Origin of the sequence: Mesorhizobium sp. L103C131B0 (genome assembly GCF_000502275.1) — a bacterium.
Lineage (GTDB): Bacteria > Pseudomonadota > Alphaproteobacteria > Rhizobiales > Rhizobiaceae > Mesorhizobium.
Window position 1 is genome coordinate 57,672 of sequence record NZ_AYXC01000007.1, and the last position, 57,671, is coordinate 115,342.

Sequence of the window (57,671 nt, forward strand, 5' to 3'; positions counted from 1 at the left end):
ACCGATGGGCCGACCGAAGCGACGGCCAGGCCGGCGGTCAGTTCGACGGCATATTTCATGAAGGTGGCGGCATGGTCGGACGAACCGCGCGCGACGGTAACGACGAAGCTCGGATCGCGCTCGCGAATGCCGCGTCCGGCCTCGGTCAGCACCGCCGCCGAGCCATCGAGCAGGCGAGCGACGGCTTGCGGAATTTCGTCGATCTCGCGCCGCATATGGGTGGTCTTGGGGATCATGGTCGGCCCTCTTCGCTCGGCCCTGTCAGGCGCAATTCGGCGACGAAATCATAGGCATCGCCGCGGTAGATGGAGCGGGTGAACTCGATCACCTTGCCGCTCGCGAGATAGGAAATGCGTTCGATGTGCAGGCCGGCAATGCCGGATGGCACTTCGAGCAGACGCGCATCGGCGTCGCCGAGATTGGCGGCCGATATGCGCTGCACCGCCCGCACCGGCCGGTTACCGGTCAGTTGCAGCGCCGCATAGAGTGACGAGCCTATCCCGGCCGGATCCGGCAGCACGCTGGCCGACAACGAGGCGCGCTCGATGGCCAGCGGCGTGTCGTTTGCGATGCGCAGGCGCGCCACGCGCGCCACCAGCTCGTTCGACGACAGGCCGAGCACCATCATCTCGTCGGGCGAGGGCGGGTAGAGGTCGCGATCGAGCCAGGCTGAACGCACCGCCATGCCGCGCCTTGCCATGTCCTCGGTAAATGAAGTGAGCCTGGAGAGCGACTGCTCGACGCGCTCCATGCGCGGCGCGACGAAGGTGCCGGAGCCGTGGCGCTGCACGAGGATGCCGCCCTTGACCAGATCCTGCACCGCCTTGCGCACGGTGACGCGCGAAATGTCGGCCTTGGTGGCGATGTCGCGCTCGGAAGGCAGCGCATCGCCCGGCCCGATCAGGCCGCGATTGACGGCGTCCTCGATGCTTTTCCTGAGCTGCAGATAGAGCGGGGCGCCGCTCTGCGACGACTGCTTCAGCGTGGCGAAGATCTGGTCGGCGGCGTCGCTCATCGCGTCGCCTCCGCTTTGGCGAAGATGCGGGCCGCCATCTGCACGGCGCCGCCCAGCGCATCGTCGAGCGGCGCTTTCACCAGCGCCTGGTAGCGCTGGGAAAGGCGCGGCCCATAGAGCGGCGCCAGCCCGCCGAGCAGGCAGAGCGGGGCGTCATCAGAGAGGTCGAGCGCGTGGAGCGACTCCTCGACATCGGCAACCGACTTGTCCACGATCCAGTTGGCGACGCTGTCGCCCTTCTCGGCATGCTCGAAAACCTTGGGCGCGAAGCCGCCGAAATCGCCGGGCTTGGCATTGGTGGTGAACTCGACCACGTCTTCGGGATTGTTGCGGAAAATGCCCATCATGCTGTCGGTCAGGACTGAGCGCGGCCGGACGCCGTCATGGGCGAGCAGCGTCTGCTCCAGCAGGTCGCGGCCGATCCGGGCGCCGCTGCCTTGATCACCGACCTGAAAGCCCCAGCCGCCGATGGCGCGCGACGTGCCGCCCTTGCGCGCCATATAGGCGGTGCCGGTGCCGAGGATGGCCATGGCGCCGTCACCAGAGCCGACTGCCCCTTCGAGCGCGATCTCGGCGTCCGTCTCGACGCGGCTGATGCTGAACGGCAGGATTGCTTCAAGCTGCTGGCGGTAGGTGCCGACATTGGCGCCGGCAAGGCCGAGAATGGCTGGTGTCTGCGGGATCAGGTCCGGATCTTGCCCGGCGGCGATGAAGGCCTGACGAGCAGCCTCGACGATGTGGGTGCGAGCGCCGGTGAGATCGGTGCGGATGTTGGCGGCGCCGCTTTTGGCACGGCCAATGACAACGCCATCGCCTGTCGCAAGGGCTGCCCTGCAGCTGGTGCCGCCGCCGTCGATACCGAGCACGAATTTCACGCGATGTCTCCTCCGGGCGGATAATACCAATAAAATACCAATAGCCAAGGGATTAATTTCCGTTTCAAAAAGATTAAGGCGTATCAGGTTGAAAAACCCGGGAATTTTGCCGGCTCAACGATTTCCAGTTCGCAATTTCGTTAATGCGTGTGGACAAGTGGTATTTTTTTGGTATTGTTCTTCCATCGGAGGGACAGGGATGACCGAACCGCGCACCGAAGCGCTTCACAGCAATGCCGAGGGACTGGACATCCAGGCCCCGGACGCCATCCTTTCTTCTTTGGTCAATGCGCAGATCGAGGCCGCCAAGGCTGTGCGCGACGCCATTCCCGCCATCGCCGCCGCAGCCGAAATCATCGCCGAGCGGCTGAACGGCGGCGGCAAGCTCGCCTATGCTGCGGCCGGCAGCTCCGGCCTGATGGCGCTGGCCGACGCGCTGGAGTTGCCCGGCACCTTCGGCATCAAGCGCGAACGCATCGCCATCCTCATCGCCGGTGGCGACGACGCTTTCAAGACCCTGGCCGGCGGACCGGAAGACGACACCGACGAAGCCTCGACGGCAATTGCCGGCGCCGGCATCGGCAAGGGCGACTGCCTGATCACGATTTCGGCCAGCGGCTCGACGCCCTATGCGGTGCAGGCGCTGAAGGATGCGCGCAGCCGGGGCGCGGCAACCATCGCCATTGCCAACAACAAGGACACGCCCCTGCTCAGGCTGGCCGACGTCGCCATCCTGCTCGAGACGCCACCGGAGGTGATTGCCGGCTCGACGCGCATGGGCGCCGGCACTGCCCAGAAGATCGCGCTCAACATGCTGTCGACGCTTACCGCCATTCATCTCGGCCATGTCCATGACGGCTACATGGTCAATCTCACCGCCGACAACATCAAGCTGCGCGACCGCGCGGCTCGCATCGTCGCCGCTATCAGCGGCCGCGACCGGCAAGACGCCGTGCGGCTGCTCGAAGCGAGCGGCGGCGTCGTCAAGACAGCCATTCTGCTCGCCGCCGGCGCTGCCAACGCCGTTGCGGCCGAGAAGATACTGGAAGGGACCGGCCAGAAGCTGCGGCCAGCCCTTTCCGCGATCGAGGGGAACAAGGGCGCGAAGGCCCCTGTTCTCAAAACCGAACCTGAAAAAGGTCAACAGGGAGACTAGCATGACAACGAAATTACTGACGGCACTGCTTCTCGGCACCAGCATTCTCGGCACCGCCGGGTTGGCTCACGCCGATGACGTAACGCTCAATATCGAAAGCTGGCGCGGCGACGACCTTGCCATCTGGAAGGACAAGCTGATCCCGGCTTTTGAGGCCAAGAACCCGGGCATCAAAGTGGTGTTCGCACCGTCGGCGCCGACCGAGTATGACGCCGCACTCGGCGCCAAGCTCGCCGCCGGCTCGGCTGGCGACCTGATCACCTGCCGCCCGTTCGACAAGTCGCTCGAACTGTTCAAGAAGGGCAACCTTGCCGACCTGTCGGCGCTGCCCGGCATGGAAAACTTTTCGCCCGTTGCCAAGGCCGCCTGGCAGACCGACGACGGCAAGGCGAGCTTCTGCGTGCCGATGGCCTCGGTCATTCACGGCTTCATCTACAACAAGGACGCCTTCGACAAGCTCGGCCTCAAGGTGCCGACGACGCGTGACGAGTTCTTCGCCGCGCTCGACAAGATCAAGGCCGACGGCACCTACATCCCGATGGCCATGGGCACCAAGGACCTCTGGGAAGCCGCGACCATGGGCTATCAGAACATCGGTCCGAACTACTGGAAGGGCGAAGAGGGCCGCGCAGCGTTGATCAAGGGCGACCAGAAGCTGACCGACAAGGACTGGGTTGCTCCCTATGAGGAACTGGCCAAGTGGAAGCCTTATCTCGGCGACGGCTTCGAGGCCCAGACCTATCCGGACAGCCAGAACCTGTTCACGCTTGGCCGCGCCGCCATCTACCCGGCGGGATCGTGGGAGATCGGCCTGTTCAACACCCAGGCGCAGTTCAAGATGGGCGCCTTCCCGCCGCCGGTCGAGAAGGCCGGCGACACCTGCTACATCTCCGACCATACCGATATCGGCATGGGCCTGAATGCGGCGTCGAAGAATGCCGACGCGGCCAAGACCTTCCTGTCCTGGGTCGCCTCGCCGGACTTCGCCACCATCTACGCCAACGCACTGCCGGGCTTCTTCAGCCTAAATTCCACCCCGGTGAAGATGGAAGACCCGCTGGCGCAGGAATTCGTCTCCTGGCGCGACAAGTGCAAGTCGACGATCCGCTCGACCTACCAGATCCTGTCGCGCGGCACGCCGAACCTCGAGAACGAAACCTGGGTTGAATCGGCCAACGTCATCAACGGCACCGACACGCCGGAAGCTGCCGCCAAGAAGCTGCAGGACGGCCTCGATAGCTGGTACAAGCCGGGCAAGTAAGCTCAGAGACAGACAGGGCCCCAAGTGGACGGCCCTGCGTTTTTCGAAAGCATCATCGACTGCGAACGACGGCGCCGCCCCTCATCCGCCTGCCGGCACCTTCTCCCCGTATAGTGACGGGGAGAAGGATCAGCCGAAACGCAGGCGCCCCCTCTCCCCGTCCTTCACGGGGAGAGGGTAAGGGTGAGGGGGCAGCGCTGCCGTCGAAGGCATTGCTAAACCTCGGCGGGGACCGCACTCATGGCCGCACAAACACGACCGAAACGACCGTTCCGCTGGCATATCGGCGTCTTCCTGGCGCCGGCGCTGCTGGTCTATACGGCGATCATGATCCTGCCGCTCGCCGGCACGCTGCAGCTGTCGCTGTTCCGCAATGTCGATCAGCATCAGGTGTTCGTCGGTTTCACTAATTTCCGTACGTTGTTCGGCGACCCCAACTGGTCGGTCGGCTTCTGGAACGCGCTGCGGAACAATACCTGGTTCTTCATCATCCACATGGTGGTGCAGAACCCGATCGGTGTCATGCTAGCGGCATTGCTGTCCAGCCCGAGGCTGAGGTTCGCCGCCTTCTACCGCACCGCGATCTTCGTGCCGACCATCCTGTCCTTCGTCATCGTCGGCTTCGCCTGGAAACTGATCCTGTCGCCGTTATGGGGAGTGGCGCCGCATCTGATGGACCTGGTCGGCTTGAAAAGCCTGTTCACGCCGTGGCTGGGCAAGGAACGATATGCGCTGACCGCGCTCAGCCTGATCTCGGTGTGGCAGTTCGTCGGCATCCCGATGATGCTGATCTATGCAGCCCTTTTGTCGATCCCCGAAGAGGTGATCGAGGCGGCCGAATGTGACGGCATCACCGGCATGTCGCAGTTCTGGAAGATCAAGCTGCCGCTGATCCTGCCGTCGATCGGCATCATCTCGATCCTGACCTTCGTCGGCAATTTCAACGCCTTCGACCTGATCTACACCGCGCAAGGGGCGCTCGCCGGCCCGAACTATTCGACCGATATTCTGGGCACTTTCCTCTACCGCGCCTTCTTCGGCTTTCAGCTGCAGACCGGCGATCCCAATATGGGCGCGGCGATCGCCACGATGATGTTCCTGATCATCCTCGGCGGCGTCTGCGTCTACCTGTTCCTCGTCCAGACGCGCCTGCGTCGCTACCAGTTCTGAGGGGCGAGATGTCGAGCTTGAACACCCCCCTCTGGCCTGCCGGCCATCTCCCCCGCAAGGGGGGAGATTGGCAGCTCTGGCCTTGCCGCTCGTCTTGCAACGTTGGCGATTGGCGAAAGCAGTCGCGGCATCTGATCTCCCCCCTTGCGGGGGAGATGTCCGGCAGGACAGAGGGGGGTGCCTTGGTGCCGACCTCAACAGTCATCGCTCGTCAGGAGACCTTCCAATGAGCACCGCCACCCGTTCGCTGCCCCGCACCATCGGCGCCCACACGATCCTGCTGACCTATACGGCGATCGCACTGTTTCCGGTGATCCTGGTGATCATGAATTCGTTCAAGTCCCGCGCCGGCATCTTCAGCGAACCGCTGACGCCGCCGACGCCAAAAACCTTCGACCTGATCGGCTATACCACCGTGATCGGGCAGGGCGACTTCATCCACTATTTTCAGAACAGCCTCGTCGTCACCGTCGCCTCGCTGTTCTTCGTGCTTCTGTTCGGCGCGATGGCGGCGTTCGCGCTATCGGAATACCGCTTTCGCGGCAACACGCTGATGGGGCTTTACCTCGCGCTCGGCATCATGATCCCGATCCGGCTCGGCACCGTCGCCATCCTGCAATTGATGGTGGCGAGCGGGCTGGTCAACACGCTGACGGCGCTGATCCTGGTCTACACCGCGCAGGGGCTGCCGCTGGCCGTCTTCATCCTGTCGGAATTCATGAAGCAGGTGTCCGACGATCTGAAGAATGCCGGCCGCATCGACGGCCTGTCGGAATACACCATCTTCTTCCGGCTGGTGCTGCCGCTGGTGCGGCCCTCGATGGCGACGGTCGCCGTCTTCACCATGATCCCGATCTGGAACGATCTGTGGTTCCCGCTGATCCTGGCGCCGTCGGAAGAGACCAAGACGGTGACGCTCGGCGCGCAGCTTTTCCTCGGCCAGTTCGTCACCAACTGGAACGCCATCCTGGCGGCACTCTCGCTGGCGATCATGCCTGTGCTGACCCTCTACGTCATCTTCTCGCGGCAGCTGATCCGCGGCATCACATCCGGAGCCGTCAAGTGAGCGGAGCCCTACAAATCTCTGCTGGAGCCTTCACCCCACCCGGCGCTGCGCGCCGACCTCCCCATCAAGGGGAGGTAAAAGGTCGTGGCTTCATTCACGACCGCCAGGGGGCGACTTTCGGAGAAGCTTCTTTGGCAGCGAGGGTGTTCGCGCCAGCGTCCTACCTCCCCTCGATGGGGAGGTCGGCGCGAAGCGCCGGGTGGGGTGACACCCTCTCAGCAGGAACAACTGGAACATCTGGAGTAGTTAGGTGACCTCTAAATCGCCCCTTCGTGTCGTCGTCGCCGGGCTCGGCAATATGGGCCGTAGCCATGCGCTGGCCTACCACACTAATCCGGGCTTCGAGATCGCGGCCCTGATCAACCGCTCCGACGTGCCGTTACCGGACGGGCTGTCGGGCTATGGCATCAGGCGCTCCTTCGACGACGCGTTGCGCGATGAAAAGCCGGATGTCGCCTGCATCGCCACCTATTCCGACAGCCATGCCGACTATGCGGTGAAGGCATTCGAGGCGGGCTGCCATGTCTTTGTCGAAAAGCCGCTGGCAACGACGGTCGCCGACGCCAAGCGCGTCGTCGCGGCGGCCAAGGCCAACGGCCGAAAATTGGTGATCGGCTACATCCTGCGCCACCACCCCTCCTGGGTCAGGCTGATCGCCGAGGCGCGCAAGCTCGGCGGCCCTTACGTGTTTCGCATGAACCTCAACCAGCAATCGTCAGGCCCGACCTGGCAGACGCATAAGCAACTGATGCAGACGACCTCGCCGATCGTCGATTGCGGCGTGCACTATCTTGACGTCATGCTGCAGATCACCGACGCCAGGCCGGTCGAGGTGCGCGGCATGGGGCTGCGGCTGACCGAGGAAATCGCGCCGACCATGTACAATTACGGCCATCTGCAGGTGCTGTTCGACGACGGCTCGGTCGGCTGGTACGAAGCGGCCTGGGGACCGATGATTTCGGAAACGGCGTTCTTCGTGAAGGACGTGATGTCGCCCAATGGCTGCGTGTCGATCGTCATGAAGGAAGGTGTGAGGTCGGACGACATCGACACCCACACCAAGACCTCGACCATCCGCCTGCACAGTGCGGCGACCGGCGCGGACGGCAAGTTCGCCAGGCCGGACGAGATGCTGTCCATGGAAGGCGAACCCGGCCACCAGGACCTCTGTGACCTCGAACAGGCCTTCGTGCTGAAGGCGATCCGGGAAGACATTGACCTGACCCGCCACATGGACGACGCGGTGAAATCGCTCGCCGTCTGCCTTGCCGCCGATGAGAGCGTGCGCAGCGGCGCCCCAGTTAAGCTCTGGTAGGGCAAACTCTAGAACAAGGACGAAGCCGTGGGCTCGCTGGTAATCGAGAATGTGAAGAAGGCCTTCGGGCCGGTCGAGGTGCTGAAAGGCATCAACCTCGAAGTGACCGACGGCGAATTCGTCGTCTTCGTCGGCCCATCTGGCTGCGGCAAGTCAACCTTGCTCAGGGTCATCGCCGGGCTGGAGGATTCGACCTCCGGCAGGGTGGTGATCGACGGCGCCGATGTCTCGGCCACGCCCCCGGCAAAACGCGGCATTGCCATGGTGTTCCAGACGTACGCGCTCTACCCGCATCTGACGGTGAAGAACAATATGGGCCTCGGCCTCAAGCAGGCCGGCACGCCCGCCCCGGAGATCGAACGCCGCATCGGCGTCGCCTCGTCGATGCTGTCGCTGGAACCGTATCTCGAGCGGCGGCCGGCGGAACTGTCGGGCGGCCAGCGCCAGCGCGTCGCCATCGGCCGCGCCGTGGTGCGTGAGCCAAAACTGTTTCTCTTCGACGAGCCCTTGTCGAACCTCGATGCAGCGCTGCGCGTCAACACGCGGCTCGAGATCGCGCAGCTGCATCGCCGGCTGAAGGCAACGATGATCTACGTCACCCATGATCAGGTCGAGGCGATGACGCTGGCCGACAAGATCGTCGTGCTCAACGCCGGCCAGATCGAGCAGATCGGCGGCCCGATGGAGCTTTACAATTCGCCGGCAAACGAGTTCGTCGCCGGCTTTATCGGCTCGCCGAAGATGAATTTCATCGACGGCGCCAGATTGGGCGAGACGGCCAAGACGATCGGCGTGCGGCCGGAGCATCTGACCGTGGATCCAAGGTCCGGCGCCTGGAAGGGAACGGTGGTGCATGCCGAACATCTCGGCGCCGACACCAACCTCTATCTCGACTGCGAAAAGGCCGGGCTGATCACGGTGCGCATTTTCGGTGTCTACGACGCGGAGCCGGGCGCGACGCTGTATGCGACGCCCGAGCCGGGGAAGACTTATCGATTCGGGGCGGACGGCAAGACGATCAAGTAATCCGCTGCGGGCAGTACCGCGATCATACCGTACCGAGCAGCACCGCGCCGTGGATCGCCGCCTGCCAGCCCAGGGCCGCCCAGCGTATGTCCAGAGGCTCTACAACAAGCGAATGCGGCAGGCTGTCCGCGATGCGCTGCTTGAGCGCCTGGCGGGGATAGGACTTCATGTCGACAATGCCGCCACCGATCAGGATCGTCTGCGGGGAAAACAAAGCGGCTGCCGTTGCGATGGTCACCGCCTGCTGCCAGACGATCTCATCGAGCCATTCGCGCAGCGACGGCGGCTGCCCGGGCGCCGAAAACAGCTCGGCAACCGGGATATCGTAGTCCGCGGCAAGGTCGACAAGCGTTGCCCCTGAGGCGTAGGTCTCGACGCGGTTTGGCGGTCCGCTTTCGTCAGGCCGGTAGATCGGCATATGGCCGATTTCCAGCGCCCAGCCGCCGCCCCTGAAAATGCCGTCCTTGCCGAGATAGGCCGCACCGATGCCGGTGCCGAGATAGACCGCCAGCACTTCCTTTTGCCGCTTCACTGCGCCGGCGACGCTTTCACCGAGCAATTGCAGCACGACGTCGCGTTCGAGCCGCACGGGAACGCGGAGCCGCGATGCCAGTTCCGTACCCAGCCGGATGCCGTTCAGCTCGCGAATGTTGGCCGTGTGCAGCACCGTGTCGAAGTCGCGGTCGATGAACCCAGGCACCGTCGCAACGACCCGTGCAGGTTTGAGCCCGGCATCGCGGCAGGCTGCGGTGACCGCATCGGCCAACCCCGCCACAGGCGCGCCCTTGCGCAGTTGCGCGGTCGGGTAGGTGCGGGCAAAATCCACCGGGATGCCGTGGTCGGCAAAGCCAACCTTGACCGACGTGCCGCCGATCTCGACCACGGCGATCGTGTCGTCCATCGTTTGATGCGTCATGCGAGCGGTTCCAGGAATTCCGAAAGACAGGCGCGGAATTCCAGCCGGTAGGCGGCGCGATCCTGCGATTTGGCTGTGATGGTGCAAAGCCGGGCCGACGGAATGAGTCCGGCCAGCGTCTGTGCGTCGGCCAGGCGATGCACGAGGTCATGGTCATGGCCGATGACAAGAGTCGGCACCGCGATAGCGCGGATGTCCGCCTCGCTCACGCCGGGACCATCGCCGGCGATCGCCGAAAGCAGCCTGCCGAACAGAACCGGGTCCGGGCGAGTGAAGAAGCCTTGCAGGCTGCCGAGATTGTCCGGCGCCAATCTGGCCAGTTCGCCGGCAACAGCGCTGTCATCGAACAGACGCCTGGCGTCTTCAGGCGAATGCCGCATCAAGAGATCGCCGACGACGGCATAGGGCCTCATATTTTCCGGAGCCGCCTGGGCTACCCAGGCGGGCCGGGCGAGCACCAAAGCGCGCACACGGGCCGGCCTATGCACTGCCAGGCGCAGCGCCAGCGCCGCGCCCATCGAGATGCCGCCGACGACGGCCGGGCCGAGGCCGAGTTCGTCGGCCAGCGCTTCGACGTCTTGGGCAAACGTCGCAACCGAAAGCCGCTCGACCGGCCCGTAGCTGGATCCGCCCTGGCCCCGGCATTCGAGCGTCACCCGCCGGGTCACCGGCAGATCGGGAAACACGTCGGCAACCTGCGCGTCGTCGCCGCCTAGGCCGTGCTGAAAGATGACGGGAAGCCCGGCGCCGACGTCCCGGTAGGCAAGATCGACGCCATCGCGGCTGAAGGTCTCTTTCACGCGCGCTCGCTCGCTTCCAGCACGGTGCGCAGAAAGGCGCCCACGCCGGGCGCCTCGGCCTCTGTCAGGCCATGCGTGATCAGGGGTCCGTCGAAGCCAGCGGCTTTCAGACGGCCGATGAAATGCGGGAAGTCGACAACGCCATGTCCGGCCGCGGCAAAGCTGCCATCGGCATAGCGGTCCTTGGCATGCGCCATGCCGATCTCGGCGGCCAGCAAGCCGACGGCCTCGTCGATCAGGCGATGACGCTCCGCGCTGTCGGCCACTTCGAACAGATTGGCCGGGTCGAGCACGATGCGCAGCCGCGTGCTGTTCATTTCGTCCAGCAGGCGGCGTGCGGCCCGGGCGTTGGAGACGACATTGGCCAGTTCCGGTTCGATGCCAAGCTCGATGTCGAAGCGCTCGGCAATCGCAATCGCCGCTTCCATGTCCATCCGCAGATCGCTCCATGCCGCCTCGCTCGCATTGTCGGGATGCCAGCGCCACTGATCCTGCGCATCCTTTGTGCCGGTGCACAGCGTGATCAGACGGGTGCCCATATCGGCGCATGACGCGGCCAGGACCTCAAGCCGGGCGAGTCCCTGGATGCGAACCGAGCGATCCGGGTGGATCATGTTGTAGGTTCCCGAAACCGCCGCGATCGAAACGCCGGCCTCGCCGCTCGCCTCAGCGACGGACCGGGCCGCGCCGAGCTCAATGCTGTCCGGCATCGACGGCAGTCCAAGGCACGCCATGTTGAACTGCGCCGCCGTGTAGCCGCCGTCCGCGACCGCGCGCAGCACCGGCAAGGCGCCGGTGGTGGCGAAGGTCTTGGCGAAAATCCCAAGCTGCATCACACGACCCCGTCGACATCGGCCAGACGGACGGCGCGGCCGCCGGCAGCGGCCGAGCGGGCGATGGCCGCCATGCCCCTGACCGAGGCGATGCCGTCCTCGATGCCGGCGCCGATCATCGGCGCGCCATTCAGTACGACATCGGCAAAGCCTTCGAGCTGCCGGCGATAGAAGTGGCCATCCGCGCCAAGCGTCCGGTGCCAACTGCCATCGGCCTCGCGGAAAATGTCGACCTCGCTGCTCTTGTAGTACCAGGGGTTATAGGTCTTCGCGAGAACGCTGCCGTTCTCGCCGTAGATCTGGAACCCTTCGTGCCAGTCCATGCGCACGGCGACCGTCAGGTCGAGATGGCCGATCGTGCCGTCGGCGAAGATGGTGGTGATGAACCAGCAATAGGCGCCATAGCGCTCGGTGAGCCGGGCCTCCACCGCCTCGATCGGCCTGTGCAGATGGCGCGCCGTATCAAGGAGATGGCTGCCATGCGCCAGCATGTAGTATTGGCGCAGATCCGCCTTGGGATTGACGGCAGGCTTGCGCGCCTTGGCGCTGGTGATGATCAGCGGTTGCACCGCATCGGTCATCGGGTAGCGGTGGGTGCTGTCGCAGTACCAGCCTTTGAACGCCAGCCGCTCGCCCATTTCGTCGTCGACGAAAGCCTTTGCCGCCTGGATGCCGGGATCGAAGCGCTTCATATGGCCGACCTGAAGCACCTTGCCGCTCTTGTCGAGCGTGGCCCGCAAGCCTTCGACCTCCTCGACCGAAACGCCTAGCGGCTTTTCGCAAAGCACATGCTTGCCGGCATCGAGCGCCAGTTCCGCGGCCTTGACGTGAAAAATGTCCGATGTCGCGATGATGACGGCATCGAGATCGGGATCGGCCAGCATCTGGCCGTAGTCGGCATAGGATTTTTCGGGCGCGTAGGTCGCGGCCATCCTGTCGCGCAGATCGTCGGCGACATCGCAGATGGCATGGAGATCGGCATTGCGTGCCTTGGTGCAGGATTCGAAATGCGCTGCCTGCGCAATCGGACCGCAGCCGAGCACGCCGACGCGCAGCCGCTTTTCGTCTTTGCGAGGCATGGAATCTCTCCTGATTAGCGCGCGGCGAGGCCGCGAAGTTGAAATTGCGGATCGCCCGACAAAGCTGCCTGATGCAGCAGACAGGCAGCGCCCAATGCCGGACCGTCGGCGCCGACGCGCGACAGTTCCACTGTGGGAACGGGATAACCTTCGGCCAGGAAGTCCGAGAGGAAAGCTTCCACCCGTCTGGCGACAAAGGGATAAACCGCATTGACCGAGCCGGAGAGGATGATGCGCTCCGGCTGCAAGGTGCAGGCAAGCGTCGCCAGGCCGCGACCGAACCAGAGCGCCCAGTCGCGCGCCGTGGCAACGGCTGGCGGATCGCCGTCGGCCAATGCCGCCACAAACTCATGCAGGCCGGCGCGCAGTCCGCTTATGTGCAAATAGCGAGCCAGCAACGCATCCTTGCCGACATAGGATTCCAGCCGCCCCGGGCGCTTCGCGTCGAAGACAAAACCTTCGTCGCCAATGCGAAGATGACCGATTTCGCCGGCGCCGCCGAGCCGGCCGCGATGCAGCCTGCCGGCATTGATGATGCCGCCGCCAACGCCGTTCTCGATCAGGATGACCAGAGCATCCTCGTCGTCCTTTCCTGGCCGCGACCGGTATGTCTCGGCCACCGCCACGGCATTGGCATCGTTTTCCAAGAGGATTGGAAAGTCCGCGCCAAAGGCAGTGCGCAAAAGTTCCGCCAGATTGACCCCGTGCCAGCCAAGGATGGTGGCATGGTATGAAATCCCGTCGGCGGCGGGGAAGCCGGGCACGGCGACATTGAGCCCGTAGGGGCGCGTGCCCGCAGGCAATTGTGAGCGGATCTCGGCGACGAGTTCCCCGATGATGTCGACCGCGGCTTCAGGCGTGCTGCCCGGGCCGGCAAATGCCCTAGAGGCGCTCGCACGCCGCGCGACGGCAAGGTCGACAGCCACGGCTGCGATCCAGTTGACGCCGATATAAGCGCCAAGGAAGAAGCCGCCATTGCCGTCGATCTCGACCAGGATACCGGGACGGCCGACCCGACCCTCGCTATCCTGCTCGTCATCCGCTCCATCCGACCGCTCGCGCGCCAGACCGGCTTCCGTCAGCCCCAGCACCAGGGCGCCGGTGGTCGACCGGGTCAGGCCGAGATCGCGTGCGAGCGCCGCTCGGCTCAACGCGCCGGCACGAAACAGCGCCGCAAGTGCCCGCGTTTCGTTCGGCCGAAGATCGGTCGACACCAGCACGTCGTTCTCCGCGATTTGTTTGATTGCCATACTAATAGATTTTTTATGCGATTTGAAAGGGTCAAACGGGGCGCACTGTAACAAAATGTTCGGCGTTCTGAATCTGTTGACCCAAGTTTCAAACGATAATTTGTATCAAAAACTTACAAATTGACATGGGAGGATGCGATGCCGGTTCTAGCGCCATTGTCACCCACCAGGCCAAAAGCCTCGCTCTCATGATGTCGAGCGAGACATTGTCCAGCGCGCGGACGGCACCGAAATCCTTCACAATATGGGGACATCTCTTCGAATGCAGGCTTGTCGGTCAGCCTGGCCCGCTTTGCGATCAGAGATCGTCGCCGTCTCTCCAGCAGGCGATCAGATGACCGTCGCCGGCCTGCCTGATGGGCGGTTGCGCCTTTCGGCAGTCGGGCAGGGCCACGGGACAGCGGCTGGCGAAGGCGCATCCGGAGGTCTCGGCATCCTGCGCGGCGAGGTCGAGCTGAGCCGGAACCTTCGGCGCCGTCTCATCCGAGGCTGCGGCCAGAAGCAGCTTCGTATAGGGGTGGTTGGGCCCGCGAAAAATCTGCTCTGACGAACCGGTCTCGACCAGCCGGCCGCGATAGAGCACGCCAATCCTGTCGGCCATGTAGCGCACCACCCTGAGGTCGTGGCTGATGAACAGATAGGTCGTGTCCTTGTCGCGCTGCAGATCGTTGAGCAAATTGAGTACCGTCGCCTGCACGGAAACGTCGAGCGCCGAGGTCGGCTCGTCCAGCACGACGAGCTTCGGCACGCCGGCGAAGGCGCGCGCAATGGCCGCCCGTTGGCGTTGGCCGCCGGACAGCGAGCGCGGCTTCTGGTCGACGGTCGCGGCGGCTAGACGGACCGAGGCCAGCAGATCGCCGACGCGCTGCTTCACCTCGCTGCGGCGCAGGCCAGCCAGCCGCCGCAGCGGACGGCCGAGAATCCTGCCTATCCGCTGGCGCGGATTGAGCGTGCGATCGGGTGACTGGAAAACCATCTGCACGTCGCGCCGTTCGCCTGCACTTCTCTTCTCGACGCGCGCCGCGACCGGGCGGCCGAACAGTTCGACCGATCCGGCGTTCGGCACCTGAAGGCCGGTGACGATCCTTGCCAGTGTCGACTTGCCGGACCCGGATTCGCCGATCAGCCCGAATGTCTCGCCCTGGCCTATCTGCAAATCGATGTCGTGCAACACAGGCTGTGCGCCGAAGGCATGGCTGATGCCTTTGCAGGCGACGGCAATCGGGCGCGGGGCTTCCGGCTGATCACTGTGGACAGGCATCGACGGTTCGGCCGCGTGCGTCTCCGCAAGCCTGCCGTCGCGCTTGGTGAAGTTGAGCGCCGGGATCGAGGCGATCAGCGCCTTTGTGTAGGCGTGAACAGGGTTCTCGAAGACATCGTCCGCGACGCCGCTCTCGACCACCGTTCCCGACTGCATAACGGCCACCCGGTCGCAGGCGCGGCGGACCATGTTGATGTCGTGGCTGATCAGCAAGACGCTGGTTTTGTGGTCGCGCCGCAAATCCTGCAGGATGGCGATGATCTCGGACTGGACGCTGGCGTCGAGCGCCGTCGTCGGCTCGTCCAGCACCAGCAGCGACGGGTCGAGCGCGATTGCGATGGCGATGTTGGCGCGCTGCTGCATGCCGCCGGATAGTTCATGCGGGTAAAGATCGAGCACCCGCTCCGGATTGCTCACCCTGACGCGACCGAGCAGTTCGGCGGCGCGACCGCGGGCCTCGTCCGAGCGAACCGGGCGATGCCGCATGATCGTCTCGGTGATCTGCCGGCCAATCGTCATCGCCGGATTGAGTGCCGCGCCCGGATGCTGGTAGACGGCTGCGATGCGGTCTCCCCTCAGCCGGCGAAGCTGCTCGGGCGAGAGATCACGGATCTCGTGGCCCTGGAACTCAAGCGCCGACGCAGCGACCCGGGCGTTGCGCGGCAGATAGCGCAATATTGCGAGCGCCACCGAACTCTTCCCCGATCCGGACTCGCCGACAAGGCCGAGTGCTTCGCCTTCGCCGATAGTGAGCGACACACCGTTGACGGCCGGATGCGATGTCCGGCGCCCATCATAGGCGACGGTGAGCTGTTCGACCTTCAGAACCGATGACGACATGGGGCCTTGAAACCACTTTCTCCCAGCGCCGCCATCGAGGGCAATCGCTTCCGCTTTCACAATGCACAATCTCGATAAAATTACTCGAATTAAGCTGGAGCGCAATCTACCTTTCATCGCTCAGGAGAGATTGTCGCAGCCGGTCGAGGCGTCGCGACGGTTCCTTGGAGCAGTTCTGCAAGGAGGCCGACATGGCACGCGACCACATGATCCTCAGCGCGTTTTTCTTCAACCCGCAGGGCGATCATCGTATGTCATGGCGCCATCCGCGCGCGCCCGGCCGCGAAGTGCTCGACTTCGACTTCTACCGCGATCTCGTCCAGTCTGCCGAGCGCGCCAGGATCGATACGATCTTCGTCGCCGACCATGTCGCGATCTGGGATTCCGTACAGAGTGGCGTAGCCCATTACGCCAATGCCCGCCTGGAACCGCTGACGCTGTTGTCGGCGCTTGCCGGCGTGACCAGGCATATCGGCCTCATCACAACCGCCTCGAGCTCCTACAGCGAGCCCTACAATGTCGCCCGCATGTTTGCCTCGCTCGACCATATCAGCAAGGGCAGGGCGTCTTGGAATGTGGTGACGTCGGCCATGGACGAGGAGGCCCGCAATTTCGGCCGCGACGGCAATATCGAGCACGCCTTTCGGTATGAGCGCGCTACCGAATTCCTCGATATCGTCAAGGCGCTGTGGGACAGCTGGGAAGACGAGGCGCTACTGATCGACAAGGCAACGGGCTATTTTGCCGACCCAGACAAGGTCCATCCCGTCGACCACAAGGGCAAGCATTTCAAGGTGCGCGGACCGCTCAATGTCTCGCGCCCGCCGCAGGGCCATCCGTTGATCGTCCAGGCCGGCTCGTCCGAGGACGGCAAGAATTTCGCTACTGCGCACGCCGATGCGCACTTTGCCATCTACAGCAGCAAGGAAGACGGCATCAAATACAGGCAGGACATCAACGAGCGCCTCGCCCGTTACGGCCGCAAGCCCGAGAGCTTCAAGATCCTGCCGGGCATCCTGCCGATCGTCGCAGCTTCCGAAGCGGAGGGACGCGAGCGGCAGGAGTATCTGCAGAGCTTGCTTCCCGATCGGGTCGGCATCGACCTTCTCTCGAGCTGGAGCGGCGTCGATCTCTCCGTATATCCGCCGGACGGCCCGCTGCCGCCGCTGCCGGACGAGAGCACCTTCAATGGCGGTCGCACCTCGCTCAATCGCGTCAAGGAATGGTCGAAGCAGAACCTCACTCTGCGCGAGATCGCTCGCAAGCTCGCCAACAGCGGTTCGGTGCCGACCGTCGTCGGCACACCGAACCAGATCGCCGATCAGCTGCAGGACTGGTTCGAGGCAGGTGCCGCCGACGGCTTCAACCTGATGTTCCCGCTGCTCCCGGAGGATTGGGTGAATTTTGCCGAGCAGGTCGTGCCGGAACTGCAGCGCCGCGGCGTATTCCCCACCGAATATGCGCCGGGGACGCTGCGTGATCGTTTCGGCCTGGCTCGGCCGGCCAACCGCTTCGCCGAACAGCGCGACAATGTGCGCGCCGTATCCTGACTTGGGGCAACTGATATGACCGCAGCGCCAAAACTTCAGCCCCGCGAAGCCACGGCTCCGCAGCTCATCAATGTTCTGCACAGCCCCAAGCGCATACGGGTCAAATTCGCCGGCCGCACCATCGCCGACAGCCGCAACGTCCTGGTGCTGCGCTCCAACCATTTTCTGCCGATCTATTTCTTCCCGGCCTCCTCGGTGGACCGCTCGCTCTTGAAGCCGTCCGAGCATCGCCAGCCGCATCCAGTCGGCGGCGAAACCACCTATTGGGACCTGGAGACGGGATCGAAAGCTTCTCCCAATGCGGCCTGGTCGTTTGTCGCGCCGCCGGATGAAAGCCTGTCGCCACTGGCCGGCCGCATCGCCTTCACCTGGAAAGCGGTCGACCAATGGTTCGAGGAGGAGGAAGAAGTCTTCGTCCACGCCCGCGATCCATACGCACGCATCGATGTGCTGCAGAGTTCAAGTCACGTCCAGATCTGGTTCGACGGCGAAGTGATCGCCGACAGCCATCGCCCGGTGCTGCTGTTCGAAACGCATCTGCCGACGCGTTTCTATTTGCACCCGGACGATGTCAGGCTCGACCAGCTGACCGCTTCGGACAGCACGACGCGCTGTCCCTACAAGGGCATCGCCTCCTACTGGTCGGGCCGGCGCGCCGACGGCTCGGTAAGCCCCGATGTCGCCTGGAGCTACCGCGATCCCATTGCCGAAATGCCCAAGATCAGGGGCCTCATCGCCTTTTACCCGCAAGCCGTCGACCGCATCCATCTCGACGGCGAACCAGTCGCTTAAGCCATTCAACAGTCATTTCAGACAGGGGTTTCAAAATGACCAAACGCAACGACATCGATACGCTTCGCAATCTGTCCGGCGACATCTGGAACGTCGCCGTCGATGAGCACCAGGCCGGCTTCCTCAAGCGCCGCGATCTCCTGAAATACGCAGCCTTGATCGGCCTCACCGGCTTTGCCGCCTCGCAGGGACTTGTTGGTTTCGGCACGGCGCGCGCTGCCGGCGCCGGCGGCACGGTCCGCGTTGGGCTGGGACAGCCGACCAAGGCGATCGATCCCGTCTCCATCACCGATCCGGCCAGCATCGGCGTCATCAGCCAGGTCGGCGAATATCTCATCCTCGACGATCCCAAGGACGGTCTGCAGCCCAAGCTCGCTCTGTCGTGGGAGGCCGACGAGACGGCCAGCCGCTGGACCTTCAAATTGCGGCCGGGCGTGAAATTCCACGACGGCCGCACCGTCACCGCCAAGGATGTGGTGGCGAGCTTCGAGCGGCTGGTCGATCCGGCCAGCGGTTCGTCCGCTTTGTCGGCCTATAAGGGCATCCTGTCCAAGGGCGGCGCCAAGGTCGTCGACGACCAGACAGTCGCCTTCGATCTCGACGGGCCCAACAGCAACTTCCCCTTCTATGTCTCGTCCGACGTCTACAATGCCGTCATCCTGCCGGCCGACTATGCCGGCGATTTCGAGAAGAATTTCAACGGCACCGGCCCGTTCAAGCTCGAATCCTTCCGCCCCAAGCAGGGCGCCAGCTTCGTGCGCAACCCTGACTATTGGGGCGACAAGGCGCTGCCCGACCGCGTCGAAATCAAGTTCTTCGACGACGAGCAGGCGCAGGTGCTGGCGCTGCAGGCCGGCCAGCTCGACGTCATCCCGAGCACGACCCGGCTGGAATTGGCGATCGAGGGCAATCCCAACTTCAAGCTGCTCAGCGTGCAGGCAAGCTCGCATGACGAGGTGCATCTGCGGACCGACCAGGCGCCGTTCACCGACAGGCGCATCCGCCGCGCGCTGGCGCTCACCATCGACCGCGAGGCTGTGGTCAAGGGTCTGTTGAAGGGCCGCGCCATTGTCGGCAACGACACGCCGTTTGCGCCGATCTTCCCCTCGGCCGATCCGTCGGTGCCGCAGCGCAAGCAGGACATCGCCGAGGCCAAGCGCCTGCTTGGCGAAGCCGGCGTGCCGAACGGCTTCCCGGTGACGCTGACCACCGAGCGCGCCTATGACATTCCCGATTATGCCGTGCTGATCCAGAATTTTGCCAAGAAGGCCGGCATCGACATCAAGCTCAACGTGCTGCCGCAGGACGCCTATTATGGCTCGGCGAAGTTCGGCTCGTCGCCATGGCTCGATTCCAATCTCGGCATTACCGATTTTGGCCATCGCGGCACGCCCGACATCTTCCTCAATGCGACGCTGAAGAGTTCGGGCGCCTGGAACGCGGCGCATTTCAACAACCCGGCCTATGACGGGTTGCTGCTCGAATACGGCAAGGCCCGCGACCTTCAGGCGCAACGCCTTGCCGCGGGCAAGATCCAGACCTTGCTGCTGGACGAGACGCCGCTGATCATCAGCTACTTCTCGCAATACAGCCGCATCGTCTCGTCCAAGGTCGAGGGCGTCCGCTTCACGGCGATCTCGCATCTGCTGCTCGATCGCGTGACGTTCGCCCAGGCATGATTGCGAGACGTCCAGCCACTCCGGGCACTAAAATCCGATGCTGACCGGCCGCACTGTGTCGGTGCGGGCAGCCTCGCTTCTGCTCACGCTGTGGCTGGTCAGCATGCTGGTGTTCTTCGCCGGGCAGGTTCTGCCCGGCGATGTCGGTCGCCTCATGCTCGGGCCGTTCGCCGATGCCGAGGCCGTCGCGGCGCTGAACAGGCAGCTCGGCGCCGACCAGCCGGTGCTCGTGCAATACTGGCACTGGTTCAGCAGCGTGCTGTCAGGCGACTTCGGCACCTCCCTGTCGTTGCGTTTGCCGGTGGCGCCCTTCGTTCTGGAAAGCCTCAAGCGCTCGGCGGCCCTTGCCGGAATTATCCTCGTCTTTCTGTTGCCGCTGGGCATCGGCGCCGGGATCGTCGCCGGTTTCAACCAGGGCCGCTTTATCGACCGCCTGATCGTACTCGCCGGCGTGTCCTTCGGCATCGTCCCGGACTTCGTCTCCGGCCTGCTGTTGCTCATCGTCTTCGGCCTGTGGCTGAACTGGTTCCCGATCACCGGCGCTGCTCCCGATGGCGCCGGGCTGTGGGTCAGTGGCTATTATCTGATCCTGCCGGCGCTGCCGCTGGTGCTGAACCTTGCCGGCTACATCACCCGCATGACGCGGGCCGGTGTGATCGAGGCGCTGGCCGCCGACTATACGCGCACCGCCGTCCTGAAAGGCCTTGAGCGTCGCGAAATCCTCATCCGGCACGTGCTGCGTAATGCGCTGACGCCGACCATCGCCGTGCTGGCGACGCAGACCGGTTACATGCTTGGCGGGCTGGTGGTGATCGAAGCGCTGTTCGGCATACAGGGTCTCGGCAATCTGGTGCTCAACGCCGCCAAGTCGCGTGACTTCCCGATGCTCGAAGCCGGCGTGCTGGTCATGGCGACCATCTTCGTGCTGTCGGCCGCGGCAGGCGATCTCGTGAATGCCTTGCTCGATCCGCGGCAGCGCCGCCGTGTCTCGCCATGATGGAACTGATGGAATTGCCGGAGCGCCGTACGCTGCGGTGGCGGGCAGCAAGTCGCATCCGCGAGACTGTTTCGCAGCTGCCGCCCTCGGTCATCATCGGCTCGCTGATCCTGCTGTTCTGGGTCGGCTGTGCCGTGTTCGGCAGCCTGTTTGTGCCCTACGATCCCTATGCCGAGGATTTCCTCGTCATGCTGGCGCCGCCTGATGCCGCGCACTGGTTCGGCACCGACCAGCTCGGTCGTGACGTGCTGTCGCGCATCGTCGTCGGCTCGCGTGACATCCTGCTGGTCGCGCCGGCAGCAACCCTGCTCGGCGTAGCCGCCGGCAGTGTGCTTGGCCTCGTGCTCGGCTATTTCGACGGGCTGATTGACGCCATCGGCGCCAGGCTGCTCGACACGCTGATGGCTTTTCCCTTCATCGTGCTCGTCACCATGACGCTGGTCGCGCTCGGGCCGTCCAACCTCACCGTCATCCTGGTGATCGGCATCGCCTATGCGCCGCTGGTGGCGCGAACGGTGCGCGCCGCCGTGCGCGAACAGCGCGAGCGCGACTATGTCAGCGCCGCCCGTCTCGGCGGCGAGAGCGCTCTTGCCATCATGTTCCTCGAGATCCTGCCCAATGTCAGGGAGACCATCCTCATCGAACTGGTCACACGGCTCGGCTACGCCTTCTTTTCAATCGCCACGCTGAGCTTTCTCGGCCTCGGCATCCAGCCGCCTTCAGCCGATTGGGGGCTGGCCGTGGCCGACGGCTACGGCTTCCTGACCGGCGGCAAATGGTGGGTGGTGATCTTCAACTCGGCGGCCATCGTCTCGCTGGTCATGGCCACTAATCTGATCGCGCAAGGCATGGGCGCCTTCGAAAACAGCGACCGGTGAAGATCGGCGCTCACCAAAGCTGACGCGCAATTCAGGACCGTGCGCTAAAATCGCTCCTTGTGATTCGGCCCGGATCGGGCATCAGAACAAGGAACGGCATGAGCAAGGCTCTCTCCACATTCGCACTGGTCGCGGTGTTCACCGCATTGCTCATGGCGCTCAGCCTGGCGGTTGCCCGGCACGGCTATCCCTATGGCGCGATCGGGGTCCGGCGGCTGGACGGCATCGCCGATGCTGGCTCGTTCCTGCCGCTCGCCGCCGTCTATTTCTTCAGCGCCATGCTGATGATGATCCTGCCGATCCGCGCCGCCGGCATCGTGCTCACCCATGCGGCGGACGCGCTGTTCTTGGCGGTGATCGCCTTGTTCGCGACCATTGTCGGCTGCCTCGTCGCCCGCTGGGCCTTCGGCCAGAGCAGTGTGTTATGGGCGCTGCTCAACTGGCGCTTTCTGTTTGCCGCGGCAATCGTCGGCTGTCATTTCACCATGAACGAGCTGCGCCGTAACATCCTGCTCAGAAGCCTGTTCTTCGTCATCTTCGCCGCGGCAACGCTGGCTTGCCTGTTCTGGACTTTTCCGAGCTGACAGCGGCCTGCTTCATATCGTCCGTTTTGAGGTCGCGGCTTTCACAGCAGCGCGCCATCGGCTATCCAGTCCGCAGCTAGACGTCAGGCCTCACAGTGTCGTCATTTGTCTGATAAATGATTCAGGCATACGGCACCCCCAGCGAACCAATACAAGGAAACCGCGACATGACCCTGTTTCGTAAAAATCTGATCGATGGCGAGTGGGTGGGCGAAGCCGGCTCGCGCAACATCAACCCGTCCGATACCGGCGATGTCGTTGGCGAATATGCCTCGGCCGGTGCCGAACAGGCCAAGCAGGCCATCGCGGCGGCCAAGGCTGCTTTCCCGGCCTGGTCGCGTTCGGCGCCGCTGGTTCGCCATGCCGTGCTGAAAAAGGCGTCGGACGAGATCATGGCGCGCAAGGAAGAGATCGGCCGCGCGCTGTCGCGCGAAGAGGGCAAGACGCTGGCCGAAGGCATTGGCGAGACCATCCGCGCCGCCCAGATCTTCGATTTCTTCGCCGGCGAGACGCTGCGCCTGTCGGGCGAACTGGTACCCAGCGTTCGGCCCGGCGTCGGCGTCGAGATCACCCGTGAAGCTGTCGGTGTCGTCGGCATCATCACGCCATGGAATTTCCCGATCGCCATTCCCACCTGGAAGATCGCGCCGGCGCTCGCGCACGGCAACACCATCGTCTTCAAGCCGGCCGAACTCGTCCCTGAAAGCGCCTGGACCATCGTCGACATCCTGCACCGCGCCGGCTTGCCGAAAGGCGTGCTTAACCTGGTCATGGGCAAGGGCTCGGTGGTCGGCCAAGCCATGCTTGACAGCCCCGACCTCAACGCCATCACCTTCACCGGCTCGGTCGGCACCGGCAAACGTGTGGCTGCGGCCAGTGTGGAGCACATGCGAAAGTTCCAGCTCGAAATGGGCGGCAAGAACCCGATGGTCGTGCTCGACGACGCCGACCTCGCCACGGCGGTCGAATGCGCCATCAACGGCGCCTATTTCTCGACCGGCCAGCGTTGCACGGCCTCTTCCCGGCTGGTGGTGACCGAAGGCATTCACGACCGCTTCGTCGCCGCGCTCAAGGAGCGACTGGAAAAGCTCGTCATCGGCGATGCGCTCGATGCAAAGACGCAGATCGGGCCGGTCGTCGATGCGAGCCAGCTGAAGCAGGACGAGGACTATATCGCCATCGGCAGCCAGGAAGGCGCCAACCTCGCTTTCGGCGGCGAGCGACTCGATCGCGAAACGCCCGGCTTCTATCTCCGGCCGGCGCTGTTTACCGAGAGCACCAACGCCATGCGCATTTCGCGGGAAGAAATCTTCGGGCCGGTAGCCAACGTCATTCGCGTCAAGGACTATGACGAGGCGCTTGCGGTTGCCAACGACACCCCCTTCGGCCTGACCTCCGGCATCTGCACCTCTAGCCTCAAGCATGCCACGCATTTCCGGCGCAATTCCGAGGCCGGCATGGTGATGGTCAATCTGCCGACCGCCGGCGTCGATTTCCACGTCCCGTTCGGTGGCCGAAAGGGATCGAGCTACGGCCCGCGCGAGCAGGGCCGCTATGCCGCGGAGTTCTACACCACGGTGAAGACAGCCTATACATTCGCCGGCTGATCGACGGGTGACCCGATGGCAGCGGCGAAAGAGGCCCTGACCTGGCTCAACCCGCCGCCGCACCATGCCTTCGGCGATGGCATCGTGCATGTGCGCACCGGCGGGGAAACCGACTTCTGGCGCGAAACCTTTTACGGTTTCTGGCGTGACAATGGCCATTTCCTGTATCGGCCGGTCGAGGGTGACTTCAGCGCCGAAGTCACCGTCAAGGGCGACTACAAGGTGCTCTACGACCAGGCCGGGCTGATGCTGCGGCTGAGTGAAACGCACTGGATCAAGGCCGGCATCGAATACACCGACGGGCTGGCTTACTTTTCGGTGGTGGTCACCAACGACACCTCGGACTGGTCGCTGCTCAGCATTCCCACCGGCCCCGACGGCGTGCGCATCCGGCTGACCCGCCATGCCGAGGCGATCCGCATCCAATATCTTGATACCACCGATGGCAAGTGGAAGCCGGTGCGGCTGGCTTATTTCCCGATCTCCAAATCCGTCGATGTCGGCATGATGTGCTGCTCGCCGCAGCGCGAAGGGTTTGAGGTAACATTCTCCGGCTTTACTGTCGGCCCGCCGATTTCCAGGCAATTGCACGACTGACGGCCATATCGATGGCGGACTAACCGTCTGCCTGATGCTGGAAGAACTGCAAAAACAGCTCCCGTTCGGTGGTTATGTCGAGCTTCTCGTAGATGCGGCGGCGGTGGTTCTTCACCGTGCCGACGGCGATGCCGAGCCGTTCCGCGATGTTGGCGGTCGGATGTCCCGCCAGGATCAACTGCACCAATTCCCGCTCGCGCAGCGACAGCTCCGGCCACAGGCTCGCCGGGATGGTCGGCTCCTGCCGGGGCGAGGCGCCGGGGCCGGTCGGCGCCCATGTGCGAGAGAACTCGGTGCCGCGCGCCTTGATGTCGAGCGCATGCAAGGCCCCGAACACCGGCAGCCGCTCGTCCAGCAGGGCGATCTCGCTCTCCTTGAAGGTGGAGGTCGAGCGGTCGAGGAAGATGCCGAGGCACCAGTCGCCGCCATCGGCCAGCATGATGCCGACCTCGTCGCAGATCTCCGACTGCGCCAGGAAGCCGGCTATGTACTGGCCCCGTTTGGCTTCGTCGTCGGCAAGCCGCTTCAGCGGCAGGATGCCCAGCCGGCGTTCACGCCGCCACGAGGCATAGAACGGGTCGAAGACGTAGTAATTGTCGAGATAGCGCCGGACCATCTCGTCGGAGAAGCGCCGGTGCTTGATGAATTCCGGCGTCTGCGTCGCCGAATATCGGGTCACGGTGACGAGATCGTGCTCGATATCGGCTCCGATCAGGTCAATCAGGCAGTCGACATGCCTGTCCGTACCGGCGGCGGCAATCGCCCTGGCGAGCGGCCCCCAGATATTGCCCATGCGCATGCCCTTTTCTCGGCGATCCCGGTCCGGCAGTCATTGTGTCTTTTGGCATATGGCGCAAGGCCGCCCAAGGAATCTAGCTTGAGCCATCCTAGAGCAATCCTGAGGCGACCGTGACCCAACCCAACCTCACCAGCCCCATCGTCGGCAATCCAATCGTCATCGGCATCGACGCCGGCGGCACCATGACCGACACGATCCTTGTCGACCAGGACGGCCACTTCAAGATCGGCAAGTCGGCAACCACGCCGAAGAACGAGGCCGAGGGTTTCCTGGCCTCGGCCGAGGATGCGGCCGATGCCTGGGGCATCTCGCTGGAGCAGCTCTTTTCCGGCGTCAACGTCGTGCTCTATTCCGGCACTGGCATGCTCAACACGCTGCTGTCGCGCACCGGCCGCCGACTCGGCCTGATCACCACCAAGGGTCTGGAAGACATGATCCTGATGGGCCGCGGCCTGCAGGCCTGGGCCGACTATTCCTATGCCGACAGGCTGCATGCGGTCACCCACCACCATCCCGATCCGCTGGTGCCACGCCGCCGCACCCATGGCGTCACCGAGCGCATCGACCAGTTCGGCGACATCGTGCTGCCGCTCTACGAGCATGAGGTCGCGACTGCAGCCAGGAAGCTGATCGCCGACAAGGTCGAGGCGATCTGCATCATGACCATCTTCTCGCACGTCAATCCGGTGCACGAGAAGCGCATCGCCGAGATCTGCCGCGAGGAAGTGCAGAAGGCCGGCGCCGACATTCTCGTCTACACCAGCCACGAAGTCCGCCCGGTCATTCGCGAACAGTCGCGGCTGAACTCGGTGCTGATCGAGGCCTACGCGACGTCGCGCGGCCGCAAGCAGCTTAGGGGTATCGAGGACGTCTCGAAGAAATACGGCTTCAAATACGGCGTGCAGACTTTGCTCTCCTTTGGCGGCCTGACCTCGATCAATCATCCGCGCCTGCACGAAACCATGATTTCGGGCCCGATCGGCGGTATTCTCGGCGCGGCCTATGTCGGCAAGCTCATCGGCAACGACTCCCTGATCTGCTCGGACATGGGCGGCACCTCCTTCGACATGGGCGTCATTTCGCGCGGCCAGACGCGGATCGAGAACGAGCCGCTGATGGACCGTTTCAAGCTCAACGTGCCGACGCTGCATCTCGACACGATCGGCGCCGGCGCCGGCATGATCCTCAAGGTCGACCCGCTGACCAAGAAAGTCTCGCTCGGGCCGGAAAGCGCCGGTTCCGACCCCGGCCCCATCTGCTTCGCCAAGGGCGGCACTGAACCCACCATCGCCGATTGCGACGCCATACTAGGCCGCCTCAACCCGTATTATTTCCTCGGCGGCAAGGTCGTCTTGCAGGTCGAGAAGGCGCGCAAAGCGTTTGAGGAAAAATGCTCCAGCATCCTTGGCGTCGGGGTCGAGGAGGCTGCCGAAGGCATGATCGACATGCTGGAAGCCGATGCCAACAACGCGCTGCGCCGGGTCATTTCCGGCCAGGGCATCCATCCCTCGGAATTCACGCTGCTGTCCTATGGCGGCTCGGGTCCGCTGCATCTGGCCGGCTGCTCCAGGGGCATCGGCTTCAAGGACATCATCACCTTCCAGTTTGCCGCCGCCTTCTCGGCCTTCGGCTGCACCACCGCCGATTTCATGCGTCGGCATTCGGTCTCGACGCAGCACGACATCGGCGCCCGCGCAAGCGATGACGAGCTGCTCGCTTTCGGCAAGAAGGTCACCGACGTCTGGAATGATCTCACCAAGGCGGCGGTCGACGAGATGATCAGCGACGGCCATATCAGAGACAAGATCAAGACCGTGCCGTTCCTGATGATGCGCTACACCGGCCAGCTCGAGGATGTCGAGGTCATGGCACCGCTTGCCGAGGTCAATTCGGCTGACGACATGCGTAGGGTCATCGACGAGTTCGAGGCGGTCTACGCCAAGGTCAACCATCGCGTTTCGCGCTATGGCGAAGCCGGCTTCACCATCACCGAGCTCGGATTGATCGCCACCGCCGACAAGGTCAAGCCGGTGCTCTTGAAGCGCCCGCTCGGCAAGTCGGCCCCGGCAGCAGCGCACAAGGGCGTGCGCGAGGCCTATATCGGGGGACGCTGGCACAAGGCCAATCTCTACGAGATGGACCTACTGCAGCCCGGCCATGAGGTGATCGGTCCGGCCATCATCGAACATCCCGCCACCACGCTCGTTGTTCATCCGCAGGACCGTGTCCACGTCGATGAGTGGACGCTGCTGCATTACACCCATTCTTGAAAGGGCACCGCCATGTTGGACAGACCTGCCTCGGCCCTGCGCCTTCGCGAACGGCTGCTCGATTCAGAACGGCTGATGGAAGAGACCGGCTGCTATGACGGCATCACCGAGCTCACGCTACGCAACCAGGACCCGCTGAAATTCGAGACGCTGCACACCAAGCTGCGCGCCTATTGCGTCTCGGCCCGCGAAATGGCCCGCCGCATCTCTGCCTCGCCCGGCGTGCGCGAAGTCGGCGAAATGGTGGTGGCGATCTATACGCCCGAGGGCGATGCGATCGCGCTGTCCAACGGCATCATGGTCCACGTCCACACGATGAGCCGCTTCATCAAATGGATGATCAAGAACAATTACGAGGAAAACCCGAAGATCCGCGAAGGCGACATCTTTGCCAACAACGATGCTTTCATCGGCACCGTGCAGGTGCCCGACGTCATGGACGTAGTGCCGATCTTCCATGAAGGCACGCTGGTCGGCTGGGCCGGTGCGGTCTGCCACGAGCTCGAAGCCGGCGGCATCACGCCCGGCGGCGACGTCTGCTTGGCGCAGGAGCGCTTCACCGAAGGCCTGTTCGTCTGCGCCGAAAAGATAGGCGAGAATGACGAGATCCGCCGCGACTACGTCATCCGCTGCGAGCGCAATCTGCGCATGCCGATCTACTGGGTGCTGGACGAGAAGGCCAAGGTCGCCTCCTGCATCGACATGCGCGAAAGCGTCAAGCAGCTGATCTCCGACATCGGCCTCGACTACTGGATGAAGGTGTCGAAGGAGTTCATCGAGGAGGGCCGTCGCGCCCAGCTCGCCCGCACCCGCCAGCTCACCGTGCCCGGCATTTATCGTGGCCACACCTTCTACGGCCATGTCACGACGGGCAAGCCCGGCTTCCAGCTGCTTGGCGATCCCGACTGGCTCTACAACATCCCGATCGAGATGGAGATCACCACCGACGGCAAGATCACCATGGACTTCGAGGGCACGCAGCCCTGGGGCTACCATTCGATGAACTGCACGCCGGCCGGCATGGATGGCGGCATGTTCGTCACCTTGACCCAGCACATGAATTTCGAGGGCCTGGTCAATGACGGCGCCTGGATGGCGACCGAGCTGAAGCTGCCGCACGGCACCTGGACCAACCCCGACAATGAGATGGTGGCGACCGCCACATCCTGGGCGCTGCTGCTGCCGGCCTATGGCGTGTTCCAGCGCCTTTTGTCGCGCGGCTTCGTCGCGCGCGGCTTCGTCGAGGAAGCCTTCGTTGGCCAGGTCAACAGCCCGATGATCGAGATGGGCGGCGAAAGCCAGTACGGTACGCCGTTCGGCATGGCGCATTTCGAATGCGCCGCCGCCGGCTCCGGCGCGCTGGCCATCGCCGATGGCCTCGACACCGCCTATGTCGGCTGGAATCCGGAATCCGACATGGGCAACATCGAGGTCTGGGAACAATCGATGCCGATGGTCTATATCGGCCGCTCGATCGTCCCCAATTCAGGGGGCGCCGGCAAATATCGCGGCGGCTGTTCCTTCGTCTCGACCTGGCTGATCAACAAGACCTCGCACCTGCGACTGCACACCTCGGAACACTCCTCGCGGGTATTCGACAATGGCGGCATGTGTGGCGGCTATCCCGCGCCGACCTGCCAGAAGCATCGCGCGGTACGCAATTCCAACATCCATGAACTGGCGGCAAAAGGCGAACCGCTCGCGCATGCCCCAGGTATCGATCCGCATGTCTCCGACTACGAGAAGAACATCGGCGGCGACCATGCCGTGGTCGAAGGCCCCTACATCACCTCGCCGCACAAGTCGGGGGACATCTTCAGCCATTCCTACAATGGTGGCGGCGGTTACGGCGACGTGCTGGAGCGCGATGCGGTCAAGACCGCCTGGGATGCCGAGAACGGTTTTCTCACCCGCCAGGCGGCGATCCAGATTTTCGGCATCGTGCTGAAGGACGACGCCGAGGGTTATCCGGTTGCCGATATCGACGCCACCGTCGAACGTCGTGCCGCCATGCGCAGAGAGCGTCTGGCCAAGGCGATCCCGGTTTCGGACTGGATCGCTGCCGAACGCAGCCGTGTCGAGAAGGCCGACTTCGCGCCCGAGGTGAAGAAAATGTATGCCAGCGCGATCAAGCTATCGTCGCGCTTCACCAGGGATTTCAGTGATTTCTGGACCGTCGACGCCAGATCGATCTTCATGCCGGGAGCAAAGCCATGACCTCATACAGCAAGGAAGTCCTCGGCGATCTCTCAGCCGGCAAGCTGCCCTGGCCGCAGACAAAGCGCATCATGAGCGCCTACAAGGACGACGACCGCTTCTTCAAGATGCTCGCCGTCTATCAGGACCGTGTCGCATGGAAGGACCCGATCCTGCTGCCGGTCTCGGATCACCTCTTCATCTGCCAAAGCGGCGATGAACGGATCACCCGCTGCGAATGCGGCCACTCCTTCGGCGACTACCGCAAGAACTGGAAGCTCAAGGCCGCGATCAACGTGCGAAACACCGAGGAAGCGCTGCGCGAGATCTATCCCAACAGCGATATTCCCGATCCGCAATGGATGGAAATTCGCGAATTCATCTGTCCACAATGCGGCACCATGCACGAAGTGGAAGCGGCGGCGCCGGGCTACCCGATCGTCCATGATTTCGAGCCAGATCTCGAAGGCTTCTACCGCGAGTGGCTGGGCAAACCGCTTTAGCGAAACTCGATGTTACGGCCGCGTTGCCGGCAAGGTAGCGCTCCTAGCCGGCGACGGACTATGAATCAACGCATCGTACGTCGCATCGGAGACTGCCCACCATGACAGACCTTTCCGGCCGCAGCGCCATCGTCACCGGCGGGTTTTCCGGCATGGGTTTCGCCATTGCTACGGCCCTGGCGCAAGCCGGCGCCAATGTCGCCGTCGGCTCCTACATCGCGCCCGCCGGCGCCGACAGATCCGACGCCGCCTACTATCCCGGCGCCGATGAACTCGAGGGCGTGCGGTTGGCCCTGTCGGCACACGGCACCAGGGTTTGTGCCGCCCATCTCGATGTCCGCGACAGCGAGGTGACCAACCGGTTTGCAGCCGACGTGCAGGCCGCCATCGGCCCGGCCGACATACTGGTCAATGCCGCGGGCACCACCGCCGAACAGCCGGTCTGCGGCCATTCCGACGCGCTGTGGGACAAGATCGTCGACACCAATCTCAGCGGAGCGTTCCGCGTCACCCGAGCTGTGCTGCCCGGCATGATCGAGCGCGGCTGGGGCCGTATCGTCAACATCGGCTCGACGGCGGCTTCCGTCGGCTGGAAGGACAACCCGGCCTACTGCGCCTCGAAGGCCGGGCTGCTCGGCCTTACCCGCTGTGTAGCGCTGGAAGGCGCCGCGCACGGTGTCACTTGCGTCATGATCAGCCCGACCTGGGTCGAGACCGAACTGATGCGCCGCAACGTGGCGCAGGTCGTCGAGCGTGAGGGCAAGGGCAGAACCGCCGAGGAAGCGATGGCCGAGATCGCCAAGGGCAATCCCCAGCAGCGCATGCTGCAGCCGCAGGAAATCGCGGCTCTAGCCGTGTTCCTGTGCTCGGATCTGGCCAAGGGCATCACCATGGAAAACATCCAGATCACCGGCGGAGCGCTGTGGTAGCGGCCACAGTTTGAATTTTCGAACGAGCGAGCCGCATTAACGCCATTTGTCGGTTGCATGGTCGTTTTGGCCCTGCCTGCAGCAACTTTACCCCTCGCGGCAAATTTACCATTGAGTGACAGGCGATAGAGGTTATATTGTGCACTGCACAATGGATGCTCGCTGATCGGGGTCCGGCAAGGGCAGGTTCCGGCGATCGCGCATGACGCAGAAAAGCCGACCATGGGCGCTTCAGCCCAGCCGAAAGGCGGCAGCATGAGAAATCCGGTACGGATATGAAGATCCCGAAATCCATTCTGATCGATCCGGACAACAACAAGGCCTATGCCGCCTTCGCCGTTGCGGTGTCGGTCTTTGCCTTCGCCTACTCCACCAATTTCGGCCAGATCCTGATCCTCGCCTACTATCTGGTATGGCTGCCGCTGCTGTTCGTCGATTACCGGCGTTTCGCCCGCGATCTCTCCAGCGCCTGGCTGCCGCTGCTGTTTGCGGCCTATGTCTGCCTGTCGCTGTTCTGGTCGCAAGCGGCCGGCACCAGCGCGCGGGCGGGGCTGCAATATTTCTCCCACATGCTGTGCGCCTACATCGCGGCGCGCACCATCAGCACGCGCACGCTGGTGCTGGGCTCGCTGATCGGCATCTTCATCGTGCTGCTGTATTCGCTGAAGGTTGGCGCCTATGCGCTCGACACTATCGACGGCACCACCAATTTCGTCGGCGCCTTCGGCTCCAAGAACCAGATCGGCTTCTTCGCCTCGCTCGGCATCTTCTTCTGCTTCGCTTTTCTGGCCTTCTACCGGCGCAACTGGATGAGCTTCGTCTGGACCGCGCCGATCATCCTGCTGTCGGTCTATATGCTGGCGATCGCCCACTCGGCGACGTCGGTCGCTTCGCTTCCGGCGGTGATCGGTGTCGTTGCCTTGCTTGCCATGAGCAAGGTTCTGTCACGCCGCTACCGCCGCGTGCTGTTCGTCGTCGGCGCTACCGCGCTGGTCGGCGGTGTGATGGCTGCGCTGAACCTTGGCCTGCTCGATGTCGTGCTCGGCATCTTCGGCAAGGATTCGACGCTGACCGGCCGCACCTATCTCTGGGAACAGGGCTGGGCCGCCGCGCAGCAGCGTCCGGTGCTCGGTTATGGCTATGCCGCCTACTGGATCCAGGGTTTTGCCGATCCGGAACGGCTCTGGGCCGAGTTCTACATCTCCACCCGCACCGGCTTCCATTTCCACAACACCTATATCGAGACGCTGGTCGAGCTCGGCTTCATCGGCGTGACGATGCTGGCGCTGATCATCCTGCGCTCCTTCTGGGGCCATGTTTCGAAGGTGGTGTTCGGTGACTGGAGCGCCGATTCAGTGGTGCTCGCCGGCGCGGTCGGCATGATGCTGATCCGCTCCTTCTTCGAGGTCGAGATCCTCGGCCCCTATTTCATGGCCTCGTTCATCGTCTATTACGGCCTGTTCAAGCTGCGCCCGGTGCCGCTCGCCAGGGCAAGGCGGGCCTATGTTCCGGTGCCGGACGAGAACACCGCCAACGGCCGCATGCCGGCGCGCGTCTGACTTGCTTATCTCAGGCGACGGCGCGCTTGCGCAGCATCAGCCGCTGCAGGAAGCGGCGCAACGGCTCGTCATAGAGGCGCGTGGCGATGTCGGCGATGACGATGACGGAAACCGCCATGACGATGCCGAACCAGGGATGATGCGCGAACGGGTCGATCGCTGCGGCCTTGCCCGCCCCGGCGATGATCATCAGCAGCGGCGTGTGGATGATGTAGATTGGGTAGGAAATCCGCCCCAGCCAGCCATAGAGGCCTGACAGGCGCGGCGCCGTCGGCGCAATAGTGCCGACCACCACCAGCACCGGGAAAACAAAGACGACGCAGGCGAGATCGTAGGCGACGCGCGCGCCGCCGGCCGGCGCGATGGCAAAGACAACGAGCGTCAGTGCGATCGCGGCCTCTATCCACCAGCCGCGCCGCAGAAAGCCGAGCCCGCTTTGATAGCGTGTCATGGACCGGCAAAGCAGCACGCCCAGGAAGAACGAGAAACAGACGCGTGGCAGGCCGCTGATGATAGTCGATCCGGTCATGCCGAAGTCGAGGGTGCCGGCAATGATAGAGACGACCACCAGCAACACCAGACTGACGGCGATGAGCGTGCTCAGCACGCGTTTCGTCAGCAGGAAGAAGACGGCGACATAGGCTATGTTGACGATCAGCTCGAAGAACAGCGACCACGACGCGGGGTTGAGCGGAAAGATCGTGTGATAGGCATCGCTGACCAGCGGGATGAAGAACATGCCGGTCGTCAGCATGGTGCCGATCTCGGAGATCGGCATGTATTCCGCCGGAATCAGCCGGTTCTTGACGACGAGATAGAAGAAACCGAGCAGCGTGCCGGCGAGGTAGAGCGGGTAGAGGCGTATCAGGCGGATCGCCACGAAGGTGCCGACGCCCATGCCGTTTTCGATCTTGCGGTCATAGGCATGCGCGATGACGAAGCCGCTGAGCAGGAAGAACAGGTCGACGGCCAAATAGCTCGACGGCAGCACCTTGCCGGCGGCCAGGAACGGCGAGAAGTGGTAGAGCATGACGCTGATCGCCGCGACGCCGCGGATGGCATCGAGATTGAGGTAGACGTGGCGCGGTGCGGCGGGCTGCATGGAATGCCTTCAAGCGGTCGAAAAACGGAAGTTCCCGCCCGCACCCTGGCGCGAACGAGCCGAACTGGTTCCTCCCGCCTCCATCGCGCGGGCCTCGCCGAGCGAGCCCGAGCGCTAGAGCAATTCCGGGAAAAGTGGGAAACGGTTTTCCGTCCGGAATTGCTCCAAACAAACAGGTTACTGGCTGGCCGTCGGCGCCAGCTTCACCTTGATGACGTCGCCCGGCAGCACCGGCGTATCTTCCTTGGCGTCGATCTCGCTGGTCTTGCCGTCCGTCACGCGCACCAGCGAATAGATGAGCGCCGGCTCTTCATTGTGGTTTGTGATGGCGGCGGTCGTGGCCGGGTCCGATGCCTGGGCCATCAGGCCCTGTTGCATGTTGACCCTGAGTGCGGCTTCGTTGAGGTCTGCTTCGACCTGCTGCCGGTCGGCGGCAAGTCTCGAGTTCAACGTGTTCTGGGCATCGATGGCATCCTGCGTCGCCTTGCTGACCGACTGCTTGGCGGTGAGGATCGCCGTCTCATAGTCCAGGATCTTGCCCTGCAGATCGGTGACCGACTGTTGCGAGGAAAGCAGGCGTGCGTTGGCGACCAGGCCCTTTTGCGCCAGCGGACCGATACTGTCCGCCTGCTGCTGCGCCAGGTCGACCTGTTTTTGCTGGTTGACGATCTTTTTCTGCAGCGCCTCGATTTCGGACTGCAAGACCCCTTTCAGATCGTCAAGCGCCTGCAGCTTCAGCTTCAACGCTTTCTGGTCGGAGATCAGGATCTGCATTTCGTCGGAGACGATTGTCGCCAGGCGCGGGTCGCCCTCGACTTCCTTAGGCGCCTCGAAACTCTCCTTGCCGGCGAGATCGGCATCGATGCGGGCACGCTTGACGATCAACCGCACGCGCTGGTCGTCATAAATGTCGAAATTGCCCTTGGCGGTGATCAGGTCCTTGCCGAGCTGGGTGCCGAAATCGGCGTTGCGCCGGATGCCGCCGGCGATGCTGATCGCCTTGAGCACGGTCAGCTCGGGCACATAGGGAAACTGGCCAGGCGTCTGGATCTCGCCCGAGATGTAGAACGGCCGGAACTGCACCATTTCCACCGAGGCTTCCGGCTTGTCCGACAAGGCAAGCTTGCGCTGCAGGGCGACGCTGATCGCGGCCGCAACCTCCGACGTGGTCTTGCCGGCGGCCGGCAGTTCGCCGACGAACGGCACCGACAAATTGCCGCCTGGACCGACCGAATATTCGCCGTTTACCGCCGACCAGTCACGGAACGTGCCTTCCACCGTCTGCCACTCGGCGACGCGGATGTTGAGCTTGTCCTGCGAGCCGAGCCGGTACTCGTCGGCCATGGCCGGAACCGCGAGCGACAGAGCGAGGCACGTGGCGACGAGCCGTGCCGGCCGCATCGGGCCGGCAAGGCGAAAATACGCTGATATGTCTGTTTTCAACTGACGTTTCCGATCCGTTTTGGCCCCATCCGCCCGATAGGCCTGCTGCCGAGTGCCTCCTTCGGAACCTGGCAGAACACTATGGCTGCAATGCGAGACCGGCCCATCGCCGAATAGCTTTGGACCGGATTGGCTTCGGGCCGTGCCGGCCCGATTGCTGACCAGTTGCGGTCGGTCAGTAGGAACCGCGCGACATCCACACCGCAGGCACGGTCTTGAGGATGATGCGAACGTCTTCGAACAGCGACCAGTTCTCGACATAGTGACGGTCGAACGCGACGCGACTGTCATAGGAGACATCGTTGCGTCCGCTGACCTGCCAGAGCCCGGTCAGGCCCGGCCGCGACTTCAAATAATAGACCGCGGCGCTGCCGTAGATCTCAAGCTCGTCACGCACCACCGGGCGAGGCCCGACAAGGCTCATATCGCCCTGCAGGATGTTGATGATCTGCGGCAGCTCGTCGAGGCTGAGCTTGCGCAGAACGGCGCCGACGCGGGTGACGCGCGGATCGTTCTTCAGCTTGCGGGTCGCGATCCATTCGGCGTTGGCTTCCGGATTGGCCGCGAGATAGGCGGCCAGCACACGTTCGCCGTCTTCGACCATGGTGCGGAACTTGAGGCAGGGGAAAATCCGCCCACCGCGTCCGATGCGCTTGTGGCCGTAGAAGATCGAGCCGCCGTCGGAAAGCTTGACCAGAAGGGCCACCATCAGGAACAGCGGGCTAAGCGCCACCAGGCCGACAAGTGAACCGAAAATATCGAAACTGCGCTTCAGCAGCCCGCCGATGGGTGGCGGAAAATCTACGCCGACATGCGAAAATGCCGCATTGGCCGACTTGGCAACGTCCCTCATGCAAAAGCTCCATACGTTGAACGGATGGTTTATGCCACGATACCAAAAAAATGCTGCAGCGCAACACACAATTTCCCATATGGCTGAAATAGTCACGTCAGGAATTGACTAAATAATAAACGCTCCTTGCCCAAATTTTGCCCTTTATGGCGGGTTTGTGACGAATAATCAGCAACCGTAGGAAATGTAATGCCTTTTTTCGGCGGGTTTTGGGCAAATCGTCCTTCGCCGCAGAGGGAACGGCTTTAACTGATTTTTGAATCACTGGCTTTGCTAAATTAAACAAGTAAAATACTAATCAACATTGTAGATTCTACTGTAGTATAAAGCGCATGACGAGTTAGGCCACCACCCCTGCGTGTGCATCGCAGCATGGCGGAGTCCAAGCCGTCGCCAAGCCGAAAATTATTGCTGGTTGCCCTTGCCGTCAGTTTCGCGCCTTAATAGAGTCGCAAATTATTCCTGATAGAGTCTGGATGGGTTGGGAAGGCCGGACGCAACCGGCCGAAAAGAGCAGCTAAATAAGCTCGCATGGCGACTGGGGAGATACTCGGGTGGGTAAGTCATCGCTTTTGCATGCTCGGGCCGGTTGACGGGCCGCCGAACATGTCATTACCAAAATTCGTCATTGGAATGGTTTTCGCCCTCGCGATCGTGGTCGCGTGGTCCTATGTCGACGGCGCGACGGTCACCACAACGGTGCTTCGCGTCATCGGCTGCGCTGTCCTCATCCAAGTCGGTTATTTCCTGCTGGTGTATGTTATGATCGCCAGGAGCGCGCCGACATCGGCCGACAAGGCTCGCGACGCCGAAAGAAGCCTCGGCGCCGACAAGGCGGTTGAAGGCGAGAAGCTCTCGGCGAGGCGCAGCGTGCATTGAGCAGTCTGAAGCCGCAAGGTCGGCCTCGGATCATCTTGCAGCCGGACTCAGCCTGCTTCGGCCGGCTCGGGTTCCGATTGCTCGCCTGAAAGCATTTTCGACAGGCGGCTGCCGGCCTTCGCTTTCAACCTCTGATATTGCCCCACTTCGACGATTCGTCCGTTTTCGACTGCAACCACCCAGTCGGCGAAGGCGATCATCGATGGCCTGTGCGCAATGGTCAGGATCGTCATCGATCCGCGCAAGCCGTCGATCGATTTGGCGATCAGGGACTGGTTCTGCCAGTCGAGCGCGCTGGTCGCCTCGTCGAGAATGAGCAGCGAAGGTTTGCGCAGCAGCGCGCGCGCCAGCGCGATGCGCTGGCGTTCGCCGCCCGAGAGCCGGACGCCGCGGTCGCCGACCACCGTGTCGAGCCGCAACTCCAGCCGCTCGACGAAGTCGGCGCCATGCGCAGCGCGCAGTGCAGTCCACAGCTCCGCGTCACTGGCTTGCGGCGCGGCAAGGCGCAGATTGGCGGCGATCGTATCGTGCAGCAGGAACACGTCTTGCGGCACATACGCCACCTGGTCGCGCCAGCGCCGGCGGTTGGCGGCGCCGATCTCGACGCCATCGGCCAGGATCTTGCCCTCGCTCGGTTCGAGCAGGCCAAGCAGCATGTCGGCAAGCGTGCTCTTGCCCGAGCCTGACGGACCGATCAGCGCCGTTACCTTGCCGGCGGGAAGGCCAAAGGTGACATCGCTCACCACCGGCTTGCCGCCGGCCTCATAGGCAAAGGAGACATTGCGGATGTTGAGCCCGACATCGAGCGACAGCTTGGCATCCGATTCGAGGTTTGCCGGCTCGCGTTCGGCATCGAAACGCGCCTGCATGTCGCGCATCGAGGCATAGGCCGGCAGGTTGATCAGCACCTGCTGCGCCTGCATCTGCATGTCCATGAAACGCGGCGCAATGCGCATGAACACCAGAAGCAGCACAACGATCTCGGCCAGTGAGAGGTTGAAGCGGATCAGGGCGACATAGATGAACAAGCTCAGACCAATGACGCTGGCGACCTGGAACAGAGCGGTGCCGATGGTGCTGTTGCGGACGTAGTTGATGTTGTCGGCCTTCATCTTCTCCAGCGTCGCGCGAAGCTGTGCGTAATAGGTCGCCTCGACATTCAGGCTCTTGGCCACCTTGATGCCGCCGAGGAACTCCGAGACCGTTCGGTACTGCTCCTGGCGATTGCTGGTCAAAACCCGGCCGAAGGCGCTGGCTCGTGCCCGAAACGGCTGCAGCGCCAGGAAGGTGACGATGCCGACGACAATGGCAAATGCCGTCATCACTGTCGAAATGAACAGCGAGACAACGAGATAACCCGCCAGAAGCACGGCGATCTGCACCAGCATCAGCAGCGAGAACGCCGCCGACTGCACGCGGTCGATATCGCCGGTCAGCGCATGGTCGAGATCGGAGCTGCGCATGCGCGCGAATATCCCCCACCGCGCCTTGCCGATGCTCTCGAACAGGTTCATGCGCAGGCGATTGATGAAGTCGAGCAGCAGCCGCGCCATGTAGACGGATTTATAGCGGTTGAACGCCGCCTGCAGCGCGACAAGCCCGACCAGCAGGCAAAGCACCGTGGTCAATTGCAGCGTTCCGTCCGGAGCCAGCCAGCGCACCCAGTCGCGGTCAGGCAACCTGACCGCGAAATTCTGCTCGGGTCGCCCGACCAGATGCAGCAGCGGCACCAGAAGCAGGATCGAGATGCCTTCGGTCAGGCTTCCCAGGATCAGGAACAGCAATGCCGTGAAGGTCCTGCGCCCGCCGATCCGGGCCATGGCGGCGCCGAAGCCGGCGACATCGCGGTAAAACGAAAAGCGCAGGATCTGCGATGCGGACATGTCAGTCACCGCGGCCCTTTGTCGGCCGCCAGATCGTTTTCGATCAGGGCGACGGCTTCGCCGATACGGTCGAGCCCGGTGGGCACTTCGAGGCGACAGACGCCGATCTGGCTGGCCAGGGCGGCGCATTGGCGAAGATGTGTCGTGGCAAAATCGCCGACCAGGGCTGGACGGCCGAAACGCGTCACATAGGAAAATTTGATGATCGCCGGCAGGGCGCCGATGCCTGGCAGCGGCGTGATCGCTGCCTTGTCGCTGCGCTCGAGGATATAGATCCGGGTCGCCGGCACCGCGTCTGCCGCAAATCCGGCGTGCAGGCGGTGCTGCATCTTGTCGATCGCCGCATGCACCTGCGGGCGTATCTCTGCCTGGCGGATGGGAAACGCGGCGGCGGCATCGGCGGCGAGTTTCAGCTGCGGAAAACCCGGAACGATCATCGGCCGGTCCGTGAGATCGAGCGCCACGACATCGTCGGTCAGCAATCGATGCCCGGCACGGATCATCGCGCTCGCCGTCGTCGATTTGCCGGCGCCCTTGTCGCCCATGAAGACAGCGCTCTTGCCGCCGACGGCAATGGCGCTGGCGTGCAGGATGAGCAGGCCGCGCTGGTGCAGGAGCAGTGCCATGACCGGACCGAGCAGCGGAAACGCCAGCAGCGCATCGTCGACATTAGGCGCCGGCTCCACCTCGATCCGGCAGGCATCGGTGATCAGGAAGGCGCCGACCGTCTGCCATGCCAAATATTGCTGCCGCGGCTCGAAACGGAAAGCGGTTCCGGTCTCGGGCGAGGGTTTTGGCAGGTCGATCGGGCCGACCGTGATCAGCACATCGACGCAAGCTGGTTCGCTCGGCTCTAGCTCAGGCAGTTCGACCTGCGAAGCGATCGTCAGCCCATAGGCTTTGTAGAAGTGCTGTGCGCGAGCAGCAATTGCATGGCGGTCATCAGCGGCAAGAGGCATGTTGGCCGGCATCATCATTGGCTCCCGCGCTGTTGCACCTGCCGCAGCCACAATGATAGCGAAATCGAACGCCATACATACTGGACATCGGGCAAGGTCGCGGCCTCGGGTTGGCTGGAAATGCGGCCATAGGCGGCGGTCACCTCAGGCAGGTTGACGTAAGGGGCAATCCGCGCCGCATCTTTCACCAGCACCTTGTCCAGGAGATCGCGGTGATTGCCCAGCATGCCTTTGACCAAATTGGAGGTGAAATCGATCTTGTCGCGCCGCCACTGCACCGCCGGGGGCAAAATTCCTTCCATGGCACGGCGCAACACCGAGCGGCCAAAGCCCTGGTTCAGCTTTTCCGCGCCGGGCAGTGCCAGGCAGAACTCGACCAGAGGCTTGTCCCAGAAGGGGTAGCGCGGCTCGACGCCGAAATTCGCCGCCGCCTTGTCGAGTACCTCGAAGGCGTGCGGCACCATGCCGTTCGACAGCAGCCAGCGATGGGTCAAGGTCTCGCTGGCGCTGACCGCGGGCGACATGTAGCCGGCCCGGCGAAAGCGCTCGACGAGGTCGGTACGCATCGCCAAGTCCGTATTGATCAGGCCGCGCCAGCTCGTCGCCGGCCGCCCAGTTGGATGGCGCCGCAATTTGCCAAGCACGCGGTTCGCGAACCGCTTGATTCTCGCGATGCGCCAGGCCGGCCCGTAAAGGGTAAGGAACTGGTAGTAGAGGCCGAGCATGCCGTCGCCATAGGTGTTGGAGGCGCTGCGCAGCTCGCGCCACAGCTCCATCCATTTGCCGGCGTCGGCGAGTTCGTGCAGATGGCCGTGGCCTTGCGAAACCACCTCGTCGCCACCATGGCCGTCCAGCAGCACCTTCATGCCCTTGCCGCCGGCCGTCCTGTAGATGTCGCGGGTCAGCGACAGGCCGGGGGCCAGGAACGTTTCTTCCTGCTCCTCCAGAATGCGTTCGAATTCCGCGAAGGGCGCGTAGTTGCCGACGGAAATCAAAGTGCCGTCGACCTGCTCCTGTCCAAGCACCGCCTCGATGAAAGGCCGCTCGTCCATCGGCGAGCCCTTTTCGAACACCAGCGAGAAGGTCGGCAGCCTCGGTCTTTGCTGGGCGGCATTCTGCAGGCCCGCCACGCAGGCGATCGAGGAGGAATCGAGGCCTCCGCTCAGCATCGCCCCGACCGCAGGCGTGCCGCGCATGCGGTTGCGGACCGATTGCGAGAACAGATGGCGGAATTCCTCGGCCGTGTCCGCCCGCATCGGTCTTGGCGACGGTTCGATCTGCCAGTAGCGGCGCAGCACCACCTGGTTGCCGGTCACTGTCAGACTGTGGCGCGCCGGCAGGCGGAAGATATCGGCATAGGCTGTCGACTGCGGATCGTCGGGCAGCCCGGCCAGGAATCCCGAAATCTGGTGTTCGCTGATGCGCATGTCGACGCCGCCGGCATCGAGGATCGGCCCGATCTCCGAGGCAAAGACGAAGCGCCGGTCGCTCGAATGATAGTAGAACGGTTTGACGCCGAAATGGTCGCGCACGCAAAACAGCTGCCGGCGCTCGCCATCCCAGATGGCAAAGGCGAAGTCGCCTTGCAGATGCTCGGGGCAGGCTTCGCCCCAGCGCAGATAGGCGCGCATCACAAGCACGGCGTCGGCAACCGAATTGTCCCGGATGCCGAGCCTGGCCAAGAGTTCGTCGCGGTTGTCCAGCCGGCAATCCGCGGTGATTGCGAGCTTGCCGCCGGCCATGGTCAGCGGGCCGGGGCCGGCTTCATCGGTGGTGTTGAGCCAGGCGTGGCCAAGAACGACGCCCTCGTCGATCCACCACGAACTGCCGTCAGGCGCGCGATGCTGCATGCGGGCAAGCATGCGCTGGATGTCGGCCGCGGCGGCCTGCCTGCCTTCCTGCCTCAGCAGAATTCCGGCGACGCCGCTCATCGCTCACTGGCCGTGGTCGACGAGATGGTTAAACCTGCCAAGCGAGCCGCCGAGCACGATGTGGTCGCCGCTGACCAGCCAGGCATGCGCCTTCAACTCGGTGCCGGTATCGCGCTCGATGCCGATGCGGATTTTTGAGGCGTTGCCCTGGCGGGCAAGCAAATATTGGCCGGAAAGCGCTTGGGTCAGACAGCTTGCGCCAGGCACCAGGCGGGCAGCCGCAGCCACGCCCCAGGCGACACGCCTGAGATCGCCGATGTCGGCTGGTTCGCGCGCGTCGAGCCGGGTCACCATGCGGCGCACTATGTTGTAGGAAAGCAGCGTCAGCCCCAGCCGCACCGCCACGACCACCGCAAGGCAGTGGGCGAGAAAGAGCATCTCCGGCCCGCTCAGTGAGAAAGCTCTAGACAAGTTCCTCATCATGGAGCCTCGCAAGCCCGGCGTCCGCCAAGCCCTTCAACAATCCATCGACATCGGCCTTGCAGCGTTCCGGATCGACATTGTAGCGATCCAGCACGGCGCTGCGGATTTCGGAAATCGGCCGCGGCTCCTGGATCAGCTCCCAGATATAGGCGCCGACGCCGTTCAGGCTGTAATAGATGTTGGACCTCATATCGAGCAGCGCCAGGCCGTTGCCGAATTCGCAGGCCACGGCATCCTTGCTCGCGCTCATCCGATCATGGTCCGTGGGGTTCCAGTCCATTCCTAAACCTCGCTCACAACCAACGCTTCGGCAATTCCGGACAAAGACGCGAGAGCCGGGGTTTGACCCCCGACTCTCCTTAGTGCGCTCTGTTTGCAGAGTCCGGACTTTGTCACCCCAACGAGAGAAGACTCAGGAGAAGGTGAGTTCGCCGACCGGCGTATGTGCCGGAAACGAGGCGTCGAGTGCCGTAGTACCGCTACCGCCTTGCGTGATGGTCTCGATCGATCCGTGGACCGTCAGGCTAGGGGTTTCGTACTCATGCTTTTCAACATTCTGTTCCAATTTACTCTCCACTTGTGGACTGGAAGCGGCCTGTCGATTGCCGGCAGCGAGCTATTGCTGCACCGCAATAGCTGCATGGCAGCATTTATGAGTCAAGCCTGATTTACCAGCCGTTAATCAATTCTCGGTTGCGACTCCCTTCAATGGTGATCAAAGCGCTTTGCATTTCACATCTCAGGAGAATTCAGCAGAGTGTCCGAGGCCGTCAACTAAGTATCTGATTAATTACGTTAAATTTTCCTTCGAATGCTCCTCACTTGGGCGCTGGCGCATTCCCACAAAAATTGTTGCTGACGTACCCGCCACAAGCCCCGATCAGGCGGCGCCTTGCATCTCGTTGTAGGACTGTGTTGCGAAACGTTCAGGTTGCAGGAAAATTAGCGCCAAAGGAAAAACTGGACGCGGCGCATGAATTTGGCGATGCTTTGCTTCGCACTTGCAATATAACGCGCCTGGCGAATTTTTTGCGGAGATGCTGCAGCATATGGCATTGCAGGAAGGGACCTTCGAAAGGTTGCGCGCCGCTGGCTGCGCCGACGAAGTGGCCTATGTGCAGGCTTGCCTGCGGCTGTTCTTCGCCTCCAGGGCGAGCCCCAGCGCCGCGCCTGCACCGGCCATCTCCGTTGCCGATGTTTGCGATATCGCCAGGCTGAACAAGGTCGCCACCTTCATGCTGAAGGCGCTGTCGCGCCCACCGGCGGGCGAGACGCCGCCGGGATTGCTCGAGTGGCTCGACACTTATCGCCGGCGCACGATTGCGATGAACTCGTCCGGCATCATGGATTCGATGGCCATCGACAAGGCGCTGCGCGGCAGCGGCATCGATTTCGTGTTCCTGAAGGGGCCCCTCCAGCAGCAACTGCTCTATGGCGACCATTTCATGAAGCCGTCCGGAGATGTCGACATATTGGTGTCGCCGGCCGGCTTCTTTAGAGCTCGCGATGCGCTGCGCTCGATCGGCTACGAGGTCGCCGGCAAGTCCCGCTCCGTCTGGTGGGTGCGCTTTCTGGGCGAGCAGCACATGGTTCGCAGCCAGGGTCGGAAATTGTCCACCGTCGATCTCCATTACCGGCTCCAGCAGCCGGGATCGCCCAGCCCGCGCGATACGGAAGGGTTCCTGCGCCGCAAGCGCGCGCTTGCGATCGCCGGCTCCAGCGTGCCGTTCATCTCGGCCTCCGACACTTTGCTTCTGTCCTGCATCAGTGTCGCAAAGGCGCTGTTCAACCGCGAGCCATGCGCGGGCTATGTCTGCGATATCCGGGCCGCTGCCGGTCGGCTGAGCGAGGCCGAGCAGCAGACTGTGCTCGACTACGCGGCCGAGCAGGGGCTGGCTGACACCCTGCTGCTGGGCCTGCGCGCCGCCGATGTGCTGCTTGGTGGCGCCGGCACGCTGCTGTCGGATCGGGCCACCAGGATCCTGTCACGCATCGGCAATGAAGACCTGTTCCACATGGTCATCGCGCCGTGGCTGTCGTCGCTCAGATGGCCGCAACGGCGCACCGTTTTGTGGGAATTGTGCGGCCGCGAACCTGTCCGCTACCTGACCGAGGCCGGCTGGGCCGCGTCAGCCGACCTCAGCCGGCGGATTTTCGAGCGGGAAAGCCGGTGACGATGAGGGTCGTCATGCAGCAGGCAGATAACGTTCCGTCCCGATCCGCTGGGGATGGATCGGGGGATGGATCTGGGTCCGGCGCCGCGCGCCGGGAGGGCGAGGGACCAATGCGACACTTTATGCAATCGAAAGGCCACCCTATGTCCATGACAGAATCCCGGGTCTGCGTGATCATCGCGGCGCGCAACGCGGCCCGGACCATTCCCGCAGCCATCGCCTCGGCGCTGCGCGAGCCGGAGGTGGCGGAAGTCGTTGTCGTCGACGACGCCTCCACCGACGACACCGCAAAAGTGGCCAGCGCTGCCGACGATGGCAGCGGTCGGCTTTCGGTCATCCGGCTCGACGTCAATCGCGGCCCGTCCTTCGCCCGCAATGCCGCCATTGCCGGGTCGAAATCGCCTTTCATCAGCATTCTCGACGCCGACGATTTCTTCCTTCAGGGACGGTTTCGCCAGCTGTTTGCCAGCACCGACTGGGATTTCGCCGCCGACAACATCATGCTGATCCGTGACGATACGGCGACCGACGTCTCTAAGATCGTCGCCCCGTCCTTTTCGGCGGACCCGGAATTCCTCGACTTCGAGCGGTTCATCGAGGGCAACATCTCCAGACGGCGTGTCCAGCGCGGCGAACTCGGCTTTCTCAAGCCGGTGATATCAAGAGCTTTCCTCGACAGGCATGGGCTGCGTTACGACGAGAACCTGCGTCTCGGCGAAGATTATGAACTGTACGCCCGCGCCTTTGCCCTTGGCGCACGCTTCAAGGTCATCCGTTCCTGCGGCTATGGCGCGATCGTGCGCGCCGATTCGCTGAGCGGGCGCCACAAGACACAGGATCTGAAGCGCCTCGCCGATGCGGATCTGGCACTGCTCAAGATCGACAGCCTGCCGGAAGGCTCCAAGGCCCTGCTGCGCAAGCACGAGCGGCATGTGCGTGACAAATACCGGCTGCGCAATTTTCTCGATGTGAAGGCCGAGCGCGGCATGGCGTCTGCCGCCGCCTACGCGCTGGCCAGCCAGTCGAACTTCATTCCCATCGTTGTCGGCGTGGCCGCCGACAAGCTCGATGCGTTGTTTCGCCACGCCGGTCTGCCCCCGCGGCAGCAGCCGGTGCCGCCCTTGCGCTTCCTCATGGCCGCTACCAGCACGGCGGCGCAAAAGTAGGCTCCGCCAAGTCCGGGACGGCGGCCGCAAGGCTGAAAAAATTGCCTTTCTGAAACTCGGAGGTTGCCTACACGCCCCGACGATGGCACTGTATGTTGCGGTGCAGCAATTTTGGAAGGCCAACCGGATGGCTTCAATTTTCGGCTTCAGGTCCAGGGACCCAGCGCGCGACAAGCAGACCGATCTGGCGCGTTTCGACCGTCTGGCAAAGCTGTTGGATCAGATCACGGCCGAGATTGCGGCCGAGAAGACCGGGTTGGAGGCCCGCTACCGGTCGAAGTCCACCAACGCGGCCTTCCTGGTCGAGTCGATGGAGAACGGCTCGGCGTCGGCAAGCAAGCTGTCGGAAGTCGGCGAGCTGACGAAGTCCATCCTGAACTGCGAACAGCGCATCGCCGAGCTGGTGCGCCAGACGAGCCGGATGAAGGAACTGCGTCATTCACTCGACGCGATCGTCGGCGAGGATGGCCAGAGTTCTGATTCGCACGGGGAATATGTCAAACCCGCAGGTCGCTTCGGCTGAACACGGTCACACGAGACACAGAAGAGAAAGTTCGGGGACGGAGGATCGGGATCGGCCCGTTAGCAATGTGGGCCAATCGGTGACTTTGGGTTGGGGCGGAACAGCACAAAGGTGAATTGATATGAACGCAGATCCGAAGACGACGCCCATGGCGGCAATCGATGCCATGATTTCAACGCGGCCAAATCGGCCAATGCGTCTTGTAAACCCAACGCGTCTTCTATCCGTTGGTGCGCTTCTGTTGGCGGCAGCCGCAGCTCTGCTCGGCGCCGCCCACCCCTCCCGCGCCCAGGACGCCTCCCCGGAGATGCAAAGCGCACCGTCCTTCGTCGACGATTTCAAGAGTTTCGATCGTTCGCGCTGGTATGTCTCCGACGGTTGGTCGAACGGCAATCACCAGAACTGCACCTGGTCGAAAAGCCTGGTAAAATTTTCCGACAACATGCTGACGCTCGGCTTCGAAAAGCGCAAACTGAAGGACCGCGAGTTCGCCTGCGCCGAGATCCAGACCAAGCAGCGCTTCGGATATGGGACCTATGAAGCACGGATGAAGACCGACACCGGATCCGGTCTCAACGCCGCTTTCTTCACCTATATCGGCCCTGCCGACAAACAGCCCTGGTATGAGATCGACTTCGAGGTGCTGACCAAGGATACATCCAAGGTGCAGGTCAACAGCTACATCGCCGGCAAGCCCAAGAACGAGAAGCTGGCCGAGGTCGAAGGCGGCGCCGACAAGGGCTTCAACGACTATGCCTTTATCTGGGAAAAGGACCGGCTGCGCTGGTACGTCAACGGCAAGCTGGTCCAGGAAGTGACCAATCCCGAGCAATTGCCGACCCACTCGCAGAAGATATTCTTCAGCCTCTGGGGCAGCGACACGCTGAAAAACTGGATGGGCGCCTTTTCGGACCCCGGCCGCCAGGTGACGATGCAGGTGCAGCGCGTGGCCTTCACCGCGCTCGGCCAGCCGTGCCAGTTTCCGGAATCGCTGGCATGCAGTGTAAGCAGCATAAAGTAATCTGAACCGGCCCGGCCATATAAGGCCAAAGGGCGTGAACAGGAATTAACCCGAATGAATTTGACGGTCTTTGGAATTGGCTATGTCGGTCTCGTGCAGGCTGCGGTGCTGGCTGAGGTCGGGCACCAGGTGGTGTGCGTCGATGTCGATGAAAAGAAGGTCGAGCGGCTCAACCAGGGCCTGGTGCCGATTTTCGAACCGGGACTGGAGGCCCTGGTCAAGGAGAACCACGCAGCCGGCCGGATCAAGTTCACCACCGATGCCGCCGCCGGCGTCAAGCATGGCGAGATCCAGATGATTGCGGTCGGCACGCCACCCGGCGAGGACGGTTCGGCCGACCTCAAATATGTGCTGGCGGTGGCCGAGACCATCGGCCGCGAGATGGACAGTCCCAAGATCGTCGTCGGCAAGTCGACCGTGCCGGTCGGCACCTGCGAAAAGGTGAAGGCCAAAATCGCCGAGACGCTGAAGGCGCGCGGGCGCCAGGACCTGGCTTTCGACGTCGCTTCCAATCCTGAGTTCCTCAAGGAAGGTTCCGCCGTCGCCGACTGCATGAAGCCCGACCGCATTATCGTCGGCACCAACAGCGAGGACACCGAGGCGGTGATGCGCGAGCTCTACGCGCCGTTCAACCGCAACCACGAGAAGATGATCGTGATGGACGTGCGCAGCGCCGAATTCACGAAATACGCCGCCAACTGCATGCTGGCGACCAAGATCTCCTTCATGAACGAGATGGCCAATCTGGCCGAGCAACTCGGCGCCGACATCGAGGAGGTGCGCAAGGGCATCGGCTCGGATCCGCGCATCGGCTATCACTTCATCTATCCCGGCCTCGGCTATGGCGGTTCGTGCTTTCCCAAGGATGTCCGCGCGCTGATCAAGACAGCCGAAGGCGTCAAGTTCGACGCCAAGCTGCTGCGCGCCGTGGAGGAGCGCAACAATGCCCAGAAGTCGGTGCTGTTCGACAAGGTGCACCGTTATTTCAAGGGCAGTCTCAAGGGCAAGACCTTCGCGCTCTGGGGCCTCGCCTTCAAGCCCAACACCGACGACATGCGCGAGGCGCCGGCGCGCGTCCTGATGGAGGCGCTGTGGCAGGCCGGCGCCAATGTGCAGGCCTACGACCCCGAGGCGATGCAGGAATGCCAGGCCATCTACGGCCTGCGCGACGACCTTTTGTTGTGCGGCACCAAGGAGGCGGCGTTGCGCGGCGCCGACGCGTTGCTGATCGCCACCGAGTGGAAGAGTTTCCGCGCCCCGTCCTTCGACGCGGTGAAGGATGCCCTGACCACGCCGGTCATCTTCGATGGCCGCAACCTCTATGATCCCAAGGTCATCGCCCGTCACGGCATCGAGTATTTCTCGATCGGCAGGATGGCGGCGTGAAGGCAGGGCGGCACAACGCGGAGCCAGGTTCATGAAAGTTCTGTTTGCAGGCGGCACCGGCTACACGCCGCAATTCAGCGGGGGCGTCCAGTCGAGCACCCACCACCTGGTCGAGCAATTGCGCGAAAACGGTCACGAGGCATCCGTTCTGGCAGCCCTGTTCGGCGACGGCATGTTCGGCTTCAGGGCGCGCGCCAAGATGAAGCTCCTTCGTCAGCGCGCGGTCATCGACAATTTCCCGGGCTATCCGGTTGTACGGGCGTGGTTCCCCTGGGAAGCGGCCGACTTCGCCGTCAAAAAGTTGAGGCCGGATGTCGCGGTCGTGCAGTGCCACAATTCGGTGCCGATCGGCAGAGAGTTGCAGAGGCTTGGCGTGCCGCTGACCGTCTATCTGAGGAATGTCGAATTCGACGAATTGGCCGGCGATCTGCGTGAGCTCCATTCGGCGGTCTATATCGCCAACTCCGAGTTCACCGCGCGCGCCTATAAGGCAAAATTCGATATCGATTCGACGGTTATTCCGCCGACCATCAATCCCGCGTTCTACTGCACACCGACGACCGGTGAATTTGTCACGCTCATCAATCCATATGAGGAAAAAGGCTTCGATCTTGCGGTGCGCATTGCCGCCGCCTGTCCCGAGATCCCGTTCCTGTTCGTCGAAAGCTGGAAGCTCGACGACGATCATCGAGCCCGGATCGAAGCAACAATCTCTCCCCTCCAGAACGTCAAGCTGGAAAGCCGCACCAGCGACATGAAGACGGTCTACGGCCGCACGAAAATCCTGCTTGCGCCCAGCAAATGGGAAGAAGCCTGGGGCCGGGTGGCCTCGGAAGCGCATTGTAGTGGCATTCCCGTGGTCGGCTCGCGGCGCGGCGGTCTGCCGGAAGCGATCGGCGCCGGCGGCGTGGTACTGGACTACGACGCCCCGCTCGCCGACTGGGTCGCAACGATCAGGCGGCTGTGGAGCGATGAGGCCGAGTACAAGCGGCTGTCAGCGACAGCACGTCAGTTTTCGGAGCGGCGGCAGATGAACCCCGACAGCCAGTTCGCAACGTTCATGGGCGTTCTCGACCGCGCAAGACGTGTCGGTTTGGAGCGCGCAGCCTAAACGCGTCGTGTTGCATTTCAGCTGAGACGCTGCACGACCGTGGTCGCGCAAAGTTCCCGTTAGCCAGGTCCAGGCGTCGTGCGCCCGTCCGGATCACTTTTAATTGCTGCAGTGCAATATTTTGTGGCACTGCAGCAATCAACGTGTATTCTGCCTGTCTACATTAGGGCTTGTGCGATATGGACCGCTTGGTCCGAGCAAGCCCCAACCTTATGGGCGGGTCATGCGCGTGGGCTTTGTCGTCGGCGAATTCCCTCTGCTTTCGGAAACCTTCGTCGTGGACCAGATGGCTGGGCTGCTGGCGCGGGGCTTTCAGGTCGAAGTGGTCTGCGAAAAGATGCAAGGTGACCACCGAATTGACCGCCAAAGCGAGCCGATGGCGACGCTGCTCGCCAGAACCCGACATTGGTGGCGATGGGCCGCTGTAATCAGCAAATTTGTACAGCGTCTGCCGCCGCGTCTGCGATACAAGGCCTCGACCGTTCTCGACATCGCCTTTGCACGCCGCCTGAACCGCTGCGACGTGATTGTCGCCCACTTCGGACAGAACGGCGAGAGAGCAGCCGCACTGAAGAAATGGAAGGTGCTCAAACCACCGATCATAACCATCTTTCACGGCGCGGACGTGGCGATCCCGGCGCGGCAGGCAGTGCTCGCGACACAATATGCCGGGCTGACCAAGCATGGGACCCTGAACCTGCCCGTCAACGATTACTTCCGCACGATGCTGCTGGAAGCCGGCCTGTCCCAGGCGAGCACGACGGTCCACCATATGGGAATTGACACCCGCGAAATCGGCTATCGCTGGGAATCGTGGGAAGGCACCCAACTGGTCGTGACGACGGTTTGCCGCCTGGTCGAAAAGAAAGGCGTCGAGTTCGCCTTGCGAGCCCTGGCCTCCCTCAAGGCCTCCCAGCCGCAGCTAGACTGGCGTTACGACATTGTTGGCGACGGTCCTCTGCGGATGAATCTGGAGAAGCTGGCCGTAGAGCTGGGCTTGGCTGGTCGCGTAACATTCCTCGGCAGCCTCCCTCACGCAGAGGTGAAAAGACGGCTTCGCATGGCGCATCTCTTTTTGCTGCCAAGTATCACTGCCAGCGACGGGGATATGGAAGGCATTCCGGTCGCGCTCATGGAGGCCATGGCCGCCGGATTGATTGCGGTCAGCACGTATCATTCGGGAATCCCGGAGCTCATCAAGGATGGGGAGACGGGGTTGCTTGCGCCCGAGCGAGATATTTCAGCGCTTGCCGGCAAGCTTGCCTGGGCCGGGGAGCACCCGACCGAATGCGAGCGTATCGCGCTTGCCGCACGCCGCAAAGTCGAGGACGACTTCAACGCAGATGTTCTGAATGAACGTTTTGCGCAGATCGTTACCCAACTGGCCACATCGAGCCCTGCGCATGAACCTGCCGGTCATGTCGGCGTTTCCGAGGGCTTGGCGGATCCTTCATCTGCCGGCTGACACCGCTGCTCTGCGTTTGATCGGCAGACACGCCAAGCCGAGGGAAATCTTGCTACACTGCACCAAAAATGTTGCAGTGCAGCAAGACCTGTACTAACGTCCCTGCGGGTGGGCCAACAGCGGTAGAGTTCCATGCTGCATGTCTTGTGCCTCCGGCACCCTGTTTTCGGCCCGGCTTTTGTCAAGGGCACACCGGCTCTCCGCACGAGCGCATCCTGCCGATGAAGATTTGCTTCGTAGTCGACAAGTTCCCTTCATTGTCCGAAACCTTTGTTCTCGACCAGATAGCCGGATGCCTTGAGCGCGGCATGGAAGTCGGCGTCGTCTGCAACGAGACGTCCTTCGGCAGGGACAGCAACATCGATGATCCGCGCTGGCAGGCGCTGCCAGGAAAGGTCGTATGCTGGTGGGGTGGCCTGGGTCGCTATCGCCCGCTGCTCAGGAAATGGTCCGGCAGGTTCTGGGACAAGCTCTCGACCGCCATCGACATTGCTCATGCGCGAAAACTGCAGGGCGCCGACGTCATCGTTGCCCATTTCGGCAACAACGGCATGCGCGTGGCCCGCGCCATCAAGCGCGGGAGGATTTCCGCTCCCCTGGTGACGATATTTCACGGCCGTGATGTCGGCGAACCGCTGCATGACAATACGCTCGCGCGCTACAAGATTGTGTTCGAAAAGGGCGTTCTTCAACTGCCGGTGAATGCGTTTTTCCGCGATGCCTTGATTGAGGTCGGTGCATCGCCGGAGCAGGTTGTGGTTCACCATATGGGGGTGCGGCCGAGTGACATCGACTATCGGTGGCGTTCATGGGAGCAGGCTACGCTCTCTTTCATCTCGGTCTGCCGCCTGACTGAAAAGAAGGGCATCGAATATGCGCTTCGCGCGCTTGCTGGCCTGCCGCGGCGAGACTGGATCTACTCGGTGATCGGCGGCGGAGAACTTCTCGAGGAGCTGAAGGGGATCGCCGCAGAGCTCGGCATTGCCGACAGGGTGAATTTTCTTGGGCCCCGGCCGCACAGCGAAGTCAAACAGCGTCTGCGCGATGCGCATGTGTTCCTGCTGCCCAGCGTCGGCGCCCGCGATGGCGATCTGGAAGGCATTCCGGTTTCGCTGATGGAAGCGATGGCCGCCGGCCTGACGGTGGTCAGCACATATCATTCCGGGATCCCTGAACTGATCGACGATCACAAGACGGGTTTTCTCGTGGCTGAGCGGGACGTTGCGGCGCTGACCGGAAAGCTTGCATGGATCGCCGAGAATCCGAAGCCGTGTGAAGAGATCGCTCTCGCGGCGCGCAAGAAGATCGAGGCCGAGTTCAACTCCGATCTGCTGAACCAACATTTCGTGGAAATCGCCATGCGGCTTGGCGAAACGAGGTCGCTTGCATGAACGCCAATCCGCCCCCCCAGTTCGGTCGTGTCGCCCTGCGCGGCGGGCTGGTAACCATCGGCGCCCAGGGCTTCAAGATGGCGATCCAGTTTCTCTCCGTCATCGTGCTGGCCCGTCTGCTCGTCCCCGAGGATTTCGGTCTGGTGGCTTCCGTCGGGCCGATCGTGGCCTTCGTCGGGCTGCTTCAGAATCTGGGCCTGCAGCAGGCTGTGGTTCAGCGCAAGGACATCAGCAACCAGCAGCTCAACCAGGTGTTCTGGATCAGCGCGCTCGTCGGGCTGGGTAGTGCCGTGGTAGTGGCCGGCCTGGCGCCTGCCATCGCCGCGTTCTATGGCGATCAACGTATGTCCGGCATCACCCTTGGCTCCGCCCTGCCGCTGCTTCTCGGCAGTCTCGCCGCAGTGCCGCTGGCGTTGATGAACCGGCACCTGCAGTTCGGCCAGCTCGCACTGAACGACGTGATAAGCGCCGCCGCCGGACTTCTGGCCGCCGCAATCGCGGCCTATGCGGGGTTGGGCTACTGGTCGCTGGTCATCGGCCCGGCGGTTTCGGCAGCTATCGCCCTGGCTGCCGCCTGGCTGGTGGCGCGTTGGACGCCTTTGCGGCCGGACCTGAAGGTCGATGCCGATATATTGTCGTTCGGCGCCAACCTGACCGGCTTCAACCTCGCCAACTTCTTCTCGCGCAATCTCGACAACATTCTCATCGGAAAATATTCCGGTGCGATCGAACTCGGCTATTACGACCGCGCCTACAAGCTCCTGTTGTTCCCGCTGCAGAACATCAACCAGCCGCTGACACGGGTTATGGTGCCGCTGCTCAGCCGCATCCACGATGACAAGGCCCGCTTTCGCGATATCTATGTGCGCACCAACTGGATGCTGGCGGCCGTTACCATGCCGGGCATCGCGGCGCTGACGCTGACCTCCAATCAGATCGTCGGACTTCTCTTCGGCGCGGGCTGGGCACCGGTCGCACCGATCTTTGCCTGGCTGGGCATCGCCAGCCTGGTCCAGTCCGTTTCAAGCACGACGGGATGGATATTCATCTGTCAGGGCAAGACGAAGACCATGTTCCATTGGGGCATCTATTCGTCGCTGACGACCGTCGCTGCCTTCGTCGTTGGCCTGCACTGGGGCGCCGTCGGCGTTGCCGCGGCCTATGCCATCAGCGGTTACGTGCTGCGCGTTCCCGTGCTGGCGCTACTGGTCCATCGCGTCGGTCCGGTGACCGCCGCCGACTTCCTGCTCATGCAGGGGCTTTTCATCGCCTCGTCCCTGCTTGCCTGGTTCCTGTACCTGTGGTTGCCGGCGTCTCTAACGGGCCAGTCAGACCTGCTCGCGGTCTTTTTGGCGCTTGCCCTCAACTACGGCATCGGTCTCGTTTTCATGCTTGCCGTCCCGCAGTCGCGACGCGCTTTGTTCACCACCCTGTCCAACGCCGCGCGCAATATCCGCTGAGCGGCCGGCGATCAGCGGCGCCAGCAGGTTTGTGGCCGACATTGCCGAAGCATGTTCTTCGAGCACGGCCTGAAGGCTTGTCTTGCGATAGCGGTCGAGATCTCCCGCAAACCGGCCGAGCTTTTCGCGCGCCTCTTCGGGCGTCACGGTGTCGATGTCGAGCAGCACATCGTCGACACCGATTCGCTTGGCCACTTCCTTGGTTTTGAACTCGTAGGCGATCGGCAGCACCGGCGTGCCGACGCAAAGCGACATGATCATCATATGCATGCGCGTCGCGACGACGAAGTCGAAGCCCTTCACCAGCGCCATCAACTGGTCCGGCGTGTGGAACGAAGCGTCCACTGTCACGTGGCTGGCGATCTCAGGATCGAGCTTGGCAACGATGGCCTGCGCGGTCTTGGAATCGTCATGGGCATATTCCGGCACGCCCTGACACGTGGAGACGAAGGTCACCTCCTTGCCAAGGTCCCTGACAAGAATTGTGGCGATCTCGCGGATCGAATCCAGATAGCGGCGCATGCCGCCCTCACCGTCGCTGACGTAGTTCCAGTGGCGGACCGAAATAGCGACGCGGCCCGTCGACGCCGGCGGCTGGCTGGAAGCGAGACGCTTGCCGATCCTGTCGGTATCCGCCAAGGCGAATACGGCATCGGCCACCACGTGGCACTTGCCGAGATCCTTCACCAAATCCCGGATATGGGTCCGCGACCGTTCGTCGCGCAGCAGGACGAGCGGGCTGCGGTCAAAGATCGGGCCGAGCTCCTGGCGGTTGTAACTTTTGTCGAACGGACCGAGGGATTGCGTGAAGAAGACCGGATCCTTGCCAAATACGGCATCGAGCCTGAACTGATTGAGGCGTCGTTCGAGATTGTAGTTCTCGACGAGATAGGTTCCCCCTGTGGTGACCACCATGTCCGCGTCGGCGTAGATATCGAGACCGCGCCGGTCGCGATGGCTGAAAAAATTGCCTAGCGCGCTGCTGCCAAACCAGCGCAGGGCCTGGAGAACGAGCCGATTGTAGATCGGCTTGAACCGGTCCCTCAGCCCGCTGCCATTCTTGTATCGGAACAGGGATTCCGACAGCAGCTTATGGAATTCGAGGTCGGGATAATCCGTCTTCGGATAGAGTCGTTCCGCAACCTCGGGCTGGCTGTCGAAGACGGCAAACCGCACGTCGCCTTGCACGATCGTCTTGAGAATGTGGCGGATCGCCAGCAGAATCGCCGCATCCCCGGTATTCAGGCAGACTGTGTTTTCAACGACGATCTTCATGGGATACCTCATTTCGTCAGCAGATTCCGCGGCGTGGCCTGCGGTGCCTAGGACGGGCATGGTGACCGAAAATACCCACGCCAGGACGATCCCGATGCGGCTCGCGTCACAATCCATCGCTGCATCGGGCTGGGTGACCAGCCAGAGCGGCGCTCAAGCCCGACGGAGGGTAACGCATCAATTTTGCAGTGCAACAAAAAACGTGCACTTATGCTACGGCGCACCAAAAATGTTGCGATGCAGCAAAAGCTGGGTTAGCATTCCCGTGGGTGGGCCAACAGCGGTCGAGTTTTCATGCTGCATGTCTTGTACCTTGTGCACGATGTTTCCGACCCGGCGGTGCGCCGGCGGATCATAATGCTCAAGGCAGGCGGCGCGCGGGTCACGTTGGCCGGCTTCCGTCGGACCACAAATGCTGTTCCCGACGTCGAGGGGCTGCAGCCGGTCGACCTCGGCGCGACGCGTGACGGCCGATTCGGCCAGCGTCTGGCGGCGGTCGCCAAGGCGGCGCTGTCGATAGGCTCAAAGCTTGCGGCGATGCCGAAGCCCGACCTCATCATCGCGCGCAATCTGGAAATGCTGGCGCTGGCCAGGCGCGCCAAGGCCGCCTTTCGCGGCGGCGTGCCGATCGTCTACGAATGCCTCGACATCCATCGCCTGGTGCTGCGCAATGACATGCTGGGCAAAGCACTGCGCACAGCGGAGCGTTATCTCGCCCGCGACGTGAAGCTTCTGGTGACGAGCTCACCGGCCTTCATCGCCAATTATTTCAAGCCGTTCGGGCAGGTCGCCGCACCGGTGGAACTGGTCGAAAACAAATACTTCGAAACCGCGCCGATCGCCTTGGATGACAGGTCAAAGGCCGAAAACCCTGCAGCACCCCCGTGGCGCATCGGCTGGTTCGGCGCGCTGCGCTGCCGCCGCTCGCTGGAGCTGCTGGCCGACTTCACGCGCCGTCAGGGCGGGCGCTTCGAGGTCGTCCTCCGGGGCCGTCCGGCACTCTCGGAATTCCCGGATTTCCACGCTTTTGTCGAGGCCGAACCCTATCTCTCCTTTCGTGGCCCCTACCGCAACCCGGAAGACATGGCCGCGATCTACGGCGAAGTGCATTTTTCCTGGGCGATCGATTTCTTCGAGGAAGGGCAGAATTCGGAATGGCTGCTGCCCAACCGCCTCTATGAGGGCTGCCGCTTCGGCGCCGTGCCGATCTCGATGGGCAATACCGAGACCGNGAGACCGGACGCTTTCTCGACCAGCAGGACATTGGCGTCCTGCTTTCCGATGCCACGCCCGAAATCCTGGAAACCGCGCTCGGCCGCATGGACCAGGAGCACTTCGGCAAGGCCAAGGCGCGTGTGCTGGCCCGCAACCCACGAACCTGGAGCTACGACCGCAGCGACTGCCGCGCCTTTGTCGACAGGCTGCGCGGTCTGGCGGCGGTCCCAGGTCCCTTCGTCACCGAAGCGCTGGCTTAGCGATGGCTGATGATGGGAAAAGTACAGAGCATGGGAAGGCGCCGATGACGCAAACCGAAGCGCTGCCGCCAAGCCTGATCGTCATTCCGTGCCTGAATGAGGCAGCCCATATCGGCGCGTTGCTCGAGCAGCTCAGGCCGGCAGCGCTAAGGCTCGGCGCCCGCATCGTCGTTGCCGATGGCGGCAGCACCGATGGTACTTTGGCCATTGTCGAAGAGGTTGCGGCCAAGGACCCTCAGGTCGTCCTCCTGCACAACCCAAAACGTATCCAGAGCGCGGCGATCAATCTCGCCGTCGCCAGCCTCGGTGACCGCGCCGAATACCTGATCCGCATCGATGCCCATGGCGGCTATCCCGCCGATTATTGCGACCGGCTGGTCGAGGAGGCGCTCGCCACTTCAGCCGATTCGGTCGTCGTCTCGATGCTGACCAGCGGCAGCGGCGCGGTGCAGAAAGCGGTCGCGGCGGCGCAGAATTCCAAGCTCGGCACCGGCGGCTCCAAGCACCGGCACCTCTCGGCCGGCGAATGGGTCGACCACGGCCATCACGCGCTGATCCGGATTTCGGCCTTCACCGCGGTCGGCGGCTATGACGAGAGCTTCAGCCACAATGAGGATGCCGAACTCGACTACCGGCTGCGCCAGGCTGGCTACCGCATCTGGATGAGCGGCAAGACGCAGATGGTCTACTATCCGCGTTCGTCGCTGAAGGGCCTGTATTTCCAATATCTCGGCTATGGCCGCGGCCGCGCCAAGAATGTGCTCAAGCACCGAATGATCCCGAAAGTTCGGCAGATGATCCCGCTGCTGGTGGCGCCGGTCGTCCTTCTCGCGGTATTTTCCTTTATCCACTGGCTGGCGGCGGTGCCGCTGCTGGTCTGGACTTCGGTCTGTCTGGGCTACGGCGCTGTGACCGCCATCAGCCAGCGCAGTCCCAACAATGTGCTGG

At 62.9% G+C, this 57,671-nt stretch carries 49 protein-coding genes and 2 pseudogenes (2 of these 51 cut by a window edge); 31 read left to right on the forward strand and 20 right to left on the reverse strand.

Annotation, left to right across the window (positions count from 1 at the left end; translation table 11 throughout):
- The 3 genes in view from X730_RS150000 to X730_RS149990 are tightly spaced (each overlapping or abutting the next) and all read right to left on the reverse strand, a layout consistent with a single transcriptional unit that may run on beyond the window.
- A protein-coding gene (locus X730_RS150000; RefSeq protein ID WP_023684262.1) for an SIS domain-containing protein crosses the window boundary here: on the reverse strand, positions 1-236 show its 5' end (the start). 796 nt of this gene lie to the left of the window's left edge; the window shows 236 of its 1,032 coding nt (coding positions 1-236); the start codon lies at positions 234-236; the stop codon falls past the left edge of the window.
- Entirely contained in the window at positions 233-1,015 is a 783-nt protein-coding gene (locus X730_RS149995; protein WP_023696933.1) for a GntR family transcriptional regulator, read from the reverse strand. The genes X730_RS150000 and X730_RS149995 overlap by 4 nt, the downstream gene beginning before the upstream one ends.
- Positions 1,012-1,890 (reverse strand): N-acetylglucosamine kinase, encoded by an 879-nt coding sequence (locus X730_RS149990; protein WP_023702502.1) that lies wholly within the window; start codon positions 1,888-1,890, stop codon positions 1,012-1,014. Before X730_RS149990 ends, X730_RS149995 begins: the two co-directional genes overlap by 4 nt.
- Before the next feature lie 199 nt (positions 1,891-2,089).
- Between X730_RS149990 and X730_RS149985 the strand changes: the two genes are divergently transcribed.
- The 6 genes from X730_RS149985 (at position 2,090) to X730_RS149960 (ending at position 8,884) form a co-directional block, all read left to right on the forward strand.
- Positions 2,090-3,046 carry an N-acetylmuramic acid 6-phosphate etherase gene (locus X730_RS149985; protein ID WP_023702501.1) on the forward strand — a complete coding sequence of 319 codons (957 nt, stop codon included), beginning with the start codon at positions 2,090-2,092 and terminating at the stop codon, positions 3,044-3,046.
- 1 nt (position 3,047) lies between these two features.
- A complete protein-coding gene (locus X730_RS149980; protein WP_023668844.1) occupies positions 3,048-4,307 on the forward strand; it encodes an ABC transporter substrate-binding protein in 1,260 nt (419 codons plus the stop codon).
- A 240-nt stretch (positions 4,308-4,547) separates the two neighbouring features.
- Entirely contained in the window at positions 4,548-5,477 is a 930-nt protein-coding gene (locus tag X730_RS149975) for a sugar ABC transporter permease (protein WP_023668843.1), read from the forward strand.
- 226 nt (positions 5,478-5,703) lie between these two features.
- On the forward strand, positions 5,704-6,543 hold the full coding sequence (locus tag X730_RS149970; protein WP_023745182.1) for a carbohydrate ABC transporter permease: 840 nt from the start codon (positions 5,704-5,706) through the stop codon (positions 6,541-6,543).
- A 250-nt stretch (positions 6,544-6,793) separates the two neighbouring features.
- Positions 6,794-7,858 carry a Gfo/Idh/MocA family oxidoreductase gene (locus X730_RS149965; RefSeq protein ID WP_023826471.1) on the forward strand — a complete coding sequence of 355 codons (1,065 nt, stop codon included), beginning with the start codon at positions 6,794-6,796 and terminating at the stop codon, positions 7,856-7,858.
- A 27-nt stretch (positions 7,859-7,885) separates the two neighbouring features.
- Positions 7,886-8,884, forward strand: coding sequence for an ABC transporter ATP-binding protein (locus tag X730_RS149960; protein WP_023668840.1), 999 nt, complete (start codon positions 7,886-7,888; stop codon positions 8,882-8,884).
- A gap of 22 nt (positions 8,885-8,906) precedes the next feature.
- On the opposite strand, the gene X730_RS149955 is transcribed toward X730_RS149960, so the two are convergent.
- From X730_RS149955 to X730_RS149930, 6 genes are all read right to left on the reverse strand, one after another.
- The gene (locus X730_RS149955) at positions 8,907-9,800 is read right to left on the reverse strand and encodes an ROK family protein (RefSeq protein ID WP_023826472.1); all 894 of its coding nucleotides are present in this window, start codon (positions 9,798-9,800) and stop codon (positions 8,907-8,909) included.
- On the reverse strand, positions 9,797-10,600 hold the full coding sequence (locus X730_RS149950; RefSeq protein WP_023826473.1) for an alpha/beta hydrolase: 804 nt from the start codon (positions 10,598-10,600) through the stop codon (positions 9,797-9,799). The genes X730_RS149955 and X730_RS149950 overlap by 4 nt, the downstream gene beginning before the upstream one ends.
- Positions 10,597-11,433 carry a sugar phosphate isomerase/epimerase gene (locus X730_RS149945; RefSeq protein ID WP_023826474.1) on the reverse strand — a complete coding sequence of 279 codons (837 nt, stop codon included), beginning with the start codon at positions 11,431-11,433 and terminating at the stop codon, positions 10,597-10,599. Before X730_RS149945 ends, X730_RS149950 begins: the two co-directional genes overlap by 4 nt.
- Positions 11,433-12,512 (reverse strand): Gfo/Idh/MocA family oxidoreductase, encoded by a 1,080-nt coding sequence (locus tag X730_RS149940; RefSeq protein ID WP_023826475.1) that lies wholly within the window; start codon positions 12,510-12,512, stop codon positions 11,433-11,435. Before X730_RS149940 ends, X730_RS149945 begins: the two co-directional genes overlap by 1 nt.
- Positions 12,513-12,526: 14 nt before the next feature.
- Positions 12,527-13,762: an ROK family transcriptional regulator gene (locus X730_RS149935; protein WP_023826476.1), complete on the reverse strand. Its 1,236-nt coding sequence runs from the start codon at positions 13,760-13,762 to the stop codon at positions 12,527-12,529.
- Between the two features lie 298 nt (positions 13,763-14,060).
- Positions 14,061-15,863, reverse strand: a complete 1,803-nt coding sequence (locus X730_RS149930; RefSeq protein ID WP_023826477.1) for an ABC transporter ATP-binding protein — start codon at positions 15,861-15,863, stop codon at positions 14,061-14,063.
- 191 nt (positions 15,864-16,054) lie between these two features.
- Here X730_RS149930 and X730_RS149925 point away from each other — a divergent pair, with 191 nt between their 5' ends.
- From X730_RS149925 to X730_RS149890, 8 genes are all read left to right on the forward strand, one after another.
- Positions 16,055-17,413, forward strand: coding sequence for an LLM class flavin-dependent oxidoreductase (locus X730_RS149925; RefSeq protein ID WP_023826478.1), 1,359 nt, complete (start codon positions 16,055-16,057; stop codon positions 17,411-17,413).
- Positions 17,414-17,428: 15 nt separating this feature from the next.
- Complete coding sequence (locus X730_RS149920; protein ID WP_023752407.1) at positions 17,429-18,205, forward strand: DUF427 domain-containing protein; 777 nt, start codon at positions 17,429-17,431, stop codon at positions 18,203-18,205.
- A 35-nt stretch (positions 18,206-18,240) separates the two neighbouring features.
- Positions 18,241-19,884 carry an ABC transporter substrate-binding protein gene (locus tag X730_RS149915; RefSeq protein WP_023826479.1) on the forward strand — a complete coding sequence of 548 codons (1,644 nt, stop codon included), beginning with the start codon at positions 18,241-18,243 and terminating at the stop codon, positions 19,882-19,884.
- Between the two features lie 37 nt (positions 19,885-19,921).
- Complete coding sequence (locus X730_RS149910) at positions 19,922-20,881, forward strand: ABC transporter permease (RefSeq protein ID WP_031197002.1); 960 nt, start codon at positions 19,922-19,924, stop codon at positions 20,879-20,881.
- Positions 20,878-21,759 (forward strand): ABC transporter permease, encoded by an 882-nt coding sequence (locus X730_RS149905; RefSeq protein ID WP_023826481.1) that lies wholly within the window; start codon positions 20,878-20,880, stop codon positions 21,757-21,759. Before X730_RS149910 ends, X730_RS149905 begins: the two co-directional genes overlap by 4 nt.
- Positions 21,760-21,857: 98 nt before the next feature.
- Positions 21,858-22,343, forward strand: coding sequence for a hypothetical protein (locus tag X730_RS149900; protein ID WP_023826482.1), 486 nt, complete (start codon positions 21,858-21,860; stop codon positions 22,341-22,343).
- Positions 22,344-22,510: 167 nt separating this feature from the next.
- A complete protein-coding gene (locus X730_RS149895; RefSeq protein WP_023826483.1) occupies positions 22,511-23,950 on the forward strand; it encodes an aldehyde dehydrogenase family protein in 1,440 nt (479 codons plus the stop codon).
- Positions 23,951-23,965: 15 nt separating this feature from the next.
- Positions 23,966-24,547, forward strand: a complete 582-nt coding sequence (locus tag X730_RS149890) for a DUF1349 domain-containing protein (protein WP_023729654.1) — start codon at positions 23,966-23,968, stop codon at positions 24,545-24,547.
- Between the two features lie 19 nt (positions 24,548-24,566).
- Here X730_RS149890 and X730_RS149885 read toward each other — a convergent pair whose 3' ends face one another.
- Positions 24,567-25,346, reverse strand: a complete 780-nt coding sequence (locus tag X730_RS149885; RefSeq protein WP_023729653.1) for a LuxR C-terminal-related transcriptional regulator — start codon at positions 25,344-25,346, stop codon at positions 24,567-24,569.
- A 110-nt stretch (positions 25,347-25,456) separates the two neighbouring features.
- Here X730_RS149885 and X730_RS149880 point away from each other — a divergent pair, with 110 nt between their 5' ends.
- The 5 genes from X730_RS149880 (at position 25,457) to X730_RS149860 (ending at position 32,803) form a co-directional block, all read left to right on the forward strand.
- A complete protein-coding gene (locus X730_RS149880; RefSeq protein ID WP_023826484.1) occupies positions 25,457-27,616 on the forward strand; it encodes a hydantoinase/oxoprolinase family protein in 2,160 nt (719 codons plus the stop codon).
- 12 nt (positions 27,617-27,628) lie between these two features.
- Positions 27,629-29,833 carry a hydantoinase B/oxoprolinase family protein gene (locus X730_RS149875; protein WP_023826485.1) on the forward strand — a complete coding sequence of 735 codons (2,205 nt, stop codon included), beginning with the start codon at positions 27,629-27,631 and terminating at the stop codon, positions 29,831-29,833.
- Positions 29,830-30,315, forward strand: a complete 486-nt coding sequence (locus X730_RS149870; protein WP_023668821.1) for an acetone carboxylase subunit gamma — start codon at positions 29,830-29,832, stop codon at positions 30,313-30,315. Before X730_RS149875 ends, X730_RS149870 begins: the two co-directional genes overlap by 4 nt.
- 101 nt (positions 30,316-30,416) lie before the next feature.
- Positions 30,417-31,244 carry an SDR family oxidoreductase gene (locus X730_RS149865; RefSeq protein ID WP_023822116.1) on the forward strand — a complete coding sequence of 276 codons (828 nt, stop codon included), beginning with the start codon at positions 30,417-30,419 and terminating at the stop codon, positions 31,242-31,244.
- A 275-nt stretch (positions 31,245-31,519) separates the two neighbouring features.
- Positions 31,520-32,803: an O-antigen ligase gene (locus X730_RS149860; RefSeq protein ID WP_023689977.1), complete on the forward strand. Its 1,284-nt coding sequence runs from the start codon at positions 31,520-31,522 to the stop codon at positions 32,801-32,803.
- A gap of 10 nt (positions 32,804-32,813) precedes the next feature.
- Here X730_RS149860 and X730_RS149855 read toward each other — a convergent pair whose 3' ends face one another.
- The 3 genes from X730_RS149855 to X730_RS149845 all read right to left on the reverse strand — a co-directional run bounded on the left by X730_RS149855 (position 32,814) and on the right by X730_RS149845 (position 36,201).
- Positions 32,814-33,905 carry an acyltransferase gene (locus tag X730_RS149855; protein WP_023826486.1) on the reverse strand — a complete coding sequence of 364 codons (1,092 nt, stop codon included), beginning with the start codon at positions 33,903-33,905 and terminating at the stop codon, positions 32,814-32,816.
- A gap of 177 nt (positions 33,906-34,082) precedes the next feature.
- Positions 34,083-35,306 carry a polysaccharide biosynthesis/export family protein gene (locus X730_RS149850; protein ID WP_032910064.1) on the reverse strand — a complete coding sequence of 408 codons (1,224 nt, stop codon included), beginning with the start codon at positions 35,304-35,306 and terminating at the stop codon, positions 34,083-34,085.
- Positions 35,307-35,523: 217 nt separating this feature from the next.
- Positions 35,524-36,201: a sugar transferase gene (locus tag X730_RS149845; RefSeq protein WP_023668816.1), complete on the reverse strand. Its 678-nt coding sequence runs from the start codon at positions 36,199-36,201 to the stop codon at positions 35,524-35,526.
- A gap of 606 nt (positions 36,202-36,807) precedes the next feature.
- Here X730_RS149845 and X730_RS149840 point away from each other — a divergent pair.
- The gene (locus tag X730_RS149840) at positions 36,808-37,080 is read left to right on the forward strand and encodes a hypothetical protein (protein WP_031197005.1); all 273 of its coding nucleotides are present in this window, start codon (positions 36,808-36,810) and stop codon (positions 37,078-37,080) included.
- Positions 37,081-37,127: 47 nt separating this feature from the next.
- Here the strand turns inward: X730_RS149840 and X730_RS149835 are convergent, their stop codons facing one another.
- The 6 genes from X730_RS149835 to X730_RS1000000166245 form a co-directional block, all read right to left on the reverse strand.
- On the reverse strand, positions 37,128-38,963 hold the full coding sequence (locus X730_RS149835) for an ABC transporter ATP-binding protein (protein ID WP_023715552.1): 1,836 nt from the start codon (positions 38,961-38,963) through the stop codon (positions 37,128-37,130).
- Between the two features lie 5 nt (positions 38,964-38,968).
- Entirely contained in the window at positions 38,969-39,937 is a 969-nt protein-coding gene (locus tag X730_RS149830; RefSeq protein ID WP_023826489.1) for an HPr kinase, read from the reverse strand.
- Positions 39,937-41,853: a lasso peptide isopeptide bond-forming cyclase gene (locus X730_RS149825; RefSeq protein WP_023715554.1), complete on the reverse strand. Its 1,917-nt coding sequence runs from the start codon at positions 41,851-41,853 to the stop codon at positions 39,937-39,939. Before X730_RS149825 ends, X730_RS149830 begins: the two co-directional genes overlap by 1 nt.
- Before the next feature lie 3 nt (positions 41,854-41,856).
- A complete protein-coding gene (locus X730_RS149820; protein WP_245261369.1) occupies positions 41,857-42,231 on the reverse strand; it encodes a lasso peptide biosynthesis B2 protein in 375 nt (124 codons plus the stop codon).
- A 25-nt stretch (positions 42,232-42,256) separates the two neighbouring features.
- Positions 42,257-42,526, reverse strand: a complete 270-nt coding sequence (locus X730_RS149815) for a PqqD family protein (protein ID WP_245261370.1) — start codon at positions 42,524-42,526, stop codon at positions 42,257-42,259.
- A 162-nt stretch (positions 42,527-42,688) separates the two neighbouring features.
- Positions 42,689-42,841, reverse strand: a complete 153-nt coding sequence (locus X730_RS1000000166245) for a lasso RiPP family leader peptide-containing protein (protein ID WP_023684233.1) — start codon at positions 42,839-42,841, stop codon at positions 42,689-42,691.
- 484 nt (positions 42,842-43,325) lie between these two features.
- Here X730_RS1000000166245 and X730_RS149810 point away from each other — a divergent pair, with 484 nt between their 5' ends.
- From X730_RS149810 to X730_RS149770, 9 genes are all read left to right on the forward strand, one after another.
- Entirely contained in the window at positions 43,326-44,450 is a 1,125-nt protein-coding gene (locus X730_RS149810) for a nucleotidyltransferase family protein (RefSeq protein WP_023711260.1), read from the forward strand.
- Positions 44,451-44,593: 143 nt separating this feature from the next.
- Positions 44,594-45,616 (forward strand): glycosyltransferase family 2 protein, encoded by a 1,023-nt coding sequence (locus X730_RS149805; protein ID WP_023742531.1) that lies wholly within the window; start codon positions 44,594-44,596, stop codon positions 45,614-45,616.
- A gap of 127 nt (positions 45,617-45,743) precedes the next feature.
- Entirely contained in the window at positions 45,744-46,139 is a 396-nt protein-coding gene (locus X730_RS149800; protein ID WP_023696966.1) for a hypothetical protein, read from the forward strand.
- A 121-nt stretch (positions 46,140-46,260) separates the two neighbouring features.
- Positions 46,261-47,160, forward strand: coding sequence for a glycoside hydrolase family 16 protein (locus X730_RS149795; protein WP_023668806.1), 900 nt, complete (start codon positions 46,261-46,263; stop codon positions 47,158-47,160).
- 54 nt (positions 47,161-47,214) lie between these two features.
- Positions 47,215-48,546, forward strand: coding sequence for a UDP-glucose/GDP-mannose dehydrogenase family protein (locus X730_RS149790; RefSeq protein ID WP_023755600.1), 1,332 nt, complete (start codon positions 47,215-47,217; stop codon positions 48,544-48,546).
- Positions 48,547-48,577: 31 nt separating this feature from the next.
- Positions 48,578-49,657, forward strand: coding sequence for a glycosyltransferase (locus X730_RS149785; protein WP_023826490.1), 1,080 nt, complete (start codon positions 48,578-48,580; stop codon positions 49,655-49,657).
- Between the two features lie 223 nt (positions 49,658-49,880).
- On the forward strand, positions 49,881-51,122 hold the full coding sequence (locus X730_RS149780) for a glycosyltransferase (protein WP_023702332.1): 1,242 nt from the start codon (positions 49,881-49,883) through the stop codon (positions 51,120-51,122).
- 221 nt (positions 51,123-51,343) lie between these two features.
- Positions 51,344-52,513 carry a glycosyltransferase gene (locus tag X730_RS149775; protein WP_023684225.1) on the forward strand — a complete coding sequence of 390 codons (1,170 nt, stop codon included), beginning with the start codon at positions 51,344-51,346 and terminating at the stop codon, positions 52,511-52,513.
- Positions 52,510-53,973 carry a lipopolysaccharide biosynthesis protein gene (locus X730_RS149770; protein ID WP_023684224.1) on the forward strand — a complete coding sequence of 488 codons (1,464 nt, stop codon included), beginning with the start codon at positions 52,510-52,512 and terminating at the stop codon, positions 53,971-53,973. The genes X730_RS149775 and X730_RS149770 overlap by 4 nt, the downstream gene beginning before the upstream one ends.
- A gap of 225 nt (positions 53,974-54,198) precedes the next feature.
- Here the strand turns inward: X730_RS149770 and X730_RS149765 are convergent.
- Positions 54,199-55,365: pseudogene (locus X730_RS149765) on the reverse strand (polysaccharide pyruvyl transferase family protein); the annotation flags it as partial.
- A 177-nt stretch (positions 55,366-55,542) separates the two neighbouring features.
- Here X730_RS149765 and X730_RS01000000164490 point away from each other — a divergent pair.
- Positions 55,543-56,723: pseudogene (locus X730_RS01000000164490) on the forward strand (glycosyltransferase).
- Positions 56,724-56,767: 44 nt separating this feature from the next.
- A protein-coding gene (locus X730_RS149760; RefSeq protein ID WP_023826492.1) for a glycosyltransferase family 2 protein crosses the window boundary here: on the forward strand, positions 56,768-57,671 show its 5' portion. 92 nt of this gene lie beyond the right edge of the window; only the first 904 of its 996 coding nucleotides appear in the window; its start codon is at positions 56,768-56,770; its stop codon lies beyond the right edge, outside the window.

Coding starts and splice junctions, on each gene's coding strand:
- X730_RS149835 (WP_023715552.1), bottom strand. CDS start 38,963: ATGTCCGCATCGCAGATCCTGCGCTTTTCGTTTTACCGCGATGTCGCC.
- X730_RS149995 (WP_023696933.1), bottom strand. CDS start 1,015: ATGAGCGACGCCGCCGACCAGATCTTCGCCACGCTGAAGCAGTCGTCG.
- X730_RS149955 (WP_023826472.1), bottom strand. CDS start 9,800: ATGACGCATCAAACGATGGACGACACGATCGCCGTGGTCGAGATCGGC.
- X730_RS149925 (WP_023826478.1), top strand. CDS start 16,055: ATGGCACGCGACCACATGATCCTCAGCGCGTTTTTCTTCAACCCGCAG.
- X730_RS149910 (WP_031197002.1), top strand. CDS start 19,922: ATGCTGACCGGCCGCACTGTGTCGGTGCGGGCAGCCTCGCTTCTGCTC.
- X730_RS149840 (WP_031197005.1), top strand. CDS start 36,808: ATGTCATTACCAAAATTCGTCATTGGAATGGTTTTCGCCCTCGCGATC.
- X730_RS149855 (WP_023826486.1), bottom strand. CDS start 33,905: ATGCAGCCCGCCGCACCGCGCCACGTCTACCTCAATCTCGATGCCATC.
- X730_RS149930 (WP_023826477.1), bottom strand. CDS start 15,863: ATGTCGTCATCGGTTCTGAAGGTCGAACAGCTCACCGTCGCCTATGAT.
- X730_RS149935 (WP_023826476.1), bottom strand. CDS start 13,762: ATGGCAATCAAACAAATCGCGGAGAACGACGTGCTGGTGTCGACCGAT.
- X730_RS149900 (WP_023826482.1), top strand. CDS start 21,858: ATGAGCAAGGCTCTCTCCACATTCGCACTGGTCGCGGTGTTCACCGCA.
- X730_RS149775 (WP_023684225.1), top strand. CDS start 51,344: ATGAAGATTTGCTTCGTAGTCGACAAGTTCCCTTCATTGTCCGAAACC.
- X730_RS149830 (WP_023826489.1), bottom strand. CDS start 39,937: ATGATGCCGGCCAACATGCCTCTTGCCGCTGATGACCGCCATGCAATT.
- X730_RS149780 (WP_023702332.1), top strand. CDS start 49,881: ATGCGCGTGGGCTTTGTCGTCGGCGAATTCCCTCTGCTTTCGGAAACC.
- X730_RS149825 (WP_023715554.1), bottom strand. CDS start 41,853: ATGAGCGGCGTCGCCGGAATTCTGCTGAGGCAGGAAGGCAGGCAGGCC.
- X730_RS149975 (WP_023668843.1), top strand. CDS start 4,548: ATGGCCGCACAAACACGACCGAAACGACCGTTCCGCTGGCATATCGGC.
- X730_RS149915 (WP_023826479.1), top strand. CDS start 18,241: ATGACCAAACGCAACGACATCGATACGCTTCGCAATCTGTCCGGCGAC.
- X730_RS149980 (WP_023668844.1), top strand. CDS start 3,048: ATGACAACGAAATTACTGACGGCACTGCTTCTCGGCACCAGCATTCTC.
- X730_RS149785 (WP_023826490.1), top strand. CDS start 48,578: ATGAAAGTTCTGTTTGCAGGCGGCACCGGCTACACGCCGCAATTCAGC.
- X730_RS149865 (WP_023822116.1), top strand. CDS start 30,417: ATGACAGACCTTTCCGGCCGCAGCGCCATCGTCACCGGCGGGTTTTCC.
- X730_RS149800 (WP_023696966.1), top strand. CDS start 45,744: ATGGCTTCAATTTTCGGCTTCAGGTCCAGGGACCCAGCGCGCGACAAG.
- X730_RS149905 (WP_023826481.1), top strand. CDS start 20,878: ATGATGGAACTGATGGAATTGCCGGAGCGCCGTACGCTGCGGTGGCGG.
- X730_RS149805 (WP_023742531.1), top strand. CDS start 44,594: ATGTCCATGACAGAATCCCGGGTCTGCGTGATCATCGCGGCGCGCAAC.
- X730_RS149945 (WP_023826474.1), bottom strand. CDS start 11,433: ATGCAGCTTGGGATTTTCGCCAAGACCTTCGCCACCACCGGCGCCTTG.
- X730_RS149860 (WP_023689977.1), top strand. CDS start 31,520: ATGAAGATCCCGAAATCCATTCTGATCGATCCGGACAACAACAAGGCC.
- X730_RS149985 (WP_023702501.1), top strand. CDS start 2,090: ATGACCGAACCGCGCACCGAAGCGCTTCACAGCAATGCCGAGGGACTG.
- X730_RS149940 (WP_023826475.1), bottom strand. CDS start 12,512: ATGCCTCGCAAAGACGAAAAGCGGCTGCGCGTCGGCGTGCTCGGCTGC.
- X730_RS149845 (WP_023668816.1), bottom strand. CDS start 36,201: ATGAGGGACGTTGCCAAGTCGGCCAATGCGGCATTTTCGCATGTCGGC.
- X730_RS149890 (WP_023729654.1), top strand. CDS start 23,966: ATGGCAGCGGCGAAAGAGGCCCTGACCTGGCTCAACCCGCCGCCGCAC.
- X730_RS149870 (WP_023668821.1), top strand. CDS start 29,830: ATGACCTCATACAGCAAGGAAGTCCTCGGCGATCTCTCAGCCGGCAAG.
- X730_RS149970 (WP_023745182.1), top strand. CDS start 5,704: ATGAGCACCGCCACCCGTTCGCTGCCCCGCACCATCGGCGCCCACACG.
- X730_RS149810 (WP_023711260.1), top strand. CDS start 43,326: ATGGCATTGCAGGAAGGGACCTTCGAAAGGTTGCGCGCCGCTGGCTGC.
- X730_RS149790 (WP_023755600.1), top strand. CDS start 47,215: ATGAATTTGACGGTCTTTGGAATTGGCTATGTCGGTCTCGTGCAGGCT.
- X730_RS149850 (WP_032910064.1), bottom strand. CDS start 35,306: ATGCGGCCGGCACGGCTCGTCGCCACGTGCCTCGCTCTGTCGCTCGCG.
- X730_RS149875 (WP_023826485.1), top strand. CDS start 27,629: ATGTTGGACAGACCTGCCTCGGCCCTGCGCCTTCGCGAACGGCTGCTC.
- X730_RS149920 (WP_023752407.1), top strand. CDS start 17,429: ATGACCGCAGCGCCAAAACTTCAGCCCCGCGAAGCCACGGCTCCGCAG.
- X730_RS149815 (WP_245261370.1), bottom strand. CDS start 42,526: ATGAGCGCGAGCAAGGATGCCGTGGCCTGCGAATTCGGCAACGGCCTG.
- X730_RS149820 (WP_245261369.1), bottom strand. CDS start 42,231: ATGCTCTTTCTCGCCCACTGCCTTGCGGTGGTCGTGGCGGTGCGGCTG.
- X730_RS149795 (WP_023668806.1), top strand. CDS start 46,261: ATGAACGCAGATCCGAAGACGACGCCCATGGCGGCAATCGATGCCATG.
- X730_RS149895 (WP_023826483.1), top strand. CDS start 22,511: ATGACCCTGTTTCGTAAAAATCTGATCGATGGCGAGTGGGTGGGCGAA.
- X730_RS149770 (WP_023684224.1), top strand. CDS start 52,510: ATGAACGCCAATCCGCCCCCCCAGTTCGGTCGTGTCGCCCTGCGCGGC.
- X730_RS149885 (WP_023729653.1), bottom strand. CDS start 25,346: ATGCGCATGGGCAATATCTGGGGGCCGCTCGCCAGGGCGATTGCCGCC.